Genomic DNA, 56,510 nt, shown 5'->3' on the forward strand with positions numbered 1-56,510 from the left:
GGCCGCAGGGGGAGGCGGAGGCGGTGGCGGCGCTGCCGGGCGCGGCGGTGCTGCGGCCGGCGGAGGAGCTGCAGGCGGCTGGGGCGGTGCAGCCGCCGGCGGCGGAGCCGCGGGGCGTGCGGGTGCTGCAGGCGGCGCCGCGCCTGGCGGTCCCTTCGGCGGCTGCTTCGGTCTTCCGTCAGGGCCCGCGTCCTGCGGCTGGGCCTGAGCGACGACGAACGGCGCAGCGTCTTGCGCATGCGATGCGGTGTTGGCCAATTGCATCGCGGTCAGAGCCGTCGTCGCAAGCAGCACGAAACGAAGGTTGGTCATGTGGTGAACTTCCCCGGAAGGTTCTTTGTCGAAGTGTCGGGATGAACGGCTAAGCGTTAGGCCGCATTGTGGCGGGCGATGCAACTGCGACCCGATTTATTTCTGCACGCAAATCATCTCACTATGGCAACGTTCATTGCGCATTCAGACGCTGGTGGCAATCGCCTGACATTGCTTCGCTGCTTCACGCGTGATCGCGCGGCGGAATAGCATCCGTCGCAGGATTGGGCGTGAGCGGCCCGTTCGGTCCGCGCGATGGGATCTCCTCAGGCATGCGGCCCGGCAATTCGTCGGGCCGCGGCGGCGAGCCGGGCTCGCGCACCGGCGGCGTGATTTCGGGCTGCGGATTGCCGGGCGGGATTCCGGGCGGCGGCTCAGTCGGCGTACCGGGCGTCGACGGCGGAATCTCGGGCGGTTCAATCGGCATCGGCATCATCGGGATCGTTGTCCAGAGAACAACAACGAAGGTGCAGCACCGATGTTCCGCGTCACATCGCTTCGAAGACCGGATTATTCCGGCGTGTGGCAGACCGCTTCGATGTTGTGGCCGTCGGGGTCGAGCACGAAGGCGCCGTAATAGTTCGCGTGATAATGCGGGCGGATGCCGGGCGGGCCGTTGTCGCGGCCGCCGGCCGCCATCGCCGCTTTGTAGAACGCATCGACTGTGGTGCGATCCTTGGCGTGGATGGCGACATGCACCGGCTTGTTCATCGCGCCCTCGCCCCCGATCCAGAAATCGGGCTTGCCGTCGGCACCGAAGCCTGCAGCCGCAGCGTGTCCGGTCTGCTCGGCCGTGACCTCCATGATCAGGCTGTAGCCGAGCGGCGCCAGTGCCTTCGCATAGAACGCCTTGGCGCGCTCATAGTCGGAGACGGAGAATCCCAGATGATCGATCATCGCAACCTCCCTTGTTCGTAACCCGTCAGCGAGACAAAAACGTATTGCTTCGTGTCTTGCGTGCGATCGTAAAGCCGCGCCCGACCATGTCGGCAATACAATCCTGCTGCCATTCGTTTTGTGACAGATGCTCGATCACCACCGCGCGCGGCCACAGCATTTGCGGCGCGTCGCGGAAGAAGCCGATCAGCACGCGGTCCTCAAAGCCCTCGACGTCGATCTTCAGCGAATCGACTTGGCCGACGCCGGCCTCCTCCAGAATGCGCACCAGGCGCAGCGACGGCACCTTGATGGCCTCGGCACTGGCCGTGCCGGTGACGACGTGGGTGGCGCCGAGGTTGCCGCCGCCGCTCTCGATCATCAGCTCGCCGTCGCGCTCGCCCGCGGCGGCCTGCACCAGGCGCACCTGCGGCGTCTTCGATGCGGCGTGGTTGAACGAGAGCCGTCCGAAGGTCAGCGGATGCGGCTCGATCGCCACCACTTGTCCGGATGGCCCGACCTGCCGCGCCATCACCAGTGCGAAAGTGCCGACATTGGCGCCGACATCGACGAACGTGCCGCCCGCAGGGGTGTGCTGGCGCAGGAAGTCGAGCTCGTCGAGATTGTAGTCGGGATTGAACAGCGCGCCGCGCTCGGTCGCGCTGCCCTGGTGATGGAAGCGGAACGAGGCGCCCTGATATTGCACGTCGACCGGGCCGCTGCGCAGCAGGTTGACCAGCCGCGACATCCACGGCCGGAACGCGCCGCGCTTCAGCCCCGACCGTTGAGCGAGGCGGATGATCGCGGCCTGTGCCGCATTGGGCGCGAACGCGCCGAACGGTGCGGACGAAGGGGCATTGTCGGACGTCAAGCAGCAGATCCTCGTTGCAGGCGGCGCATGCATAACCGGTTTTGACGAGGACTCCAACTTCAGGTCCGTAGCCCGGATGGAGCGCAGCGAAATCCGGGATTCTTGCTGACGGATAGATCTTCCCGGATTGTGCTGCGCTCCATCCGGGCTACACGCCGCGAACCTCACGCCGCCTTCTTGCGCTGCCGCAAGAACCGCCCCAGCAGCCGGCGCCGGCCCTTGCGCGGAATCAGGTCGATATCGCTGACGAGCTTGGCGCCGCCCTTGCGCCGCTCCAGCACGATCTTGCGGCTGTGGAAAGCCTCCAGCTCGGCGCGATGCGCGACGCTGACGATGGTCGCCTTCGGCAGCGCCTCGGTGATCATCTGCATCATCTTGTCCTGGCTCTTCTCGTCGAGCGCCGAGGTCGCCTCATCGAGCACGACGATGTCGGGGTTGTGCAGGAGCAGCCGCGCAAAGGCGAGGCGCTGCTTCTCGCCGCCCGACAAGGTCTGGTCCCACGGTGCCTCCTCCTCGATCTTCTCCTTGAGATGATCGAGGCCGACCTTGTGCAGGGCTGCGCCGATCTCGTCCAAAGTCCAGTGGTCGGCCGCGCCGGGATAGGCGACCGCCCGCCGCAAGGAGCCGGAGGGCACATAGGGCCGCTGCGGCAGCATGAACAGCCGGCGATCGGCATGGAAATTCACGCTGCCGCCGCCCCACGGCCACAGCCCGGCGATGGCGCGCACCAGCGTGCTCTTGCCGGTGCCGGATTCGCCGGCGACCAGCAGCCGCTCGCCGGGCTCGATCACCACCTCGGTCTCGCCGACCACGGCGGTGCCGTCGTCGAGCGTGACCGAGAGATCCTTCAGCTCCAGCATGGCCTCGTTGCTGGTCTCGCCGCGCTTGATGCGGCCGAGGCCGTCGCCCTGCTCGGCGCGCTCGAGGCCGTCGAGCGACATCATCAGCGAGGCGATGCGCCGCGCACAGGCATTCCAGTCGGCGAGCCGCGGATAATTGTCGACTAGCCAGCCGAACGCGCTCTGCACGATGGTGAAGGCGGATGCGGCCTGCATCACCTGGCCCAGCGTCATGCTGCCGTCGAGGAATTTTGGCGCGCAGAGCAGAAGCGGCACGACCGGCGCGACGAGGCTCGATCCTTGCGACACCAGCGTGGTGCGCATGTGCTGGCCGGCAAGGCGCGCCCATTGCCGCAGCACGCTCGTGAAATTGCGATCGATGCCGTCGCGCTCCTCCTCCTCGCCGCCGAGCAGGGCGATGCTCTCGCCGTTCTCGCGCACGCGCGTCAGGGTGTAGCGGAACTCGGCTTCGGCCTGGTTCTTGCCCTCGGAGACCTGCACGAAGCGCCGGCCGATCACCACGATCGATCCGGATGCGATCGCGGCGTACAGCATCGCGGCGATCACGAGGAAGCCGGGAATGGTCACCGACGAACCGCCGAGCGTGACGGTAAGTGCCCCGCCGATGGTCCAGAGCACGACGATGAAGGTCGCGGCCGACAGCAGCGCCGACGTCACGCCGGCGAGGAAGTCGACGGGGGAGTCGGTCGCAATCCGCAAATCCTCCGCGATTCGGTATTCGGGATTTTTGTGATCGCCGCCGACAAGGTTGAGCTGATAGTAGCGCCCGTTTTTGAGCCACCGTGTCAGCACGCTCGCCGTCAGCCAGGCGCGCCAGCGTCGCTGGATGCCCATGCGCGCGAACACCTGCACGACTGCGAGCACGATGCTGCCGATCGCGAGCGGGAAGAACATCGCGGTGAGATGGAAGACGCTCGCCGCATCGCGCTTCTCGATGGCATCGAAGATCGCGCGATTCCAGACATTGATGCCGTATTGGAAGCCGACGGTCAGCACGATCAGCAGGCCGAGACCAACCGAGAACGGCCAGGCGAGGCGGTCGCCGTTGCGGCCCCAGAAGCCGCGGGCGCTGATCCAGAACCGTGTCAGCAGATAATCCTTGCGGACCTGCTCGGCTTCCTCGGGTGACAATTCGGGGTCGGGTTCGACCAGCTCGGGCGGCGGCGGTGTCACTTCGTCGCCGTTCTCGCCCTCGATATTGACGATGGGCGGCTTCTTGCCCTTTTCACGCGTCGCAGCCGGCTTGTACATGAACGGACAACGCCAAGCGAACTCGGCCGGTTCCCGCGAGGTTCCGGAGTCCCTATTCGGCGGCGCCGTCCCTGACGTGCCTGATCCGCGCCGCCCGATGCAGAACGCGCGACAATTCCTCGATCGTATAAGGCTTTTGCACGAGGTCGCAGCCGCCTGTACCCTCCTGGGACAGGGCCTGGCTGTAGCCGGTGGTCAGCACGACCGGCACGCCGAGGCTGCGCTCGCGGATCGCCTGCGCCAGATCGAGCCCGGTCATGCCGGGCATCACCACGTCCGAGAACACGACATCGAAGCGGTCGGCATCCACGACGAGCTCGGCGAGCGCGTCGGCCGCGTTGTCGACCAGCGTGATGCTGTAGCCGAGCTCAGTGAGCCCGTCGGCGGCGAAGTTGGCCAGCTCGATATTGTCCTCGACCACCAGCACCGACATGCCGCTGCCGGCCACCGCCGGCGCCGTGTTGGGCGCTTGGCGTTGCGGCAGCAGGCCCGGCGGCACGCGCGGCAGATAGAGCGAGAAGGTGCTGCCGTGCCCCACCTCGCTCGCCACGGTCACCTCGCCGCCGGACTGCCGGGCGAATCCGAACACCTGGGACAGGCCGAGGCCGGTGCCGCGGCCGACCTGCTTGGTGGTGAAGAACGGCTCGAAGATGCGCCCGAGCCGCGCGGCGGGAATGCCGACGCCGGTATCGCTGACGGTGACGCGGACGAAGCCGTGGTCCGGGCTGGCCGAAAGCTGCACCAGCGCGTCCGGAACGGTCGTCGTGGCCTCGACCTTGAAGACGATTCGCCCCTGGCCTTGCATGGCATCGCGCGCATTGGTCGCCATGTTGATCAGGGCCGTCTCGAACTGACTGGCATCGGCATTGACGAGGCACGGCTCCGCCGGCAGCTGCATGACGATCTCGATCGCGGGGCCCAGCAGCGTGGCGAGCATGTCGTGCAGCGACTGCACCCGTGCGCCGACGTCGAACACCTCCGGCTTGAGGGTCTGGCGCCGCGCAAAGGCGAGCAATTGCGAAGTCAGCTTGGCCGCACGCGCCACCGAATCGGCAATGGCCGTGATGTAGCGTTGTCGCCGCTCCTCCGTCAGCTGCGGACGGTTCAAGAGATCGACCGAAGCACGGATCACCGTCAGGAGGTTGTTGAAGTCGTGCGCGACGCCGCCGGTGAGCTGGCCGAGCGCTTCCAGCCGCTGGCTGTGCTTGAGCGCCTCCTCGGCCTCGCGCCGCTTTGCAGCTTCGGCCTGAAGGTGCTGGGTACGCCGCAGAGCGAGCACCAGCAGCAGGAACAGCAGCGCGGTGGCGGGAATGCCGAACACCAGATGCTGGCCGATGGTGGCGAGCCAGCGTGCGCGGATCGCAGAGGTCTCCAATCCGGCGCTGACATAGATCGGATATTCGGCGACGCGCCGGTAGGCGATGCGCCGCTCGATACCGTCCGAGGGCCAGGCGACCGTGATGAGGCCGTGCACGGGCTGGGTCGCGATCTTCTGGCCCACCGGTCCGGTCGGATCGAGCCGAAGCTCGTGGTCGAGCCGGGGAAAATGCGCGAGCATTGCGCCGTCGGTGCGCCCCATCGCGAAGAAGTTGCCGGGATCGGTGCCGATCCTGGCATAGAAGCTTTCGAAATATTCCGGCAACACGGAGGCCTGGATCACGCCGATGAAGCGACCGTCGTCGGACTCGCGGCGGCGGCTGACGCCGAAGAATCGGGCGCCCTGATAGGGCGGTCGTGGCGTCAGCGCCGTGCCGATGAACGTGCCGATGCTCTGGTCGACATGGGAATAGAAGTAATCGCGGTCGGCAAAGCTCAGGTCCGGCGGCGGCGAGACGAGGCTGTTGACCAGCGCCTTTCCGTTCGCGTCGAAGATCCAGGCCGATTTGAGCTGCGGCAGCGAATCGGTCAGCCGCTTCAGCCGGCGATGCAGCGTCGGCTCGCGCTCGCGGATGATGCCGTCGGGCAGACCGCGCACGACCTCGTTGAGCTCGGCGAGGCTGCGGTCGATGGTCTCGAAGACCTTGAGCGCGTGCTCATGGGCGACATCGACCGTGCGCTCGATCTCGCGGTCGGCGGTATCGTTGGTCGATGTGTAGGAGATCGCGGCGGCGACGACGAACAGCCCAATCGGCAGCGCCAGGGATGCCGCCATCATCCACTGCAACAGCCTCAGCGAGTTGCGTTGCGCCCTCTGCACAGTCGCTCCGTCCCTGACGGGAGCTTAACTGAATCCCGCGCAAGGAAGGAAGCAGCTTGTGCTGGAACCGTTGGTTGCGAGCCGGAAATTTGCGCGTCGAGCGGGTCAGAGAAAAATTCTGCTCGAATTAACGGCAAATGCAGAACACCCCGGCCGGTTTGGCCGGGGCGGAAGGGGGACTTCGCCTCAGATCTGGCGTTCGACCATCTTGAGCTTGAGCTCGGCGATGGCTTCGGCCGGGTTGAGGCCCTTCGGGCAGGCCTTGGCGCAGTTCATGATGGTGTGGCAGCGATAGAGCCGGAACGGGTCCTCGAGATTGTCGAGCCGCTCGCCGGTGGCCTCGTCGCGCGAATCCGAGACCCAGCGGTTGGCCTGGAGCAGCGCGGCGGGGCCGAGATAACGCTCGCTGTTCCACCAATAGCTCGGGCAGGAGGTCGAGCAGCAGGCGCAGAGGATGCACTCGTAGAGGCCGTCGAGCTTCTCGCGGTCCTCGTGGCTCTGGCGCCATTCCTTCTGCGGCGTCGGCGAGGTCGTCTTCAGCCAGGGCTCGACCGAGGCGTATTGCGCGTAGAAATTGGTGAGGTCGGGGACGAGGTCCTTGACCACCGGCTGATGCGGCAGCGGGTTGATCTTCACCGCGCCGTCCTTCACGTCGTGCATCGACTTGGTGCAGGCCAGCGTGTTCTGGCCGTCGATGTTCATCGCGCAGGAGCCGCAGACGCCTTCACGGCAGGAGCGGCGGAAGGTCAGCGACGGGTCGATGTGGTTCTTGATCCAGATCAGGCCGTCCAGCACCATCGGGCCGCAATCATTGGTGTCGATGTAATAGGTATCGACGCTTGGATTCTTGCCGTCGTCCGGATTCCAGCGATAGACCTTGAACTCGCGGAGCTCGGTCGCGCCCGGGGGCTTCGGCCAGGTCTTGCCGCCAGTGATCTTGGAGTTCTTCGGAAGTGCGAATTCAACCATTCGATTAAGGCCTTCGCTGTTCGATCAATACACGCGCGACGTTTAGTAAACGCGAGCTTTGGGCGGGATGTACTGCACGTCGTTGGTCATGGTGTAGTTGTGAACCGGGCGATACTCGATCCTGACCTTGCCGGCATCGTCCAGCCAGGCCAGCGTGTGCTTCATCCAGTTCTTGTCGTCGCGCTCGGAGAAGTCCTCGCGGGCATGGGCGCCGCGGCTCTCGGTGCGGTTGGCGGCCGAGTTCATCGTCACCACCGCCTGCGAGATCAGATTGTCGAACTCCAGCGTCTCGACGAGGTCCGAATTCCAGACCAGCGAGCGGTCGGAGACGGCGATGTCGGTGATGCCGCTGTGGACCTTCGCGATCAGGTTCTGGCCTTCGCTCAGCACTTCGCCGGTGCGGAACACGGCGCAATTGTTCTGCATCACGTGCTGCATGCCTTCGCGCAGCTTCGCGGTCGGCGTGCCGCCTGAGGCGTAGCGGTAATGGTCGAGGCGGCCGAGCGCCATCTCGGCCGAGTTCGTCGGCAGCTCGGGCTGCTTGGCATTGGGCGTGAGCTTTTCGGCCAGGCGCAACGCAGCGGCGCGGCCGAACACGACGAGGTCAATCAGCGAGTTGGAGCCGAGGCGGTTGGCGCCGTGCACGGAGACGCAGGCCGCTTCGCCGATCGCCATCAGGCCGGGGATCACCGCGTTGTCGTCGCCGTCCTTCTTGGTCAGCACCTCGCCGTGATAGTTCGTGGGGATGCCGCCCATGTTGTAATGCACGGTCGGCACGATCGGGATCGGCTCGCGCGTCACGTCGACATTGGCGAAGATCTTGGCCGATTCCGAGATGCCCGGCAGGCGTTCGGCGAGCACAGCGGGATCGAGATGGTCGAGATGCAGGAAGATGTGGTCCTTCTTCTTGCCGACGCCGCGTCCCTCGCGGATCTCGATGGTCATCGCGCGCGAGACCACGTCGCGCGAAGCGAGGTCCTTTGCCGACGGCGCATAGCGCTCCATGAACCGCTCGCCTTCGGCGTTGACGAGATAGCCGCCTTCGCCGCGCGCACCCTCGGTGACGAGACAGCCCGAGCCGTAGATGCCGGTCGGATGGAACTGCACGAACTCCATGTCCTGCATCGGCAGGCCGGCGCGCAGCACCATGCCGCCGCCATCGCCGGTGCAGGTGTGCGCCGAGGTGCAGGAGGCATAGGCGCGGCCATAGCCGCCGGTCGCCAGGATCGTGGTCTGGGCGCGGAAACGGTGCAGCGTGCCGTCGTCGAGCTTGAGCGCGATGACGCCGCGGCAGGTGCCCTGGTCGTCCATGATCAGGTCGATGGCGAAGAACTCGATGAAGAACTCGGCCGCGTGGCGCAGCGACTGGCCGTACATCGTGTGCAGCATGGCGTGGCCGGTGCGGTCGGCGGCGGCGCAGGTGCGCTGCGCCTGGGCCTTGCCGAACTCGGTGGTCATGCCGCCGAACGGACGCTGGTAGATCTTGCCGTCCTCGGTGCGCGAGAACGGCACGCCCCAATGCTCGAGCTCGTAGACCGCGTCGGGCGCGTTGCGCACCATGTATTCGATCGCGTCCTGGTCCCCGAGCCAGTCCGACCCCTTCACGGTGTCGTACATGTGCCAGCGCCAGTCGTCCTTGTGCATGTTGCCGAGCGAAGCGGAGATGCCGCCCTGCGCCGCGACCGTGTGCGAACGGGTCGGAAACACCTTGGTGATGCAGGCGGTGCGGAGGCCGGCTTCGCTGCAGCCGACGACGGCGCGCAGGCCGGCACCGCCGGCGCCGACCACGACGACGTCATAGGTGTGGTCTTCGATCGGATAGGCTTTTCCGTTGGTGGCGGGAGCGCCGTTGCCCTTGCCATTGGTCTCAGCGGCCATGGGTTACACTCCGGAAGAAAGCTTCAGGATCGCGTAGGTCGAGGCGAGCGCCACGGCGACCGAGAAGAAATTGTTGAGCATGATCGCGGTGAGCTTGAGCTTCTCGTTATGGACGTAGTCCTCGATCACCACCTGCATGCCGATCTTCATGTGCCAGGCGCTGGCGAAGATGAAGAGGAGCAGGATCACCGCAACGGGAATGGAGCTCAGGGTCTGCGCCGCGTAGACCTGGTTGCGGCCGAGCAGCATCATGATGATGACCAGCGCCGGGATCATCAGCAGCGTCATGGCGACGCCGGTGATGCGCTGGCGCCAGAAATCGGACGTGCCGGAATGCGCGGCGCCGAGATTGCGGACGCGCCCGAGCGGGGTGCGCATCGAGGGACGCTTCGGAGAGCCGTGGGACTCGTCAAAGCTCATCGGCCGCCTCCGTTCGCATAGGCGATGATCCAGATCAGCACCGTCAGTGCGATGCCGCCGACCAGGGCGCCCCAGGTCAGCGCTTCGCGCTCATTGGCCTTGAAGCCGTAGCCGAGATCCCAGACGAAATGCCGGATGCCGCTGAGCATGTGGTGCATCAGGGCCCAGGTGTAGCCGAACACGATGAGCCGGCCGAGGATGCTGCTGGAGAAGGCCTGGACATGGGCATAGGCGGCCGGGCCGGAGGCCGCGGCAACCAGCCACCAGACCAGCAGCAGGGTTCCGACGTAAAGGGCGATACCGGTGGCGCGGTGGACGATGGACAGAGCCATCGTCAGCGTCCAGCGATAGGTTTGGATGTGCGGCGAAAGCGGTCGTTCGATCCGTGCGGTCATGGGCGGCTTTTGATGTTTGTTGCGGCCCAGCATGGGGCGCGCGGGGATCGCGAAAGGTGGGCTCTATTTACGGAGTCGATCTGGCCTGCGCAATCACCAAATCGCCATAAACCGAATTGTGGTTCAGCTCTATGGCCTTGATGAACCAAGGCCAATCAGGGCCTTGGTATACCAGCCTATCGGTCCGCCAACGAACATAGGAATCTAAATTCATCTCTTTGGCGCGAGCGTACGGCGCATTGAAATCGCTATTGGAACGCCTCTAAGCCGCCTTGGCCCGTGCGGCCGCAACGTGCGAGGGGACGATGCCGAGGGTAAACCGTCTCGGCTGCGACCCACGGCGACTCCCGGCACGCGCACCGGTTCCCGCGCTCCGGGCGGATATGCGCACCCTGCATTCCACCCCAGCCCGACCGTGCGACGTGTCAGGTGCTATCTGTTGGTCTCGGCAGCCGGCTTGCTTCGTCGCAAGAGCTCCTCGCAATGACGCCGACAGAGCGGAGCTCTCTCACTTCTTCGCGTAAATATCCTTATACGTTTCGCGCAGCACGTTCTTCTGCACCTTGCCCATCGTATTGCGCGGTAGCTCGTCGACCACGAAGACCCGCTTCGGCATCTTGAATTTCGCGAGGCGCCCGTCGAGGCCCTTCAGCACGGCCGCTTCATCGATGCTCGCGCCGGGCTGGCGCACCAGCACCGCGGTGACGCCCTCGCCGAAATCGGTGTGCGGCACGCCGATCACGGCCGACTCCACCACGCCAGGCATGGCATCGATCTCGCTCTCGATCTCCTTCGGGTAGACGTTGAAGCCGCCGGAGATCACGAGATCCTTGCCGCGTCCGAGGATGTGCACGTAACCCTTGGCGTCGATCTTGCCGAGATCGCCGGTGATGAAGAAGCCGTCGGGCCGGAATTCGGCCTTGGTCTTCTCCGGCATGCGCCAATAGCCCTTGAAGACGTTCGGCCCCTTCACCTCGATCATGCCGATTTCGTCGCGCGCCAGCTCTTTCCCTGTCTCGGGATCGGTCACGCGCACGGAGACGCCCGGCAGCGGAAAGCCGACCGCGCCGGGCACGCGCTCGCCGTCATACGGGTTCGACGTGTTCATGTTGGTCTCGGTCATGCCGTAGCGCTCGAGCACGGCATGGCCCGTGCGCGCCGACCATTCGCGATGGGTGTCGGCGAGCAGCGGCGCCGAACCCGAGATGAACAGACGCATGTGCTTCGTCGTCTCGTGCGACAGCGCAGGGTTCTGCAGCAGGCGGGTGTAGAAGGTCGGCACGCCCATCAACACCGTGGCGCGCGCCATCAGCTTGATGATCAGGTCCGGATCGAGCTTCGGCAGGAAGATCATCGACGCCCGGGCGAACAGCGTCACGTTGGTCGCCACGAACAGGCCGTGGGTGTGGTAGATCGGCAGCGCGTGGATCAGGACGTCCTTGTCGGTGAAGCGCCAATAGTCGACGAGCGAGAGCGAGTTAGACGCGAGATTGTCATGCGTCAGCATCGCGCCCTTGGAGCGGCCGGTGGTGCCCGAGGTGTAGAGGATCGCGGCAAGATCGTCGCTTTCACGCGGCACCGTCGTGAATTCGCGGCTCGCTTTGTCGGCGGCCTCCGTCAGCGAGCCCTTGCCGTCAGCCCCGAGCGTCTCGACCTTCGCCCTCACCTTGCCTGCGATCGGCGCGAGCCCCTCCGCCTTGGCAGGATCGCAGACCACCAGCGACGGCTCGGCATCGCCGATGAAGTAGTCGAGCTCGTTCAGCGTATAGGCCGTGTTCAGCGGCAGATAGACCGCGCCGGCGCGCACCGTGCCGAGATACAGCACGATATTGGCGACCGACTTCTCCACCTGTACCGCGACGCGGTCGCCCGGCTTCACGCCGCGCGCGACCAGCACGTTCGCCATCTGGCCCGCGCGCGCGATCAGATCGCCATAGCTGATATGGGCGCCGTCATGCGTCTCGATCGCGAGCCGCTTCGGATCGGCGAGGCCCTCGAACAGGCGGGAAAACAAATTGGCGTTGGCAGCTTGGTTCATGCAACATTCCTCGCCGGCACAGGCCGGTCAAAACCGCGGGCTGGATTAGCAAAAACCGCCCCGATCAAGCAACGGAGACAGTTTGCATGTCAAAAAGCGGGAAACGCGTGGCCTGGGTCACGGGTGGCGGCAGCGGGATCGGGGAGGCCGGCGCCGAGGCGTTAGCTGCCGACGGCTGGACGGTGGTGGTGTCCGGACGGCGGCAATCAGCCCTGGACGCCGTGGTGGCGAAGATCAGCAGTGCAGGTGGCGCGGCCGAGGCCATTGCGCTCGACGTCGCCAACGCGGCCGCAGCCCAGAAGGCGGCCGACCAGATCGTCGCGAAGCACGGCCGCATCGACCTGCTCGTCAACAATGCCGGCATCAATGTCCCCAAGCGCAGCTGGAAGGACATGGAGCTGGAGGGCTGGGACAGACTGGTCCAGGTCAATCTCAACGGCGTGCTCTATTGCATGCGCGCCGTGCTGCCGACGATGCGCAAGCAGCAGGACGGTTCCATCATCAACGTCTCGTCCTGGGCCGGCCGTCACGTCTCGAAGATGCCGGGCCCGGCCTACACCACCACCAAGCACGCGGTGCTGGCGCTGACCCATTCCTTCAACATGGACGAATGCGTCAACGGCCTGCGCGCCTGCTGCCTGATGCCGGGCGAGGTGGCGACGCCGATCCTGAAGCTGCGCCCGGTGGTGCCGAGCGAAGCGGAGCAGGCGAAGATGCTGCAGCCCGAAGATCTCGGCCGCACCATCGCCTTCATCGCGAGCATGCCGGCGAGAGTCTGCATCAACGAAGTGCTGATCAGCCCGACGCATAATCGCGGGTTCATTCAGACCCCGAACAACAGGGATTGAGGCGAGGACACTGCCTCAACGGGCACGCCGTCGCAGGATGGGCAAAGGCGCGAAGCGCCGTGCCCACCATCTCTCTCCGCATTTGCGTTTGGTGGGCACGCTTCGCTTTGCCCACCCTACTGCTTCGCTACGCTTGTCCGGGTGCTCTCGTTCGCACACGAACATCCCCGCCGATAGTTTCACCCATCACAAAGAATTTTTCCCCGAAACCGCACCTGAAACCCTCCCGTAGTTCGGTCCAACGACGGCACTGCTGCATCACCCTCAACTGTCGCAGGCGCCGTTGTTGCCCAAGTCAACGCCGGCCATCGCCGGTCTCAATTCAATCGGGAGACTCTCTCATGTCGAAGCGCATTGCCTATCTCGCTGCCGCCGCCTTCAGCGCCCTGGCCCTCACCGCGACCGTCGTCGCGCCCGCCAGTGCCGAGGAAAAGACCGTCATGGTCGGCGGCGCCGCGATGTACCCGTCCAAGAACATCGTCCAGAACGCGGTCAACTCCAAGGATCACACCACGCTGGTGGCGGCGGTGAAGGCGGCCGGCCTGGTGCCGACGCTCGAAGGCAAGGGCCCGTTCACGGTGTTCGCGCCGACCAACGCCGCCTTCGGCAAGCTGCCGGCCGGCACCGTCGACAACCTGGTCAAGCCCGAGAACAAGGCAACGCTGACCAAGATCCTCACCTACCATGTCGTGCCCGGTAAGCTCGCGGCTTCCGACCTCACCGACGGCAAGAAGCTGAAGACCGCCGAAGGCGAGGAGCTGACGGTGAAGAAAATGGACGGCAAGGTCTGGATCGTCGACGCCAAGGGCGGCACCTCGATGGTGACGATCACCAACGTCAACCAGTCGAACGGCGTGATCCATGTGGTCGATACCGTGCTGATGCCGGCGACGTAACACCGCGCGATCCTGTTTCATCCCCGAACAGGACGTCCTCAGACCGCGAGCCGGGGATACCCGGCTCGCTCTTTTGTGACCACAATAGCCTCACGACATCGATTCGATGGCGAACGGGATGTAACGAAAGCCGAAACACCGGCGTATAATCGCTGTCACACGCCCTCAGGATGGAACCCGCCATGGCGAGCCTCACAGTCACCGACGAGCAGGTCACGGCCACCAAGTCCAAAGTGATCCAGCCGGCCTGGGTGCGGGTCATGCATTGGATCAACGCGCTCGCCATGATCCTGATGATCCTGTCGGGCTGGCAGATCTACAACGCCTCGCCGCTGTTCGACTTCCGCTTTCCGCGCGAGTACACGCTGGGCGGCTGGCTCGGCGGCGGCCTGCTCTGGCATTTTGCGGCGATGTGGCTGCTGATGATCAACGGCTTCGCCTATCTCGTCACCGGCATCGCCACCGGCCGCTTCCGCAAGAAGCTGCTGCCGATCACGGCATCGGGCGTGCTCCACGACGTCAGGGCGGCGCTGACCTTTAAGCTCGGCCATGACGATCTCACCGTCTACAATTACGTGCAGCGGCTGCTCTATGCCGGCATCATCGTGGTCGGCGTGCTGATCGTGCTGTCGGGCCTTGCGATTTGGAAGCCCGTGCAGCTCTATTATCTCGTGATGCTGTTCGGCGATTATCCGGCCGCGCGCTATGTCCACTTCTTCTGCATGGCCGCGATCTGCGCGTTTCTGGTCGTCCACGTCTTGCTTGCGCTGCTCGTGCCGAAGAGTCTGCGCGCGATGATCATCGGTCGCTAGAGCATGATCCGGAAAAGTGTGAAGCGGTTTTCCGACAAGATCATGCTCAAAATGGATATGTGAGGAGAACATGGCCAAACGTCCGTTCCTGATCCCCGGCGTCGACAAGCGGCTGCTGATCAAGGATTCCATCAAGACCATGCCTGATCTCGCCCGGCGCCGCTTCATCGCGGGCGGTGCGAGCCTGGGTGCGCTGACGCTGCTCACGGGTTGCGATGTGATCGATTCGTCTTCGGCCGAGACCATGCTGGCGAAGGTCTCGAAGTTCAACGACGCGGTGCAGGCCTGGATGTTCAATCCCGACGCGCTGGCGCCGACCTTCCCCGAAAGCGCGATCACCAAGCCCTTCCCGTTCAACGCCTATTACGATCTCGACGACGCGCCCGATATCTCGGCCGCGGATTGGAAGCTCGAGGTGCGCGGCCTCGTCGACAACAAAAAGTCCTGGACGCTGGACGAGCTCCATCGATTGCCGCAGGTCACGCAGATCACGCGTCACATCTGCGTCGAGGGCTGGAGCGCGATCGGCAGCTGGACCGGCACGCCCTTGCGCGATTTCTTGAAGCTTATCGGCGCCGATACGCGCGCGAATTATGTCTGGTTCCAGTGCGCCGACAAGGATGGCTACAACTCGCCGCTTGACATGCGCAGTGCGCTGCATCCGCAGACCCAGATGACGTTCAAATACGCAAACGAGATCCTGCCGCGCGCCTACGGCTTTCCGATGAAGATCCGCGTGCCGACCAAGCTCGGCTTCAAGAACCCGAAATACGTGGTCTCGATGGAAGTCACCAACGATTACAAGGGCGGCTATTGGGAAGACCAGGGATATAATTCGTTCAGCGGGAGCTAGCTCCGCTGTCGTAGGGTGGATTAGCCGAGCGGCTGCGCGAAGCGCAGTCAGTGGGCGTAATCCACCATACTTCCGCAGTTGCCGAGCGAAGTTGGTGGATACGCTTCGCTAATCCACCCTACGGCACCGATTGCTTGGCCGGCCCCACCTTGCGCTGGCACAACGCCGCCACCGCGCCCAGCGCCAATAGCGCCGCCGACACATTCAGCGCGTAACTCAGGCTCCCCAGCGCATCGGTGATCGCGCCGACCACGATCGGCCCGAGCGTCTGGCCGACGCCGAACGAGATCGTCATCGCCGCGATCGCGGTCGGCCACACCTCTGGCGGATAGTTGAAGCGCACGAAGGCGGTGGTCGAGCCGACCACGGCGAAAAAGGCGACGCCGAACACGATCGCGGAGACCGCGAGCCAGGCCGGCGAATGCCCGAGCATCGGCAGCGCTGCGCCAGCTGCGTTGGTGCCGAGGATGATGGCGGTGGCGAGCCCGCCGCGGTCGAGCGCCAGCACGCCGCGCCAGGCCCAGGGCGTCACGAACGCAGATAGACCGATCAGCCCCCAGAACGCCGCCTGCGCCGCGGCCCCGCCGCCGCCGTCGCGCACATAGGCGATCATGAAGGTCATGTAGGCGATGTAGCCGGCGCCGAACAGGAAATAGCCGGCCAGATAAATCAGCACCGGCAGGATCGCGAACGAGGCATGACCGCCTTCAGAGAAGCGCGCGCCGCTCTCGATCCGGATCAGGAACAGCGGGATCGTCATCGCAACCGACAGCAGCGTCAGCGCCCACCACACGATCCACCACGAGCCCGGCCCAAAATGTTGCAGCGTGAACGGGGCGATCAGCCCCGAGGACAGAATGCCGATGCCGGGTCCGGCATAGAACAGGCTGAGCAGGAAGTTGGCCCGTTCGGGCCGCGACTGGGCGATGGTGGCGGCGAGCGCGCCGCCGGCGACGAAGCCGGCCGCCGCGCCCAGGCCCAGCACCAGGCGCGCCAGGCTCAGCGCGACGAAATCCCCCGTCAGAGCGCAGGTGGCGAGCGCTGCGACGCAGGCAATTGTTCCGCCGCGGATCGCGGCGGCCCAGCCGACGCGCCGGATCAGGCGGGACGCCACCAGCGCGCCCACGAGATAGCCGACGGCGTTGATCGTGTTCATGAAACCGGCCGCCGAGTAGGACCAGCCGAGGTCCTCCCGCATGTCCGGCAGCACCAGCGCATAGGCAAAGCGGCCGATGCCGAGCCCGACGGTGGCTGCCAGCGACAGGGTCAGGATCAGCCGCGCGGGGTGTGCGTCGGGCAGGGGGCGATCAGGTGCGTGCAAGGGGTACTCCGGCCCGTCCAGTGTGGCAGGCCCCGCCGGCCTTGCACAGCCGCAGCGCGGCAATGGTGTCTTGCCAAGCGCGCAACGCCGCTCTAGCACTCCGGCGCCGTCATTCCGGGGCGCGCGAAGCGCGAGCCCGGAATCCATAACCCCGGCTGGTGGCTACGGATTCCGGGCCCGCGCTAAGAGGCGCGTCCCGGAATGACGAGAGAGGATCGAAAAGGACACGACCATGGCGACCCACAAACTGCTGCTGCTTCCCGGCGACGGTATCGGCCCCGAGGTGATGGGCGAGGTGAAGCGGCTGATCGACTGGCTCAATTCGGCCGGGATCGCCAAGTTCGAGACCGACACCGGCCTCGTCGGCGGCTCCGCCTATGACGCGCACAAGGTGTCGATCTCCGAAGGCGACATGGCCAAGGCCAAGGACGCCGACGCCGTGATCTTCGGCGCGGTCGGCGGTCCGAAGTGGGATGCCGTGCCTTACGAGGTGCGCCCGGAAGCCGGCCTCTTGCGCCTGCGCAAGGATCTCGCGCTGTTCGCCAACCTCCGTCCCGCCGTGTGCTATCCGGCGCTGGCGGATGCTTCCAGCCTGAAGCGCGAGGCGGTCGAGGGCCTCGACATCGTCATCGTGCGTGAGCTCACCGGCGGCGTCTATTTCGGCGAGCCGAAGACCATCACCGATCTCGGCAACGGCCAGAAGCGCGCCATCGATACCCAGGTCTACGATACCTATGAGATCGAGCGCATCGGCCGCGTCGCCTTCGAGCTTGCCCGGAAGCGCAAGAACAAGGTGACGTCGATGGAGAAGCGCAACGTCATGAAATCGGGCGTGCTCTGGAACGAGGTCATGACTCAGGTCCACAAGCGCGAATACCCCGATGTCACGCTCGAGCATCAGCTCGCCGATTCCGGCGGCATGATGCTGGTGAAATGGCCGAAGCAGTTCGACGTCATCGTGACGGACAACCTGTTCGGCGACATGCTCTCCGACATCGCGGCGATGCTCACGGGCTCGCTCGGCATGCTGCCCTCGGCCTCGCTCGGCGAGGTCGACGTCAAGACCAAGAAGCGCAAGGCGCTGTACGAGCCCGTGCACGGCTCGGCCCCCGATATCGCCGGCAAGGGCCTCGCCAATCCCATCGCGATGATCTCGTCCTTCGGCATGGCGTTGCGCTATTCTTTCGACATGGGCGATCTCGCCGACAAGGTCGACCAGGCCATCGCTGCCGTGCTGGCCAGCGGTCTGCGCACCGCCGACATCAAGTCGGAAGGCACCACGGCCGCTTCCACCACGCAGATGGGCGAAGCGATCCTGAAGGAATTGCAGAAGCTGCACGCGTAAGGCGGGAAGAATCGTAGCCTGGATGGAGCGAAGCGAAATCCGGGTTCTCACCCCGTGGACAGACCTTCCCGGATTGCGCTTCGCTCCATCCGGGCTACGGCCTCATTGGAAACCGCCTCATGGATACACCCCGCCCCAAGATCGCGGAAACCGTCATCCATGAGACGGTGCGCCTGCGCGAGGCGCAGGTCGGGCGGCGTTGCGAGGTGCTTGCGGGCACGCGCATCGAATATGCTTCGCTCGGCGACTACTCCTATCTCGGCGAGAATTGCGACGTCGCCGACGCCGTGATCGGCAAGTTCACGGCGATCGCCAACTCGGTGCGGATCGGTGCGCCAAACCACCCGATGGGCCGTCCCTCGCAGCACCGCTTCACCTACGTCCCCGAATATTACGAGGCGGGCGCGACGCGCGACCGCGACTTCTTCGCAGGTAGGCGCGGCGACCGGGTGATCGTCGGCAACGACGTCTGGATCGGCCACGCCGCCATCCTGCTGCCGGGCGTGAGCGTCGGCGATGGCGCAGTGATCGCCGCAGGCGCCGTCGTTAGCCGCGATGTCGAGCCGTACACCATCGTCGGTGGCGTTCCCGCCCGTCCCATCCGCAAGCGCTTTGACGATACCGTTTCCGCAAGCCTGCGCCGCATCGCCTGGTGGGATTGGCCGGATACGCTGATCTTCGAACGCCTCAGTGATTTCCGCTCCGAGGCCATCGAAGAATTTTGCCGGCGCTACGATCCGGCAGCCAATGCGTAAGACGGACGCATCTCGCGAAAAACAAAAATGGCCGGGCGTGAGCACCGGCCATTTTGATTCGGTCGTGACGCCCGCCTCAGTACAGCGGGAAGTTCTGCGGATAGCCGCCGACATCCTGCGGCGGGGAGAGCGGCTGGCGGTCGATCGGCCGGTTGAGGTTCTCGCGGGCGAAGGACGGATAGCCCACGGCCGGGGGGAAGGCGTAGTCGGTGAACTTGCGGTCGCCCGGATTGACCTCGGTGCCGCCATCGAGCCAGGAGCGCTTGCTCACATAGAGGCGGGTGCGGCCCTGTTGATAGACCGTGTTGGGGCCGCTCGGGCCGTAATAGGGCCGGCCGCGGTCGTCATAGCGCTGCTTGGTCCTGGTGTCGGCGGAAGCCGGGGTCGCGAACGCAACGGCCATTGCGGCGCCCGCCGCAAGCAATGTCGCCAGTTTGTTCGCGGCAGAAAATTTCAAGCTCATCACGTCCCCTTCAGGCGGCAGGCCGCCAGTCGATTTCACCCCATACTAGCCCGGCCGGGGCGGACGCAACTAGGTCAATTGGGTCACACCAGCTCGGAATAATCGTGCGCGCCGGCAAAAGTTGCATGCAAACCAGCTACTTGAGCTTGATGCAGAATCCTTGATGCAAGTCAAAGCGCTCCGCGCAATTGCGCGTTCGCTGCGCCCAGCAGCCAGTCCGGCGAGCCCTGAGGGTCACAGCCGCGGCGCCTGAGCTCGGCATGGGCGAACAATTCCGCCAGCCTCGGCTCGTTGCCCGAGGCCAGCAGCGTCAGCCGGTTCAGCGTGCAGGCGATCGCCGCGCGGCGGGCGGGCAAGCTGTCGCCCTGGCAGGAGAAGCCGGAGATCTGCAAGGCGGGCTCCTCGTAGCGCTTGAGATAGCCGAGGCAGGCCCGCGTCCCCTCTGTCGCGCCGACCGGCCGGAACAGGGCGACGGGGCCGAATTTGCTGTCAATCAGGCCGGCCTGCTCGAGCGGGGCATCTGCACCCAAACCCATTCGGGCGGCCAAGCCCGCGGCCGCCGGCCGTGTCACGTCGAATTCGGCGCCTTGGCGGTAGATTTCGAGTTCGGCCACCGGCTTGTCCGCCATATCGGTCCAGCGCAGCACGTCCCTGCGGCCGCCCTCGGGATGCCTAAAGATGACGTAAGAGGCTGTTTTTTCTGATGAATCGATCCGGCTGACGGCGAAGGCCGGATGCGAGCGGTCGGCGATGCTCCAGCCCGGTCTGTCCGCCGGACCATCGCCACGCAGGTCAGGCAGCTGTCCCAGGCCTGCGAGGGCGAGGATGGCAAACAGGGCGAGCGCCCCCACATAGGCGACCAGATGCGCCAGCGTGCCGACGACCTCGTCGGCCAAGGCCAAGAGCGTCAGCTGGATCTGGGTAGGGCTAACGGCCGTGCTGGCCTCAGGCGACTGCATCCACGTCCCTAAGGCATGGTCTTAACGTTGTCTTGAGTCCGGTTCTCGCATAGAAGCGCTGCTCTTCCTGTTTAAGCGTCAGCTTCGGGAACGGGCTTTTTCATCGGAGAGTGAACGATGGGTTACAAAGTCGCAGTCGTCGGCGCGACCGGCAATGTCGGTCGGGAAATGCTCAACATCCTCGATGAGCGCAAATTCCCCGCGGACGAGGTCGTGGCCCTGGCGTCGCGCCGCAGCGTCGGTGTCGAAGTCTCCTATGGCGACCGCACCCTGAAGGTCAAAGCGCTCGAGCATTACGACTTCTCCGACGTCGACATCTGCCTGATGTCGGCGGGTGGGTCGGTGTCGAAGGAATGGTCGCCGAAGATCGGCGCCGCCGGCGCTGTGGTGATCGACAATTCCTCGGCCTGGCGCATGGATCCGGACGTGCCGCTGATCGTGCCCGAGGTGAATGCGGCCGCGACCGAAGGCTTCAAGAAGAAGAACATCATCGCCAACCCGAACTGCTCGACCGCACAGCTCGTGGTGGCGCTCAAGCCGCTGCACGAGAAGGCGACGATCAAGCGCGTCGTGGTCTCGACCTATCAGTCGGTATCGGGCGCCGGCAAGGACGCAATGGACGAATTGTTCTCGCAGACCAAGGCCGTCTACACCAACGACGAGCTGGTCGCGAAGAAATTCCCCAAGCGCATCGCCTTCAACGTCATCCCCCACATCGACGTCTTCATGGAGGACGGCTACACCAAGGAAGAGTGGAAGATGATGGCGGAGACCAAGAAGATCCTGGATCCCAAGATCAAGCTGTCCGCCACCTGCGTGCGCGTGCCTGTGTTCGTCGGCCATTCCGAGGCCGTCAACATCGAGTTCGAGAATCCGATCACCGCCGATGAAGCGCGCAACATCCTGCGCGTGGCGCCCGGCTGTCTCGTCATCGACAAGCAGGAGCCCGGCGGCTACGCCACTCCTTACGAAGCGGCCGGCGAGGACGCGACTTACATCAGCCGCATCCGCGAGGACGCGACTGTGGAGAATGGTCTCGCGCTGTGGTGCGTATCCGATAACTTACGCAAGGGCGCCGCCCTCAACGCGATCCAGATCGCGGAAGTGCTGATCAACCGCAAGCTGATCAGCGCGAAGAAGAAGGCGGCGTAACCGGCTTACATCGGCCGGACTTCGACCACATCAGGCACGAAGTGCTTGAGCAGGTTCTGGATGCCGTGCTGGAGCGTCGCCGTCGATGACGGGCAGCCGGAGCAGGCGCCCTTCATGTTGAGATAGACGATACCGTCCTTGAAGCCGCGGAAGGTGATGTCGCCGCCGTCATTGGCGACGGCCGGCCGCACCCGGGTCTCGATCAAGTCCTTGATCATGTCAACGGTCTCGGCGTCGGCCTCGTCGAAGAACTCGTCCTCGTCGTCGAGATCGGCCTCGCTTGTGGCCGTGCCGTCGGCCAGCAGCGGCGCGCCCGACATGTAGTGCTCCATGATGGCACCCAGGATCGCGGGCTTGAGCTGCTGCCACTCACCGCTCGCCTTCGTCACGGTGATGAAGTCCGATCCGTAGAACACGCCGGTGACGCCGGGCACCTCGAACAGCTTCTCGGCGAGCGGGGAGCGCGCCGCCGATTCGCGGCTCGAAAATTCCATCGGGCTGCCGTCGACCACGACGCGGCCGGGAATGAACTTCAGCGTGGCGGGATTGGGGGTGGCTTCGGTTTGAATGAACATGGTTTTCTCCAGACGTCGCCGGTTCAAGGCCGGCGCGTGCTCTATCCCCTAGCAGATGGCGACGGCTAACGCACGGTCAAGGGGAGGCGGGATATTAGCTCATAAAAATCAGTGGGTTGGCCTTACCCTCCCCTGGAGGGGTCCGGGACGAGCGTAGCTCGCCCGTGGTCGATCGCGCGCAGCGCGAGCGGGGTGGGGTGATCTCTCCACTCGGGCAGTGTCGGATGTGGAGAGACCGTGACCCCACCCCCTTCGCTCAACATGAGCCGACCCTCCCCTCCAGGGGAGGATAAGATGCATCGTCGCTAGGACAGCGAATCCACGCTCTCATCGCTCAGGGCACCCGAGATGATCGTCACCGGCACCGGGAATGTGCCGAGCGCATGCGCGAGCAGCGAGACCAGAGGCCCGGGCCCTTCCGCGCCGGGATTTGCGGCGAGCACCAGCATGGCGATATCAGGATCCTCGTCGATCACTGCGAGCAGCTGTTCCATCGCGCTGCCTTCGCGAATGACGCGCTCCGGCGTGATGGCGGCGATGCCGTTGGCGCGCCCGGCGGCGCGGTCGAGCGCGGCTTCGGCGGCTTCCTGTGCCTCGGCGCGCATGATGTCGGCGACCCCCAGCCATTCCTGGCTCTGCTGCTCAGGCTCGATGATGCGCAGCATCACCACGCCGCCGCCGGCGCGAATCGCCCAGCGGCTGGCGTAATAGACGGCGCGATCCCATTCGGCGCTGTCGTCGACGATGACGAGGCATTTGGGCTTGTGACCCGGCTCGTAGCAAAGTCGCTTACTGGTCATGCATGTCCCGGATTGTGCACGGGGAGCATGCTGCCACACTCCCGCGATGTTTGGGAGGGGCGAAGCGGCCGGCGCCGTGGCGCCAGCCGGTATCGCGAAGCGCGCCCTAGCGCCGGCGAATGAAGCCGACGATGTCCTTGGAGAGCTTCATGGTCTCGTCTGCGATCGCGCGCGCCCGGTCGGATCCGTCGTTCAGGATCGCCTCGATGTGGCCAGGGTCGGCGACGAGGCGCTTCATCTCGCCGGCGATCGGCGCGAGCTTGGTCACGCACAGCTCCGCCAGCGCGTTCTTGAAGCTGGAGAACTGGCCGCCGCCGAACTCGCGCAGCACGTCCGCCTTGGAGCGGCCGGACAGCGCGGCGAAGATGCCGACGAGATTGTCGGCCTCGGGCCGCGCTTCCAGGCCCTTCTCTTCCGTCGGCAGCGGCTCCGGATCGGTCTTCGCCTTGCGGATCTTCTGCGCGATGGTGTCGGCATCGTCGGTGAGATTGATGCGCGAATTGTCGGAGGCGTCCGACTTCGACATCTTCTTGGTGCCGTCGCGCAGGCTCATCACGCGCGTTGCCGGACCCGTAATCAAGGGTTCCGGCAGCGGGAAGAACAGCCCGTCATTGACGCCCTGCGCGCGGATCGAGTCGCCGAAGTCGTTGTTGAACTTCTGCGCGATGTCGCGCGAGAGTTCGAGATGCTGCTTCTGGTCCTCACCCACGGGAACGTGGGTGGCGCGGTAGAGCAGAATGTCGGCCGCCATCAGCACGGGATAGTCGAACAGGCCCACCGAGGCGTTCTCGCGGTCCTTGCCGGCCTTCTCCTTGAACTGGGTCATGCGTCCCAGCCAGCCCATGCGCGCGACGCAGTTGAAGATCCAGGCGAGCTCGGCATGGCCCGAGACCTGGCTCTGGTTGAACACGATGTGCTTCTTCGGATCGATGCCGGCCGCGATGAACGCGGCGGTCACCTCGCGGGTGTTGCGCGCGAGCTCGACCGGCCCGCCCCAGACGTCCACCCCTTGCGTGATCGCGTGCATGTCGACGACGCAATAGATGCAATTGTGGGTTTCCTGCATCTTCACGAAGTTGACGATGGCGCCGAGGTAATTGCCGAGGTGCAGATTGCCCGTCGGCTGGACGCCCGAAAAGACCCGTTCAACGAATGGCATGGTCAGCCTTCCCATAGGTATTCGGCCGTCGTTTCCAACAGCGGCGCTGCCCCGTCAAGGGTCTTTCGCGGAAGCCGTGGTCTAGCTGGGCCGTTTCAATGCGTTAACCGCCTCGCGCCAGGAGGCGGCACCGAGGATCTGCAGCAACAGGCCGTAGACGGCGATCCCGGCTGCGATCTGCACACCCAGCACAATGAAGTGGATGAGCCCATGGGCGCCGGCCGGCACCAGACCCGCGGTCAGCCAGAGCAGGGCGCCCATGGCGATCGCGGCCAGCACGATCCGCGGCAATCGCGTGCGGGCCGCCGCGTCGATCGAGAAGCCGAACTCGCCCGCGCCCTTGCGGAGCAGCGCGAGCGCGCTGCTCCAGGCGCCAGCCGCGATGCTTGCCGCGATTCCGCTTGCGCCAAAGACATGACCGAGCAGAACCGCGAGCACGACCGTCACCACGAAGCCCTTGGCGGTCGCGAGCAGCGGCGTCATCGTGTCGCTGCGGGCATAGAACGCCGGCGACAGCGCCTTGATCAGCACATGCGCCGGCAGGCCCAGCGCCAGCCACATCAGGGCACGCGCGGTGGCCGCGCTATCCGCCGCACCGAACGCGCCATGCTCGAACAGCAGCCCCACGATCGGCTCGGCGAGCACGATCAGGCCGACCGTGGCCGGCAGCGCCAGCCCGGCGGAAAGCTCCAGCGCGCGGGATTCGGCATGCGCCACCGCGTCGCGATCGGAGCTCGCGACGGCGCGCGTCAGCTCCGGCACCAGCACGGTGCCCATGGCGACGCCGACGATGCCGAGCGGCAGCTCGATCAAGCGGTTGGCGAAATAGAGCCAGGACACCGCGGACGGCGTTGCGGACGCGATGATCGCACCCGCCACCATCAGCCATTGCGGCCCCGAGCTTGCGATCATGCCGGGGATCGCCTTGGCGAAGAAGCCGCGCATCTCCTTGTCGAAACTCGCGCGCAGCGGTGTCGCAAGGCGCGCGCTTCGCTGCGACAGCAGCATCAAGAGTTGCAGCAAGCCGGCGAGGCCGACGGTCGCTGCCAGGATCCACGCGGCGAAGCCGGCGTCTGCATGCCAGACCAGCAGCATCGCGATCGCGGCGATCAGCGCAATGTTGAACAGCAGTGGCGAGAACGCCGTCAGCGCGAAGCGTCCCTGCGCATTGAGCAGCCCCATCAGCACGGTGACGGGACCGGCGAAGGCGAGGTAAGGCAGCATCAGCCGCGCGTTCTGAACCGCGAGATCGAGCGTGCCACTGCCGAGGAATCCCGGCGCGATCACCGTCATGATCAGCGGCATCAACAATGCGAGCAGGAGTGAGATCCCGATCAGGGCCGTGCTGACCGTGCCGATCACACGCCCGGCGAACGCCGCGGCTTCCGCCACCCCGTCGCGGTCCCGCACCCGCAGCCAGGCTGGGATCAGCGCCGCGTTCAGCGCGCCCTCGCTGAGCAGCCGCCGCACCACGTTGACGAGCTGGAACGCCGCCAGAAACGCATCCGCCACGGCGCCGGTGCCGAGCAGCGCCGCAATCAGGGAATCGCGGGCGAAACCCAGCAGGCGTGAGGCCAGCGTTCCCGTCGAGACGGTCAGGAAGGAGCGGATCATGCTCTCGAAAATACCGTTGCTTGCCCGCCAAGGCCCGGTCGTGATAGGCCGCGAGCTTGGATTTCAGGCCGACAGGAAGCGGATTTCCGGTTAGATCGCAATCCGGCAAACAGGATCAAGGTGAATGGCTGACGTGAAATATGACGTTCTCGGCATCGGCAACGCGCTGTTCGACGTGCTGGTTCGGACCGACGAGGCCTTTCTGGCCAAGCATGGCATGGCGAAGGGCAGCATGTCGCTGATCGACGAGGCGCGCGCGGCCGCCATCTACAAGGACATGGGTCCGGCGACCGAGGTCTCGGGCGGTTCGGCCGCCAACACCATCGTCGGCATCGGCAGCCTGGGGGCACGCGCCGCCTATGTCGGCAAGGTCAAGGACGACCAGATCGGCAAGCTCTACGTGCACGACATTCGCGCCGCCGGCGTTGCCTTCAACACGCCGGCCGCCAAGGACGGCCCCGCCACCGGCTGCTCCTACATCCTGGTCACCGGCGACGGCGAGCGCACCATGAACACCTATCTCGGCGCGGCGCAGGACCTGTCGCCCGCCGACATCGATCCGGCCGAGATTGCCGGCGCAGGCATCGTCTACCTCGAGGGCTATCTCTGGGACCCCAAGAACGCCAAGGAGGCCTTCGTCAAGGCGGCCAAGATCGCCCATGACGCCAAGCGCAAGGTGGCGCTGACGCTGTCCGATTCCTTCTGCGTTGATCGCTATCGCGACGAGTTTCTCTCGCTGATGCGGGGCGGCACCGTCGACATCGTGTTCGCCAACGAGTCCGAACTCCACTCGCTCTACATGACCTCGGACTTCGACACCGCGCTGAAGCAGCTGCGCAACGACGTCAATCTCGGTGTGGTCACCCGCAGCGAGAAGGGCTGCATGGTGGTCTCGTCCGAGGATGCCGTCGCAGCGCCGGCGTTCCCGGTCGACAAGGTGGTCGACACCACCGGCGCCGGCGACCTCTTCGCCGCCGGCTTCCTCTACGGCCTCGCGCGCAACTTCGGCTACAAGCAGTGCGGCGAGCTCGGCGCGCTCGCCGCCGCCGAAGTCATCCAGCACATCGGCGCGCGGCCTCAGGTATCGTTGAAGGAGCTGGCCGAGCAGCGCGGGCTGACGGCGTAAGAAATTATCTCTGCCTCCACGATGCGGTCGGCATAGCGACCGCACTTTGCCGGCGTGCCGCGTAGAACGAGGCGCTCTCTCTGGCTCCTGATCAAAAAAAACGGCTCCGAGCCGAATGGCCGGAGCCGGGATCTTGGGCTTCTTCGCTTCTCAGTACTTGGCCATCATCGGCCCGCCGAACTTGTAGTTCAGGCCGGCCCGCACGGTATGGAAGGTGAGGTCCTGCGAGATGCGTTCGACGTAGTTGGAGCCGGGCGGAGCAAAAGTGCTGCCGGGCACGTAGGTCGATGTGTAATCCACGCCGCCGAGATCGGTGTAGAGATATTCGAGCTTAACCGTCCAATTCGGCACGAAGGCGTGCTCAACGCCGGCGCCGACCGTCCAGCCGACCTTCGTCTCGGACACCGAACCCGTCTTGGTATAACCATTGGACGAGGTGAGATCCCAGCTTCCCTTGACGCTGCCGACGGCCAGACCGCCGGTGACGTACAGCAGGGTCTTGTCGACCGCATAGCCGGCGCGGCCGCGAACGGTCACGAGCCAATCGTTGCGGATGCTTTCGTCGAATGTGCGGATCACCGGCGGATTCGCTCCGGTGAAAACGGTGCGCGCACCGATATCTGTTGCGTTGGCGTCGGCTTCTACACCCAGAACCCAAGCACCGGTCTGCCAGTTCGCGCCGATCTGAAGACCGCCGATAGCGCCGGCCGGATCGAGGCGGCGATTGCTCAGCGCCACAAACTCGTTCCTGAACGCTACGCCTTCCACGGCCCAGCTGCTGGTGGGATCGAGCACGGTGCCGAGATCCGACTGTCCCCAAGCGTAACCCGCATTCACGCCCACGTAAAAACCGGTCCAGTTATAGACGGCTACGGCGGTCGCTGGTGCCTTGAAGGGCCGGGCCGCGAGATCTGCAGCGCTTGCCGAGCCGACGGTTGCAAATCCAATTCCTGCAACCAGGATGGTCCTCCAAGCCAATTTCATGGCATTCCCCCTAGATCAACAATCGATCAAGTCAGGACACGACCGTAACATTGTACTGCCGCCGATGGCTGTGCCGGGCCTGCCACAGGTGATCGACATTGAACGCGCGTGGGAGACGCCACAAGCAGAATGAATGGCGCACCTGTCCAAATAGCTGGAACTAAGGGTGCCGCGCAGCATCCGGCGGCGTAACGCTCGTCATCCCCGTCATTGCGAGCGCAGCGAAGCAGTCCAGAATCTCTGCGGGGAGACAGCTGGATTGCTTCGCTGCGCTCGCAATGACGATGTAGGCAGGCGCGGGCCTCAATCAAAACTGTCATCGCCCGGCGAAGACCGGGCGATCCAGTACTCCGAGCGGCTGTGATGGATCGAGAAGCCGCGGCGTACGGGATTCGCCTGCGGGGGGAATGACGGTCGTTGTATATGGAGAGCGTTCAACACTTTCACGCCGTCTTCGCCGCCTTCAATCCGAGCCGCTGCTCGACTGCCTCGCGCATCAGGAATTTCTGGATCTTTCCGGTCACGGTCATCGGAAATTCGTCGACGAACTCGACGTAGCGCGGGATCTTGTTGTGGGCGATCTGGCCCTCGCAGAAGGCACGTACTTCCTCAGCCGTCAGTTGCTCGCCCGCTCTGACACGAATCCAGGCGCAGAGCTCCTCGCCGTAGCGGGTGTCTGCGACGCCAAAAATCTGCACGTCCTGGATCTTGGGATGGCGATACAGAAACTCCTCGATCTCGCGCGGATAGAGGTTTTCGCCGCCGCGGATCACCATGTCCTTGATGCGGCCGACGATGTTGCAATAGCCTTCGTCGTCGACGGTGGCGAGATCGCCGGTATGCATCCAGCCGTTGGCGTCGAGCACGTCGGCGGTCTTTTCCTTCTCCTCCCAATAGCCCAGCATGATGCTGTAGCCGCGGGTGCACAGCTCGCCGCGTTCGCCGCGCTTGACGATCCTGCCCTCGAGATCGACGATCTTGACCTCGACATGCGGATGGATACGTCCGACCGTGGAGACACGTCGCTCCAGCGGATCGTCCACCGCGCTCTGGAAGCTGACGGGGCTGGTTTCGGTCATGCCATAGGCGATGGTGACCTCCCGCATGTTCATCTCGGTGTTGACGCGCTTCATCACCTCGATAGGGCAGGGCGCGCCGGCCATGATGCCGGTCCGCAGCGATGTCAGGTCGAAGCCGGCGAATTCGGGGTGATCAAGTTCGGCGATGAACATCGTCGGCACGCCGTAGAGCGCCGTGCATTTCTCCTGCTCGATGGTGCGCAGCGTCGCGAGCGGGTCAAAACCCTCGCCGGGATAGACCATTGCGGCGCCGAGCGTCACGGAGGCAAGGTTGCCCATCACCATGCCGAAGCAATGATAGAGCGGCACCGGAATGCAGATGCGGTCCTGCTCGGTGAGGCGCATCGCGCGGCCGACGAAATAGCCGTTGTTGAGGATGTTGTGGTGGGTCAGTGTCACGCCCTTCGGTGATCCGGTCGTGCCGCTGGTGAACTGGATGTTGACGGGATCGTCGAACTGCAGCTCGGCGCCGAGCGCGGCCAATTGCTGACGGTGCCGGTCGCCACCCATCTGCGCGACCTCGTCGAAGGCAATTGTGCCCGGTGCGGCCGGGCCGCCGATCTGGATGACATTGCGGAGGGCCGGCAGCCGTGCCGCTTGCAGCTGTCCGGGCCTGGCGGATGACAGCTCCGGCAACAGCGTGTTGAGCATCTCCATGTAGTTGCTGGTCTTGAACGCCGTCGCGGTGACGATCGCCGCGCAGCCGACCTTGCGAAGCGCAAATTCCAGCTCGCTGAGGCGGTAGGCGGGGTTGATCGTCACCAGGATCAGGCCGGCCTTGGCGGCGGCGAACTGGGTCAGCGTCCATTCCGGCCGGTTCAGCGACCAGATGCCGATCCGCTCCCCGCGTTCGAGGCCGAGCGCGAGAAAGCCGGCGGCGAGCGCATCGACCCGCTCGGCGAATTCTTTCCAGGTCCATCGGACGCCGTGGCTGGGCGAGACCAGCGCTTCGCGATTGCACCAGCGCTGCGCGGCCTGGTCGGGACTCCGGCCGATCGTGTGGCCGAGCAGCGGCGCGTCCGAGATGCCGCAAACGTAGCTGTCCGCTTTGTCCGCCAAGTCGAAATCCTTTCGTGAGTGATGATCGGCACACTCTACCCGTCGTCATGCCCGGGCTTGTCCCGGGCATCCACGTTCTTTGTGCCGCGTGGCAAGTCGTGGATGGCCGGGACAAGCCCGGCCATGACGTCAGGTGAGAGGTTGCGAGTCACGCCGCCTTCTGCCCGCTTCCGGCAGCATCGAGCCCGGCATAAACGCCGCGCTCAAAGCCCGCGAACGCCTCCAGGCATTTCGCATCCGCGAACGGCAGCAGCTGCATCAGGATGACGCCGGTGACGTCGCGCGCCGGATCGATCCAGTAGTAGGTGTTGGCAAGGCCTGCCCAGGCGAGGCTGCCGGCGCTGCGGCCCTCGGCGGTTTTGGCGGTGTTGATCATGAAGCTGAGGCCCCACTTCTTCACCTGCTCAGGATAGAGATCGACGTCGTTGGTGTACATCGGCGCCGCCGTCGTCATCTTGCCCATAGCGAGGTCGCCAATGTGGTTCTGCCCCATCGTCGCGACCGTCTCGGCTTTCAGCACCTGGTTGCCGTTGCCGCGCCCCTTGTTGAGGATCATCTGGGTGAACTTGATGTAGTCGGCCGCCGTCGAATAGAGACCGCCGCCGCCCATGTGGAATTCCGGCTCCTGCTCGAGCTCGAACGGGATCGCTGCGAGCTGGCCGTCCTCGCCGCGCGCATGCATGCCGACCAGCCGCTTGCGCATGTCGTCGGTGATCTTGAAAGCGGTGTCGCGCATGCCGAGCGGCGCGAACAGATTGTCGCGCAGGTAAGCATCCAGCCGCTTGCCGCTGGCGGCTTCCACCGCCTTGCCGACGAAATCGATGTTGGTGCCGTATTCCCAGCGCGTGCCGGGGTCGGACATGATCGGCGTCTTCAATGCCGCGTTCTGGCAGGTGGTGATGGCGGGAATGCCGTTCTTGTCCAGATAGACCGCGAGATCGCCGTTCCACATGTTGTAGCAGAAGCCGGCGGTGTGGGTCATGAGCTGGCGCAGCGTGATCGGTCCTTTGGCCGGCCGCAGCTTCGCCTCGCCATTGGCGTCAAAACCTTCGAGCACCTGCGGATTGGCGATCTCCGGCAAGACATCGCCGATCGGCGCATCCAGCGACAGCTTGCCCTGCTCGACCAGCTGCATGGCGCCCGCTGTGGTCACCGCCTTCGTCATGGAGGCGATCCAGAACACGCTGTCGACACTCATCGCATCGGGCTTGGACAGATCGCGCTTGCCGAACGCGCCCTGATACAGCACGTCTTGACCGCTGGCCGCGATGGCGACGACGCCCGGAATCTCCTTGGTCTCGCTCTTCTGACGCAGAATCTCATCGATCTGTGCTTGGCTTTGCATGGCGTTTCCTCGGGTTTGATTATTGTTGGAAGTGATCGATTGTCTTCCCGGATCTCCGGCGCGGCAAGCGCCATCTATGTATCTGCACCGGTCGCGATGTCGTGACTTGACGGTCTTGATCCAACGCAGGACGACAACGAGGCTGAGCGCGTACGCTCTTTTACAATCTGCGGTGGATCGACGTGTCTCGCCTCACCTTGGATGGGTTGCTCGCGATATGCTTCGTGGTTCTCGAACCCCTGAAACATTTCGTGAGCTGCCGCGTTCAGCACCCGGCCCGATCGACGAGCCGTTAAGACTTGATGCAAATGTGCCGGCCGTGGATGGGCGGCGAGGGGGACCTCAGATGATTTCGACCTGGAGCGAATGGAAGCGCTATCCCCGTCCGGGACGTGGCGAGAACCTGGAGGCGCCGATTTCGCCGGGGATCTACGAGGTCCGCGTCGCCGGCACCGGCGCCCTCTATTCCTTCGGAGCGGTGGACAATCTGGCGCAGGCGCTGGCGCTGCTGCCGGTCGGTTCGAAGTCATGGTTCGGCCGCCGCGACACGTCTCATGTCCCGGATCTCGAATATCGGACATGCGCGACGTCCACAAAAGCGGATGCCAAGGCCGCCGCCGAGCGCATGATCGGCCGTCGCGAGACCTATATGAGCGGCGCGGCCTAAGGCCGCTGCCAGTTTAGCTGCCATCTGACGTGCGTTTGCAGGGCGGTGCATTGCGCACCGTCTGTCCCTATATTGCGGCCGATCCGATCGCCGCCAGGGAGAAACGCCATGACCCAGACCACCGCCGCACGCGCCCCGCAAGCCACCGCCACCCTGCGCGACCGGTTGAAGGACCCCTCGCTGCTAAAGGAGGCCTGCTACATCGACGGCGCCTGGGTCGGCACGCCGGTCTTCGCCGTCAACAATCCCGCCACCGGCGTCGAGCTCGCAAAGGTGCCGCAGCTTGGTGCTGACGACACCACCCGGGCGGTGGAAGCTGCCGAGCGCGCCTTTCCGGGCTGGGCCAAGCACACTGCAAAACAGCGCTCGAACATTCTGCGCAAATGGTTCGAGCTGATCACGGCCAATCGCGAGGATCTCGCGCTGATCCTCACCTCCGAGCAAGGCAAGCCGCTCACCGAGGCGCTGGGCGAGGTCGATATCGGCGCCGCCTATATCGAGTTCTTCGCCGAAGAAGCGAGGCGCGTCTATGGCGAGACCATCCCGACCCAGCGCGCCGATGCGCGCCTGCTCGCGATCAAGCAGCCGATCGGCGTCTGCGGTGCGATCACGCCGTGGAATTTCCCGAACTCTATGATCACGCGCAAAGTGTCGCCGGCGCTGGCGGCCGGCTGCACCGTGGTGCTCAAGCCCGCCAACGAGACGCCGCTGTCGGCGCTGGCGCTCGCCGTGCTCGCCGAGCGGGCCGGCATCCCCAAGGGCGTGCTCAACATCATCACCGGCGACGCACCGCCCATCGGCAAGGTGCTGTGCGAGCATCCGGCCGTGCGCTTCGTCGGCTTCACCGGGTCCACCGCCGTCGGCAAGATCCTCTATCAACAGGCCTCGGTCGGCGTGAAGCGGCTCGGCCTCGAGCTCGGCGGCAATGCGCCGTTCATCGTGTTCGACGACGCCGACATCGATGCTGCGGTCGAGGGCGCCATCGTCTCGAAATACCGCAACATGGGCCAGACCTGCGTCTGCGCCAACCGCATCTACGCCCAGGACAAGATCTACGACGAGTTCGTGCAGAAGCTCTCCAAGAAGGTCGCGGCAATGAAGATCGGCGACGGCACCGAGAGCGGCGTGACGCAGGGCCCGCTGATCAACATGAAGGCGGTCGACAAGGTCGAGCGCCACATCGCCGATGCCGTCAAGCGCGGCGCCAAGGTCGTCACCGGCGGCAAGCGCAGCGAGCTTGGGCGCTCCTTCTTCGAGCCGACGGTGCTCGCCGACGTCAAGCCGGACTCGCTGGTGTCGCAGGAGGAGACCTTCGGCCCCCTCGCACCCGTGATCCGTTTCAAGGACGAGGCCGACGTCATCGCGATGTGCAACGCCTCGCCGTTCGGCCTCGCGTCGTACTTCTACTCCCGCGATCTCGGCCGCGTCTGGCGCGTCGCCGAAGCGCTGGAGTCGGGCATGGTCGGCGTCAACACCGGCCTCATCACCACCGAGGTCGCGCCCTTCGGCGGCGTCAAGGAAAGCGGCCTGGGCCGCGAAGGCTCCCGTCACGGCATGGAAGAATATGTCGAGATCAAATACGTGATGATGGCGGGGGTGTGAGCGGCTCGCTCGTGTCAGCGCGAATGCGAGCCAGGCGGAGATGTTGGAGAGGCCGACCGGCCTCTCCACGTCATTGCGAGCGCAGCGAAGCAATCCAGAATCCCTCCGCGGAAACACTCTGGATTGCTTCGCTGCGCTCGCAATGACGGAGCTGCGGTAACAGTCGGGCCTAAATCTTCAGCTCTGTCCCCGTCACGCGCCGATACGCTTCCAGGTACCGCTTGCTGGTCGCGTCCACCACGCTGGCCGGCAGCGGCGGCGGCGGGGCGTCGCCGTTCCAGCGGCCGGCGCGGCGCTCGACGTCGAGATAGTCGCGCAGCGGCTGCTTGTCGAAGCTCGCCTGCGGCTGGCCCGGTCTGTAGGCGTCGACCGCCCAGAACCGCGACGAATCCGGCGTCATCACCTCGTCGATCAGGATGATGCGGCCGTCCTTGTCGCGGCCGAACTCGAACTTGGTGTCGGCGATGATGATACCCTGCTCGCGGGCGAGCTCCTCGCCCAGCGTGTAGATCGCCCGCGTCATGCTCTCCAGCGTGTAGGCGACCTCGTCGCCGACCACCGCGCGCATCTTCGCGATGGTGATGTTCTCGTCATGGCCGCTTTCGGCCTTGGTCGCGGGGCTGAAGATCGCCGGCTCCAGCTTCTCGCTCTCGATGAGGCCGGCCTTCAGCTTCTCGCCGGCGAGCGTGCCGCTCGCGGCATATTCCTTCCAGGCGGAGCCTGAGAGATAGCCGCGGATCACGCATTCGATCGGAAACACGGTGGTGCGCTTGCACAGCATGGCGCGGCCAAGGATCTCCGCGCGATGCGGTTTCAACGCCGGCACGGCCGCAATGATCTCGTCGGTATCCGCGCTGATCATGTGATGCGGCACCACGCCTTCGAGCTCATTGAACCACCACGCGCTGATCTGGGTCAGCACCGCGCCCTTCATCGGGATGGTCTCGCCCATCACCACATCGAAGGCGCTGATGCGGTCGGTGGTGACGAGCAGCAGGCGGTCGTCGTCGACGGCGTAGATATCGCGCACCTTGCCGCGTCCGATCTTGGATAGAGGCAGGTCGCTGGAGAGCATGGTGGTCATCGGCAAAGCCTTCGCACAGGACATCCGGCCGCGTCTGATGGCGCGGCCGGACACCGGATTAGCCTATTCCGGCAGCGGAATGAACTCGTGTTCCTGCGGAACTGCGGCGAAGCGCCCGGTTTTCCAGTCCTGCTTGGCCTGCTCGATCCGCTCCTTGCTGGAGGAGACGAAATTCCACCAGATGTGGCGCGGGCCTTCCAGCGCATCGCCGCCGAGAAACATCATTCGCGTCGCCTTCAGCGCCTTCACGGTGATGCGGTCGCCGGGCCGGAAGATCAGCAGGCGCGGCCCCTCGTAGCGCTCGTTGGCGATCTCGACCTCGCCGTCGACGACATAGATCGCACGCTCCTCATGATCGGGGTCGAGCGGCACGCTCGCGCCCGCGAGCGCCGTGACCTCGGTGTAGAACCAGGGCGAGACCATCGACACCGGCGAGGCGATGCCGAAGGCGGAGCCCGCGATCACCCGCGCGGTGAAGTCGCGCTCGGAAATCATCGGCAAATCGCCTGCCGCATAATGCTGGAACGACGGCGCGATCTCTTCGGAGCCCGCCGGCAGCGCGATCCAGCTTTGCAGGCCGAGCATCTTCTGGCCCGAGGCGCGCTGCGCGTCCGGCGTGCGCTCGGAATGCGCAATGCCGCGGCCGGCCGTCATCAGGTTCATTGCGCCGGGAGCGATCTCCTGGACGTTGCCCTCGCTGTCGCGATGCATGATGGCGCCGTCGAACAGATAGGTGACGGTGGCGAGCCCGATATGCGGATGCGGCCGCACGTCCATGCCCTTGCCGGAGACGAACTGCACCGGGCCGAAATGATCGAAGAAGATGAAAGGCCCGACCATCTGCCGCTTGCCATGCGGCAACGCCCGGCGCACCGCGAACCCGTCACCGAGATCGCGCGTGCGCGGCACGATGACGAGATCGAGCGCATCGCAGGACATGGGATCGCCGAGCACGGGATCGTTCGAGGGCTGCCAGCTCATGGGGGAACTCCTTTTGGCTTTGTTGGGCGCGACGCTAGCAGACTTTCACATCAGCGTCGCGACAAAGCCCGCTCATCAAACTCCGCTGTCATGCCCCGGCTTGACCGGAGCATCCAGTACGCCGCAGCCCATCGATTCAACCGCTGCCGTCTCGGAGTACTGGATCGCCCGGTCAAGCCGGGCGATGACAGCTGTGGATGCCGCCCCTAGCCCTTGCATGCGGATGGACCTTGAAAAAGCGAGCCTGACGAACGATGTTCGGCTGCCTTCAACCGCGACCGTTCGCCCCAGCCGATGACCCTTGCCGCAACCGAACTTGCCTTCCGCGCTGCCAGCGTCGCGCTGCTATTGGTGCTGGCGGCGTCATTGCTCTCCGATTTCCGCAATGTGCTCGCGGCCCGCCTCGGCGCGGCCTTCGCGCTAGGCTCGGCGGCGCATGCCGCGAGCTATTCCATCGGCGTGTCGTCGCTCGTTCCAATCTGGCACGCGCCGCTGATTGCACTGTCGACCGGCAACATCGTCGTGTTCTGGCTGTTCACGCGCGCGCTGTTCGACGACGGCTTTCGGCTACGCTGGTGGCATGGTTTGATCTGGGCCGCGGTGACCGCCTTCAGCTTCGTCGGATGTCTCTGGATCGCGCCCGGCGGCAACGCGCGGTTCTCCGTGACGGCAGTGAACCTAATCGTGCTCGGCTTCATCGCGCTCGCGGTGGTGCAGACGATCGGATCGTGGTCCGCCGATCTGGTCGAGCGTCGCCGTCGCCTGCGCGTCGTCATCGTCTGCGCCGCCGCACTCTATGGCGGGTTGAATGCGCTGCTCCAGATCCTCGTTGCCTTCAGCGCGAGCGATGTCGCCGATACCATCAATACAGGCGTGCTCGCCTGCATCGTTGCCGCGATCGCCTACGCAATGTTGCGAGTCGATGGCGCCGATCTGTTTCCGATTGCGCCAGAGCCCGCACCCGCGATCGCGCCGATCCAGCCTTTGGCCGAGGACTCCGACCAGAAACTCATCGATGCCCTGATGCGCCTGATGGCGGACGAGCGGATCTATCGCCAGGAGAACATTACCATCGGTGTGCTGGCGGGCCGGCTCAGGATTCCCGAATACAGGCTGCGCCGCCTGATCAACCAGCGGCTCGGCTATCGCAATTTCAATGTGTTCCTGAACAACCACCGCATCGAGGAAGCCAAGGCCGCGCTCGCCGATCCCTCCCAGGCCGAGGTCCCCGTCATCACCATTGCCATGGACGCCGGCTTCCAGTCGCTGGGACCATTCAACCGCGCCTTCAAGGCGGTGACAGGCGTAACGCCGACCGAGTACCGGCGGTTGAAGACGAGTGCGGCTTGATCTTTCTTTACCTCTCCCCGCTTGCGCGGAGAGGTCGGATCGCTCTTGCGATCCGGGTGAGGGGGTACGGGTCCGTCGGCAGTCTCGCGTGCGGAGAGGCCCCTCACCCCAACCCTCTCAGCGCGAGCGAAGCTCGTCGCGGCCCCGTAAGAACGGGGAGAGGGAGCGCACCACCGCTGTGACGGCACGGTACCTCTAAGGATTTGGAATGGCTTCACAATTCCAAAATCGGCCAGCCCGCCCCGATTTCAACCAACCCCTTTTCCAAATCCGGCGAGCATCCCCCGCCCGCATCCCGCTTCCTCCCCGGCATACGCCTCAGCCGGAGAACGCCCGTGACCCGCCGCCGCAAGATCGTCCTTTTCGCCTCCGCCATCGCCGCAGCCGGCCTCGCGCTCGGCGCGGCTCGAGCCCACGACGTGCCGAAGGTCGCGACCGGCTTCGTCGCCGACATCCTGTGCGCCGAGACGTTCGTGTCCGGCCTCGATCCCGGGCGCAACTTCGCCGAGACCACCGACGCCATGCCCGGAGCGGGCCTGATCAGCTGGGCGATGGAGTACAGAATCGACCGCGTCCGCAAGGATGTCACGGTGACGCTGTTCGGCCTCGGCCGCAGCCACGCCATCTATCGCGAGGGCCTCGGCTGCACGCTTGAGCACGGCGCCGGCATTGCCTCCGTCGAGCCGCTGCCTGACGACAAGCGGCCCGCGTTGCTTCCCGCGATCGCCGGCCCCGCGATCGTGCCGCCGCAGAGCTCCGAGCTCGGCGCCGCGCTCGACCGCGCCTTCGCCGAGCCTGCTCAGCCGCCTTACCGCCGCACCCGCGCCATCGTCGTGATGAAGGCCGGCCGCGTCGTCGCCGAACGCTACGCCGACGGCATCGGCCCCGAGACGCCGCTGCTCGGCTTCTCCATGACCAAGTCGGTGGTCTCGGCGCTGATCGGCGTGCTGGTGCGCCAGGGCAAGCTGAAGCTCGACGGCCCCGCACCGGTCGCCGCCTGGAAGGATCCCGACGATCCGCGCCATGCCATCAATGTCGATCAGCTGCTGCGCCACACCGCGGGCCTCGCGCTCGGCAGCTCGTTGCAGGCTTCGCTCGGCTCCGCCTTCGAGCCGGTCAACAGGATGAAATTCGCCGAGAAGGACATGGCCGCCTATGCCGAGAGCATGCCGCTCGCAACCGCGCCCGGCACCGCATGGAATTATCACGACGGCAACACCCTCATTCTCTCGCGTCTGATCCGCGATGCGGCCGGCGGCACACCGCAAGACGCACTGCGCTTTGCGCGCCGCGAATTGTTCGCCCCGCTCGGCATGCGCCATGTCGTGCTCCAGCTCGACGGCGCCGGCACGATCGAGGGGTCGACCGAGATGCTCGCCTCCGCCCGCGACTGGGCGCGCTTCGGCCAGCTCTATCTCAATGACGGCGTCGCCGGTGGCAAACGCATCCTGCCGGAAGGGTGGGTCACCTATTCGGCGACGGCCACGCCGAATGCGTGGGTCGGCATCGGCGCCGGCTTCTGGACCAACCAGGGCGACAGCTTCGGCGCAAATCTTCGCATGGAGCACGGCTGGCCGCGCGATGCCTTCTTCGCCAAGGGCACGATCGGGCAGTACACCATCGTGATCCCGTCGGAGCAGCTGGTGATCGTGCGCATGGGGCGCTCGCCGAACGCGCCGCCGCACGCCGACGGTGTGTTCGACCTCGTGCGCGATGTGGTGGCGGCAACGCGCGAGAAGGGAGGCTGGCGGGAGGGGATTGAGGTCTTCTTACCCTCCAGGGGGGAAGCGGAGCGCCGCGGTGAACTTACCTCCCCAATTCCGTTGCCTGCGCCACGCGGTCGAACCGCTCCAGCGTCATGATCGCATCCGCGAACTTTTCCGCGCGCGCGTTCAGCACGGGGCGGGCCAATGTCAAAAATTTCTGCTGCATCGCCTGTGTATCCGGGAACGAGGTCGGCTCTCCGGACGGATCGGCGTAGAGCCGCTCGTGCACGCCGTCGTCCGTGGTGATGCTCACGCGCGCGCCGAAGGGATGAGTGCGGCCGATCTCGAGCCGGTCGTCCTGCACCACGTCGAACTTGTCGGCGAGCGCGTCGATGGTGGCGTCGCCGAGCCGGCTGTAATCGTCCCAGCCGAATGAACCCTGGTCGAGTGCGAGCGCGCCGGTGAAGAACATCGAGAACTGGCCGCCGACGATCGAGCGCGGGTGCCGCTTGGTCGCGGCGTCGCCGGTCAGCGTGATGCCGTTGCGGTGCAGACCGATCTCGACGCGCTTGACCTGCTCCGGCGTCAGATTGTGCTCGCGCCGCATCGCGATCAGCGCGTCGATCGCGGCATGGGTGTAGCGGCAGCTCGGATAGGGCTTCACGCCGATCTTCATCGTTTCATAGGTCTTGCCGAGCTCGGCCACCGCCTTGTCGGGATGCGCATCGTCGGTATAGCCGGCGAGCAGGCCGTGCTTGCCTTCGACCGACTCGGTTGCACCGACGAAATCGTTACGCGCCAGCGTCGCGGCGATCACCCCGTTCATCGCGGCGGCGCCGACCTGGTAGCGCTTGTTCCAGGCGCCGTTGACCAGAAATTGCAGCGAGCCCGCGGCCTGGCTGCCGGAGACGCCAAACGCGGCAATCAGCTGCTTCTCGCTGAGGCCGAACAGCTTGCCCGCCGCCGCAGCCGCGCCATAGGTGCCGGCCGTCGCCGTCGGGTGGAAGCCGCGCGCGTAATGCGAGGTCGGATCGAGCGCATTGCCGAGGCGGCAGCAGACCTCGTAGCCAGCAACGATCGCCGTAAGCACGTCGCGCCCGGAGGCGCCGACCATCTCGCCGACGGCGAAGGCGGCCGGCACCACCGGTGCGCTCGGATGCAGCGAGGAATCGGCATGGGTGTCGTCGAAATCGAGGGAGTGGCCGAGCGCGCCGTTGAGCAGCGCCGCGACCGCCGGCGTCCAGGTCTTGGTATCGCCGAACACGGTGGACTCGCCCTTGGTGTCGAGCGCCAGCGCCTCCAGCATCTTCAGCATCGACGAGGTCGATTCCGCCTCGCGCCGCGCCCTGATGGCGCTGCCGAGGAAGTCCAGCGTCAGTACCTTGGCGCGCTCCAGCACCTCCGCCGGAATATCCTGGTACTTGAGATTGAAGACATAGGCGGCGAGCGTTGCGGTTTCGTGAGCCATCGTGTTTCCTCGATTTGGCGCGCAAGTTAGGCGGGCTGATTTGGCCTTTCAAGCGGCCTTGCGTCGGCGGGGATCAGCCATGCTTTTGCTTAGGCGAAAAGGATCGGGATATTCCGCATGACGCGCGCAAGGCAGCTGTTCGACCGGATTCGAGCGCGGCGGACGCAATTGGGGCTGGCGATCCGGGTCACGGTCGCCGCGACAGCGGCCTATGCGATCGCGACCGCGCTGCATCTGCTGCTGCCGCTCTGGGCGGTGCTGACCTCGCTGATCGTGACCCAGATGAGCGTCGGCCGCTCGCTGAAGGCGACGCGCGACTACATGCTCGGCACCATCGGCGGAGCCCTCTATGGCGGCGCCATCGCCATCCTGATTCCCTATTCCAGCGAGGCGGGCCTGCTCGGCCTGCTGGTCCTCTCCGTCGCTCCGCTCGCCTTCATCGCCGCGATCAATCCGAGCCTCAGCGCCGCCACGGTCACCGCCGTGATCGTGCTCCTGGTTCCGACCCTGCATCATGCCGATCCCCTGACCTCGGCGATCGATCGGGTCAGCGAGGTCGGCGTCGGTGCCGTCACGGGATTGCTGGTCTCCTTCCTGGTGCTGCCCTCGCGCGCGGTGCGGCAGATCCGCGCCAGCGCGGCGGTTCTGCTCGAATTGATCGCCGATGCCCTCGCCGAGCTGCTGGCAGGCCTCACGCGCGGCCGCGACAACGACGCGCTGCACCGGATCCAGGACGGAATCGGCACCGCGATGGTCAATCTGAATGCGATCGGCTCCGAAGCCGAGCGTGAGCGCGCGGCGCGCTTGTCGAGTGGCCCGGACACCGGCCCGTTGCTGCGAACGATCCTGCGGCTGCGCCATGACGTCGTGATGATCGGCCGCGCCACGGTGGTGCCGCTGCCGGTGGAAGTGCAATTGCGGCTGGCAGCGCCCCTGTCGGAAGTGTCGACCGTGATCGCCCGCTTCCTCCGCTCGGCCGCTGGCGCCTTGCGCGAGGGCGCCGGCGCGCCGCCGATCCATCCCGTCCATGTCGCGCTCCAGCACTATGCCGAGGCGGTCGCGTCCGTCCGTCAGGATGGCCTGATCCGCGGCCACGCGAGCGACACAGCCGAGCGCTTCTTCGCGCTCGGCTTCTCCCTGGAGCAGATGCACCAGAATCTCGGCGACCTCGACCGCGTCGTCGGCGAATGGTCGGAGGCCTCGACAGATAAAACCGCACGCGTTGCGGAGTGAGTTCGGGCGCGTCGTCGTCAACGTCGGCTTTCGACAGTAATGCGCGTGTGCGAAGCGCGGCGGTGATCGGCGGTCTGCGGCTCTAAGCCGCTCCACGCACAAGGTTCCATCGGGTCATGTTGCTGACGCATTCTCTGTTTTAATCGGCGGCAAGCTAAACACGACGTGAGACCACTCCGGTTCTCACAACGGTTCCGTAGCCAGGGGTTGGCTCGAATCCGCAAAACGTTCGGCAAGTTCATGAGCGCTGTTGCGTTCGCTTGACCACGTTTGCGGTTCTGGAACCGGACAATCTAAAAAATCACAGGACTCATGATGCTCTTCCGCTCGAGCGCCGCAGTTTGCGGCGCCCTGGTTACGCTTGCCTTCTCTGTTGCCGTTGCTCGAAGTGAAACGCGTGGGGATCACTCAAGTGCCGTCGTCGATGCCGCCTCCGGCGATGCGATTATTGGCGCGGCGTCCACCTACAATCCGTTCAAGCCCGGCAAGGAGGAGGGCGGTCCGCAGACGGCTTCCGGCGAACGTTATGATCCCTCCGCCTGGACGGCTGCCATCAAGACGAGCCTGCGCCGGAAATTCGGTGGGGTCGGATTCGGCGCGAGGCCGAAATATGCTCTCGTCGAGGCCGTGGGCAAGAAGGTCATCGTCAAGATAAACGACGTGGGACCACTAAGACCTGGCCGCATCATCGACCTCAATGAGCGAACGATGCGCCATTTCGATCCGAGCATGGACCTCGGTGTCATTCCTGACGTGAAAGTCAGTCCGCTCGCTGGCGACAATTGGACTGCAGGGCCGGTGGGCTGAACAGGGCGTGTTCGTTCAATGTCGGCCCGCACAGTTCATCGGGCCGTCTCCACGATGCGTCCCATCATGTTGCGGACCACGAGCTTGTGGAAGGGCATGATCAGCGCAAGATAGGTCCGGCCGAGCAGGTTGTGCGTGCGCACCAGCGTGGTCGAGGTCACATGGCGGCGCGCGGCATTGCCTGAAACGTCGACTACGATGCGGAAATCGAGGTGCGAATCATCGAAGCCCGCGACCAGCTGCTCCGGCGTCTCGCTCAGCACCGGAAACAGGCCGATCATGCCGCCCGGCGCCGGGGCGCCTTCGCCCGATGTCTTCAGCCCGAACGGCCTCACCAGAATGTTGCGCAGGCGCAGCAGTGCGTCGATCCAGCGCGGCCCGTGCAGCACCATCCTGGTGCAGGCTTCGCGGGCATTCACCGCCGCGGCGCCGATGTCCACGCAAAACGCGTCGATGAACTGCGCGCCGGCGAGCAGCGCATCGGCATCGACTTCAGGCGCGACTTCGCGGACCGTCCCGATCATCCCGCCATTTTGCGCGTCAGCATCCGGAAGCGCAAGATCAGGAGCCCGGCATAGACGAACGTGCCGATCGAGAATCCGATCCAGACGCCGATCGCGCCCAGCCCTGTGTGGAACGCCAGCAACCAGCCGATGGGAAAAGAGACGCCCCAATAGCCGATCGCGGCGAACAGCAGGGTCATCTTGGTGTCGTTGATGCCGCGCAGCGCGCCGCCCATGATGGTCTGCAGGCCGTCGGCGATGAAGAAGCTGGCCCCGACCAGCAGCAGCGTTGCCGTCAGCTCGACGGTGACCGCACTTTCGCTGCCGGCGCCGAAGAACAGCCGGCCGAGCTGATAGCGACCGATCACGATGGCGATCGTCAGCGCGGAGACCAGCGCGAGGCCGAGCACGGCTGCGACGAGTCCTGCGCGCTTCACCGCCGCCGGATCCTTGCGGCCGAAGGCATGACCGACCCGCACGGTCGCCGCCATGCCGATGCCGAGCGGCACCATGAACAGCACGGCGGTGACCTGGAGCGCGATCTGGTGCGCGGCAATCGCGGTGGTCGAGATCAGGCCCATCAGCAGCGCGGCCGAGGAGAACAGGCCATATTCCAGCAGCAGCGAAAACGAGATCGGCGCGCCGATCGCGATCAGCTGGCGCATCAGGGGCCAGTCGATCCGCCAGAGGTGGGCGAGCGGACGATAGTCCGCGAACGGCTTGCGCAGCCCGGCGATCGCGAGCGCGGCGAGGAAGGTGCCGAGATTGACCAGCGTGGTCGCAAGCCCCGCGCCGAACAGGCCGAGCTCGGGCAGGCCGAACAGGCCGTGGATCAGGGCATAGACCAGCGCGGCATTGACCGGGATCGCCGCCAGCGTGATCCACAGCGGCGCCTGCGGCCGGTTCACCGCACTCATCATGCTGCGCAGCGCGATGAATCCGAGCGCCGGTGCGATACCCCAGGCAAGGCCGTTTAGATAGTGCTGCGCCAGCGCGGCCGAGTGCGGCGTTTGACCGAGCGCGAGCAAAATCTGCTCGCCATAGAGCGGCGAGGCCATCATCGGCAGCGAAATCAGCAGCGCGGCCCACAGACCGACGCGCAAGGAGCGCCGAATGCGCCTGACGTCGCCGGCGCCGAACGCCTGCGCCGCCAGCGGCGACACTGCGGACGTCAATCCGAGTCCGAACGTGAAGCTGACGAAATAGACCGTATGGGCCAGCGCCGCCGCGGCCACCGCCTCCTCGCCGAGCCGCCCGATCATCGCAAGATCGGTCGTGATCATCGCGATCTGCCCGAGCTGGGTCAGCATCAGCGGCACGGCGAGGCGCAGCGTCTCGACGAATTCTTCGGCAAGGTGGCTCTGCCGTGCGTCCAGGCGTGCCCGGTACGGCTGCTTGGTATCCAAAAGCTCGGTCATGCCGGGGACATAGCAGCCTCGATCGGCGAAGTAACGGCAAAGAAATGTGAGGGCGGGTGCCGCTGAAAAAAGGCGGGGGCTCAGGCGAAGGAAAGGTCGGGTTGCACCGTATTCGTCATGTGCGGCGAATCTGGGCCGGTCTCACATTGGGAATTGAGTATGATAACGAGATTTAGACTGACGTTCGCCGCACTGTTCATCGGTTCTGCCATCCTGGGTGCCGGCGCCGCTGCAGCGGCCGACCTGAGGCTGCCCGCAGCGCCGCCCCCGCAGGCGGCGTCGGCAGCCCTGCTGAGCTGGGCGGGGCCCTATCTCGGCGTTCAGGCCGGCTATGTCTCGGGCCGCTCCGAGATCTCGCTGCCCGCGACGGGTGAATTCCACTTTGTCGATCCGAAGGGCGCGATCGTCGGTGCAACGGCGGGCTTCTCGGCGCAATGGGGCCGGATCGTCGCCGGGCTCGAGGGCGACGTGAACTTCGTCGATGCGCGCGCGACGATCGATACCGGCTTTGCGCCAACACCCGCCGTCACGCAGCTTCAATCCGCGGTCAATTGGAACAGCCACCTTCGTGGACGGATCGGATATGCTTTCGAACGGACGCTGCTGTTCGCCGCCGGCGGCCTTGCCGTCGCGGGCGTCGAGAGCAAGGCGTTCGACAATGGGATCGGCGCCGTTGCGAGCTGGAGCGATACACGGATCGGCTGGTCGATCGGAGCGGGCGGGGAATTCCGCTTCGCACCGCAGGCCTCGGTCAGGCTCGAATATCTCTATGACAATTACGGCTCGAAGACGCTGGCCGCCCAGACGGTCGGCCCGACGACCTTCGGCGCGCGCGAGTCCCGGCTCGACACGCACACGCTGCGAGCCGGAGTCTATTGGCGCTTTTGATGCTCGGTTGGAGGCGGCTATCGCCAGGTAGGACCGGTTCGCAATTCTCGGCTACGATGTCCGCAGGCCAGAGCAACAGATCGATGTGATGGAAGAGCCATCGGACGAGGCCTTGATGGCGGAGGTTTCGGCGCAGCGGCAGCACGCATTTCGCCTCCTCATGCGGCGCCATATGCCTCGGGCGCTGCGGGTCGCGGAGCGGATCGTGCGCGATCCGGCCGAGGCCGACGACATCGGCCAGGAGGCGTTCATGCGGGTCTGGACGCACGCAGCCTCGTTCGATCCGCAGGTTGCGAAGTTTACGACCTGGCTCTACCGCATCGTCCTCAACCTGACCTTCGATCGCACGCGGCGGCGAACGTTCCTGCCGCTCGAAGACGCCGGCGACGTACCCGACATGGGACCGCACGCCGTCGAGCGGCTGATCGCGGATGAGGAGCTCAGTCTTCTCAATCGCGCGATGGCCGGCCTGTCGGACCGGCAGCGCGGCGCGATCGCGCTCTTCCACATGGAGGGATTGAGCGGCGAGGAGGCCGCCAAGGCGATGGACGTCAGCGCCAAGGCGTTCGAATCGCTGCTGGGCCGCGCCCGCACGGCGCTCAAGGCAAATGTTCAGAAAATACAGCAGACGGGGAGCCACGTATGACGCCCGAACAGTTCAGACAATTGGCCGAGACATGGGGAGGTGACGTCGAGCGCTGGCCCGCACCGACGCGCGAGGCCGCGCGGCGATTTGCGGCAAGTGCGGAAGGCGCGGCCCTCCTGGATGAGCAGGGACGGCTCGATCGCCTGCTCGCGGTGGCCCCGGAGATCGACGAGGCGAGGGCGGATCGTTCGAGCCTGCTCGTCCTGCAGCGGCTCGCCGCGGTCCCGCAGCAGCATCGGCCGGCATGGTATCGACGCCTGCTGCGCTGGCCCACGCTCGTTCCCGCCGCAAGTCTCGCCTGCTCCGCGATCGTCGGCGTGTGGCTGGCGGGGGCGATGCCCTATGTCCATTCGGCGTCGGACCCGTTGTCCGTCATGAGCGGCGTCTTCGACGTCTACTCAATCGGTTTGGGATCGGTGCAATGAAGTTCCGGCGAGAATGGTCCACTCCCTGGCGGGCGCTCATGCTGCTGTCGCTGTGCGTCAACGTCGCCCTGTTTACCTATGTCTCGGCGCAATGGCTGCTACCCGGCGGCTTTCGACCGGGCGCAGCCGTGCCGCTACGCATGATCGAGCGTGTCGCCGAAAGACTTCCGGCGGAAGACGCGGAGATCCTGTGGAGCATCTATCGCGGCAAGGAGGCGGAGCTGGCCCCGCTCCAGGCCGAGTACCGGCTCGCGTTGATGAAGGCGATGAAAACGGCGGCGCAGACGAATCTCGACAAGGCCGAGCTGGAAGCAGCCGTGAAGGATGCCCGCGACAAGCGCGTGAAGATTGGCGACCTCGTCGTCTCGACCTTCGTCGAGATGCTGGAACGAATTTCAGCGAAAGGACGCCGACAACTCGTCGGCGGCTATTTTCGCTGAGCCGCGCAGAGTGAACGAGGGATTCGGCCCGTCCAGACGTATCACCTACATCGATGTCTGCGAATTGATGGAGGTGACATGGTGCAACGATTTGGCCGGGCGGCAAGCGGACCGGTGGTGAGGTTCTCGCATCGGGCGGCCGTCTACGTGCGTGCGGGTCTTGCGGCCGCGAGTCTGATCGCACTTCTCGTGCTGTTTCTTTCACAAGCCTCCGCAGGCGATGCGCGGAGTGAGGCAAAGCAGGCCTGCAAGGCAGACTATTCACGGTTCTGCGCCGGCACCATGCCCGGTGGCGGCCGCATCCGCAAATGCCTCGGCGACAATTACGCGAGCTTGTCCGCGGCCTGCAAACAGGCCTTCGACGCGAACCCGCCAAAATAGAACAGGTTAACTCCGCTCCGGCACGCGCTTGATCTTCGCGCCAAGCGCGTTCAGCCGCTCCTCGATGCGCTCATAGCCGCGCTCGATCTGGTCGGCGTTGTTGATCGTCGAGGTGCCCTCGGCGCACACCGCCGCGAGCAGCATCGCCATGCCGGCGCGGATGTCGGGCGAGGTCATCGTCGCGCCGTGCAGGCGGCTGGGGCCGGCGATGATGGCGCGGTGCGGGTCGCACAGCACGATGCGCGCGCCCATCGCGATCAGCTTGTCGACGAAGAACATCCTGGATTCGAACATCTTCTCGAACATCAGGATCACGCCCTCGCATTGCGTGGCGGTGACAATGGCGATCGACATCAGGTCGGCCGGGAAGGCCGGCCAAGGCTGGTCCTCCAGCTTGGGCACATGGCCGCCGAAATCGTCCTGGATCTTCAATGTCTGGTTGGAGGGCACGATAAGATCATCGCCCTCGATTCGGCAGACGATGCCGAGCCGCTCGAAGCCCATGCGGATCGAGCGCAGATGCTCGACGCCCGCGCGCGCGATGCGCAAGGGCGAGCGCGTCACGGCGGCAAGCCCGATCAGCGAGCCGACCTCGATGTGGTCGGGCTGGATCCGGTAGGTCGTCCCGCCGAGCGTCGCTTGACCATGGATGATCATGGTGTTGGTGCCGATGCCTTCGATCCTGGCACCGAGCGCGACCAGGAAATTGGCGAGGTCCTGCACATGCGGCTCGGAGGCCGCGTTGCGCAAATAGGTGATGCCGTCGGCGGCGACCGCCGCGACCAGCGCGTTCTCGGTGGCGGTGACGCTCGGCTCGTCCAGGAACACGTCCGCGCCCGCGAGCTTTGGCGCACGGAATTCGAGCCGATCGGTCGCGGTGACCTTGGCGCCGAGCTGCTCCAGCGCGAGCACATGCGTGTCCAGTCGCCGGCGGCCGATGACGTCGCCGCCCGGCGGCGGCAGCATCACCTCGCCGCAGCGGGCGAGCAGGGGCCCGGCGAGCAGGATCGAGGCGCGAATGCGCACGCACAGCTCGGGGTCGAGGTCGGCGGCGCGGATGCTCTTGGCATGGATGTGAAGCGTGTTGCGCGCGGACCATTCGGCCGACGCGCCGACCGAGCGGACCAGCTCGACCAGCGTCTCGGTGTCGCGGATCCGCGGCACGTTCTCCAGCAGGACCGGATGCTCGGTCAGCAGCGCGGCGGCGATGATCGGTAGCGCCGAATTCTTATTGCCGGACGGCTCGATCGAGCCCGAGAGCCGGTGACCGCCCTCGACGATGTATTGGATGGGCGCCACGGGGTTCTCGCTGTCCTGTTGAGTGGGAGGGCCTGTTTCGGGCGGAAACTACAGAGATTTGAGCGCGGGAGCAATTGTGCCCGCTGGGACCCGCACACGTCCGTCCGTCGCTTGTGGCAGGACCCGCCCTCAGAACAACCCGATGATACTCCCGACCACATAGAGGAACGCGATCAGGATCAGGACGCCCATCAGGAAGAAGGAGATTTCGATGGCGATGGCGCCGGTGCCGAGTGCGGCGGCGACAGCGGCAAGGAGCCGTTCCTCCCGAAAGATCAGCGAGAGCACCGACAGCAGGATGGCGAGCAGGCCGAGCGAGATCGCCGTGACCGATGCGATATCACTCCAGCTTCGTCCAGCCGATTTCTCGAGGTCCGGAGCCTTGAACTCCACGCCCTTCACCTTCGCGACGATGCGGTCCTTGATGCGATGTCCGGTGTCGACGATCACCTTGTCTGCCGGCGGCGGCGGAAACACGATCGGCACGACCCAATGCGGCAGCACTGCCGCCATCAACGCCAGCACACCGACGATGCTGCCGATGATGCCGAGGCGGCGTGAGGGCATAGCGGAACTGGGCGTTGCAGAGGCGGTCATGGCGCGAGCTTCCCGGCCGGAACTGGCCTTGCGGGGTCATGCCGTTTCGTCGCGATGGCGGGTGGGGAGGTTCAGGGGCGGTGTTGCCACGAAGGTGGTGCGCCCCCTCCCCCGCTTGCGGGGGAGGGCGGGAGAGAGGGTCTCTCCACACGGGACAATCCCCTAGAGGAGGAAGCCCTCACCCGCCACGCTCTGCGAGCGTGTCGACCTCTCCCGCAAGCGGGAGAGGTGCAGCGAGTGCTTGGCCAGCAGATCAATCCAAAGCCAACCGCCCTCAAATATCGATCGTCGCGCTCAGCGAATGTTCCTGAATGAAATCGCGGCGCGGCTCGACGACGTCGCCCATCAGCTTGGTGAAGATGTCGTCGGCCTCGTCGACCTCCTTGACCTTCACCTGGAGCAGCGAGCGTGCCTCGGTGTCGAGCGTCGTTTCCCAGAGCTGCTCCGGGTTCATCTCGCCCAGGCCTTTATAGCGCTGCAGGCTGATGCCCTTGCGACCCGAATCGGTCACGGCCTCGAACAGATCGACCGGGCCGTGGACCACGTGCTCGGAATCCTTGCGCCGTAGCTTGCCGGAGCGGGCGTAAACGTCCTGGAGCTTGGTCGTGTATTCGTCGAGCTTGCGCGCCTCGGCCGAGCCAAGCAGCGCATCGTCGATGACGGCGGCTTCCTTGACGCCGCGCACGGTGCGCTCGAACAGGAAGCCTTGACCCTCGATGAATTGTCCGACCCAGCCGCGCTCGACCTCCTCGGCCTGGTTGTCCAGCCGGCTCGCGATGTATTGCGCGGCGGCCGCCGCCTTCTCGGGATCGCCGTAGATCTCCTTGTTCAGCACGCCGGTGATCGCGGCCTGCTCGACCACCTTGCGATTATAGCGGCTGTGCAGGTTGCGCAGGACGCTGCGGACTACGCGGGCGTCGTCGACCAGCGCGCGCAGATCGCGCCCGGAGCGGTCGCCGCCGGTGCCGGGGATGTACACGCAATCATCGAGGCCGGCGTCGATGAGATAGTCTTCCAGCGCCCGCTCGTCCTTCAGGTACTGCTCGGACTTGCCGCGTGAGACCTTATAGAGCGGCGGCTGGGCGATATAGAGATAGCCGCCATCGATGATGTCGCGCATCTGCCGGTAGAAGAACGTCAGCAGCAGCGTGCGGATGTGGGCGCCGTCGACGTCGGCGTCCGTCATCACGATGATCTTGTGATAGCGCAGCTTCTCGACCGAGAACTCGTCGCTGATGCCGGTGCCGAGCGCGGTGATCAGCGTGCCGATCTGCTCTGACGACAGCATCTTGTCGGGACGCACGCGCTCGACGTTCAGGATCTTGCCGCGGAGCGGCAAGACGGCCTGGAACTCGCGGTTGCGGCCCTGCTTGGCGCTGCCGCCTGCCGAGTCGCCCTCGACGATGAAGAGCTCGGACTTGGCCGGATCCTTTTCCTGGCAGTCGGCGAGCTTGCCCGGCAGCGAGGAGACCGAGAGCGGGCTCTTGCGCGTCAGCTCGCGCGCTTTTCGCGCAGCTTCACGGGCCGCCGCGGCCTGGATCACCTTGCCGACGATCATCTTGGCTTCGCTCGGGTGCTCCTCGAACCAGGCGGCAAGCGCCTCGTTAAGGACGTTCTCGACCACGGGGCGCACTTCCGAGGACACCAGCTTGTCCTTGGTTTGCGACGAAAACTTCGGATCGGGCACCTTCACCGAGAGAACGGCGGTGAGCCCTTCGCGGCAATCGTCGCCGGTCAGCGCGATCTTTTCCTTCTTGGCATTGGCCTCGGCATAGCCGTTGACCTGGCGCGTCAGCGCGCCGCGGAAGCCGGCGAGATGGGTGCCCCCGTCGCGTTGCGGGATGTTGTTGGTGAAGCACAGCACGTTCTCGTGGTAGCTGTCGTTCCACCACAAAGCGGCCTCGACGCCGATGCCGTTGGCTTCCGAGCGCACCATGATCGGCGCCGGCACCAGGGCCTTCTTGTTGCGGTCGAGATATTTGACGAACTCCTCGACGCCGCCGGAATAGAACATCTCCTCGCGCTTCTCGACCGCGTGGCGCATGTCGGAGAGCACGATGTTGACGCCGGAATTGAGGAAGGCGAGCTCGCGTAAGCGATGCTCGAGCGTGGCGAAGTCGTATTCGATGTTCTTGAAGGTCTCGGTCGAGGCCAGGAACGTCACCTCGGTGCCGCGCCGGCCCGGCGCCTCGCCGACCACCTTCAGCGGTGCGACGGCATCGCCGTGAGCGAACTCGATATAGTGCTCCTTGTTGTCACGCCAGATGCGCAAGCCGAGCTTGCTCGACAGCGCGTTGACGACGGAGACGCCGACGCCGTGCAGGCCGCCGGAAACTTTGTAGGAGTTCTGGTCGAACTTACCGCCGGCGTGCAGCTGGGTCATGATGACCTCGGCCGCCGAGATGCCTTCGCCCTTGTGGATGTCGACGGGAATGCCGCGGCCGTCGTCGCGCACGGTGACGGAATTATCCGCGTTGAGGATCACCTCGACGCGCGAGGCATGGCCGGCGAGCGCCTCGTCGATGGCGTTATCGACGACTTCGTAGACCATGTGGTGCAGGCCCGAGCCGTCGTCGGTGTCGCCGATATACATGCCCGGGCGCTTGCGGACGGCATCGAGTCCCTTGAGCACGCGGATCGATTCCGCGCCGTAATCGCTCGCGTTGGAGGGCTCGTTTTCGGCAGCGTGCTGCCGAGCAGGTTCTGTCATGAGAGGCCTTCGAGATGTCGCCCGAATCAGCGGCGCAAAAGGCGCTGATTTGCGGGGCTATTTGTGCCATGAAAGACCGCTTGCGCCTAGCGCAAAGTATCCTCCGGCAACCCTTTGAGCAGATAGGGTTTTTCGGCCGGTTTTCAAGGCGCCGGAGGGCCGATTCTGGGCGCCGCAAAAAGCCCGATTCGAGGGCAGTTTTTTGCCTCGAAAAGACGTGGATTTTTGCGGGGGCCAGGAAGAGTGGTTTTGGGGCACCTGAACTGATTCATCGATCGCCGTCATGCCCGGCCTTGTCCTGGCATCCACGTTCTTGGCGTCGCGGAAGACGTGGATGGCCGGGACAAGCCCGGCCATGACGATACCGCGAATCTGAAAGCGTGCAGCCTCAATACATCTGCAGCGGCAGCACGTCGCCGCTCGGGCCCACCAGAAGGCCCCAGGCCTCGCCGGCGGCAACGGTCAGGGACTCGCTACGCGCAGGGCGGCCGGGCAGGCGCAACGCGTACACGTACTTGCCGGGCGGCAAGTCGAGCATCGGGCCTTTCGGTGATTGCGGGCCGCCGGCGCCGGCTGCGATCTTCACCGTCTGCTTGTTGATCGTCAGCGCGACCTCGTTCGCTGCCATGTTTCCGAGCATGAGCCGCGCTTGTCCCGCCTTCGGCATGATCTCGGCCTTGGCCGCGGCATCGGCATTCTTCTGCGCCAGGCTGACCGTGGTCTCGCCCTTGGCGCGGCCGAGCTTGAGCACGGCGGGACCTTGCGGCGAGGTGAATTCGATCTGCGCGCGTTCTGCGGACGCGGCTGCGCCGTCGGTCTTCTCCTGCCAGCCCAGCTTTGCAAGCTCGGCCCGGTAGAAGGCGAGGACCTCGTCGAGCGAAGCGGGGATGCGGGCCTCGAGCTCGCGGCGGAGCGGCGCTTCGCCTCCGGGTATCTTGGTGGTCGCGAGCGATTTCGACGAACGCTGCGTCGGTACCGGCAGCGGGGACTCAGGATCGGGCTTGAGCGGCTCGGCGGATTTGGCCTGAACCTCCACCTCCGCGCCGGCCGCAGCCTTGGCCGCTTCCGTCACCAGGCCCGATCCGTCGGCGCGGACATTCACCTTCGGGCCCATCTGCATCACCGTCATCGAGATCGACTTGCCGCCCTTCGAGAACGCCATCACCGCCATGTTCGGCTGGTTGATGACGGAGGGCTGCTCCTTCCAGCCCGAGCTCTTCAGCGCCGCCCGATAGAAGCTGCTGAGCGCCTTCACGCTCGAGGCCGAGGAGAATTCCAGGTGGCCGTCGCCGCCTTCGAACGTCACGGCTTCGGCGTTTTCGGGCAGCGGCACCGGCGTCTTGCCGTCAGCGAGCGCGGTGAGCGGGGCGTCCGACAGGGAGGCGGCCTGCGTCTTGCGCCTGATATCATCGGCCGCAATGAGCTGCTGAGCCGTACCCAAGGCATCGCTCAGGAACCTCGCGTCGGCCTCCTTCTTCGCCTTGGCGCGGGCAGCGAGCGCGGATTCCTTCACCTGCGCGGTCAGGCTGACCATGGTGAAATCATATTTGCGGCCGAGCCGCAGCACGCCGGTTTCATCAGAGTTGGAGATCTTGATCGCCACCTCGTCGCCGGGCGCGAGCGGTGCGCTGCCATCCTCCTGCCAGCCGCGCGCGGCGAGCTCGCGCTGATAGAAGGCGCGCACGGCGGGCAGCTCGGCGATCGCGGCGGCCGAGATCTCGCGCTTGTTCGAGCTGGCGCTGCCGAGGCCCCGCGCAGATTTGGTCGGCTTCGGCCGCGGCAGGCCGGCCATATCGTCGTCGGCCTCGAGCACCTCCGGCAGCGCGAACGGCGCCACCCTGATCTCGACATTGGTGCGGCCATCGTCGCGGCGCGTCAGGGTCAGCATCACCGGCTTCTGGTAGATGTGCGTCGCGTCGCGATCGGGGTGGTCGTAGAAGACGCGAACGCCGTTCGGAACGGCTCCGGCAAGATCGGCGTTCGGCCAGCGCGATGCCGTATCGGGGTTAAGCTTGCGCCACCCCATCGCCGCCATGTCCTTGGTAAAGAATGCTGCGGTCGCATCGAGCGCGCCGGGCGCAATGCAGCTGAGATAGGGCCGGGTCTCGTCGAACACGAGATCGATCGCGCCTTCCGGAAAGGGCACGTTCGCATATATCCGGTTCGGCGTGTAGAACACGGCGGACTGGTCGGGTCGCCCGCGCGCCTGTGTGAAGGAAACGCGCAGCCCCTGCCGTCCCTTCTTGAAGGTCAACGCTGCGCTTCTCTCATCCAGGGGATACACATAGGGCACCCAGCCGTCGGCGCTCAGCAGCTTCCTGGTGGCGTCCGACGTGGCGGCAAGCGGGGTCGGCACGGTGTAGATCACGCGATAGGTGTCGGGACGCGAAGCGTCCTCCACCGCGCCGTCGAGCCGCGGCAGCGTATGGACGTCGACGATGCCGTCGTCTGCCGCGCCGGCGGGACGCGAGGGAATCACTATCGCGAGAATGCCGCAGGCAAGCAGCAGCCATCTTGCCGGGACTTGCGCCCCGCGCCGGATCATCGGCATCGTCAAAAAACTCCTGGATGTCGCGCGGGTCGTCATGCCCTTGCGCATTGGCGGGCTGCGGCGCCGTCGGCGCGGCCTCAGACGAGGAGTCGCGCCGGGAACCGGAGAGGTTCAACAGGCTCAGTACAGCTGCAGCGGCGGCCAGGCGTCACCGTCGCGCCCGACCGTGAGCTCCCAGGTGTCGCCGGCGGCGACGGTGAGGATGTTCGTGGTGGCGGGTTGGCCTGGGACGCCCAGCCTGTACGAATACTCGCCCGGCGCGAGGTCCAGCGCGACGGCGTTCGCGCCGGCCGGGCGCGGGATGGTCCGCTCGTTGATGGTGAGGACCGCTTCCTTGTCGCCGATATTGCTGAACACCAGCTTCGCCTGGCCGGGCTCGGGCAGCACGTTCGCCTTTGTCGCCATGTCCGCGTTCTTCTGCACCAGATGAACCGAGGTGCCGGAATCCTTGCGGTCGAGCTTCAGCGCGGCCGGCCCCAGCGGCGAGACGAAGGCGAGCCGGATGTGATCGGCATTGATCACGGCGCCATCATGCTGCTCTTGCCAGCCGAGCTTGCGAAGCTCGGTCCGGTAGAAGGCGAGCACGTCGCTGAGCCCCGCGGGCACGGTGGCCTCCAGCCTGACGCGGAGCGGCGCGTCGACGCCCTGCATCAGCGTGGTGTGGATCCCTCTGTAAGTATAGCGGGTCGGTGCGGGCAGCTTGGCATCGGAATCCAGCGTGAGCGTCGTCGGAAACAGATGCGGCAGCGAGGCACCAGCGCTGGCCGCGAGCATGCACATCGCAAACAGGGCGAAGCCGCACGCAAACAACTGCCATCGTGCCGGGGCTTGCGCCCCATGCCTCACCGCCGTCATGCTCATGCTCCAAGGATGTCGCGCATGTCCGAGTGCTGCGCGATGGCCGCTTCTTGCGGCCTCAAGCAGCTAGTCGCGATCTGGAACAGGCGGGTTCAATGCGGCGGCCTAGCTGCGGGCCGAGACTCGTCCGCTCTCGACGTCAAACACTTCGCCCCCCGCGCCGATCTCGGCGAAGGCGGCAGGATCCGCACCGGTCAGCCACACCTGCGCGCCGAGCTTCTTCAGCTCATCGAACAGCGCCGCCCGGCGGTTCGGATCGAGATGCGCAACCACCTCGTCGAGCAGCAGCAGCGGCACGATGCCGGTCATCTCGGCGACCAGGCTCGCATGCGCCAGCACGAGGCCGATCAGCAGCGCCTTCTGCTCGCCGGTGGAGGCATCGCGCGCCGGCATGCTCTTGGGCGCGTAGATCACCTGGAGGTCGGTGAGATGCGGGCCGTCGGTGGTGCGGCCGGCGATCGCATCGCGCGGGCGGTTGTCGCGCAGGATCTGGCGGTAGCGGTCCTCGACCGAGGTCGCGGTCTCCTCGAGCAGCGCATTCTCCATCCAGCCGTCGAGCGCGATCTGAGCGGACGGAAATGCGGATGCCTGTGCGCGCGCGTTGAGCATGCCGGTGAGCCTTGCCGCGGTCTGGCCGCGCGTGGCCGCCACCGCGACGGCGAGCTCGGCCGTCTCGCGCTCGATCGCGTCGCACCAATGGTCGTCGTAATTACGCGTCTCCAGCAGGCGGTTGCGCGAGCGCAAGGAGCGCTCGAGCGCGTTGATGCGGCTGGAATGCTCGCTGTCGATGGCGAGCACGAGACGGTCGAAGAAGCGCCGCCGTTCGGACGCTGCGCCCATGAACAGCCCGTCCATGGCCGGCGTCAGCCACACCATGCGGATATGATCGCCGAAGGCGCTGGCCGAGCCCACCGGCTCGCGGTCGATGCGGCAGCGCCGGCTGACCGTGGTATCCGCGCGCGGCGCATCGATGCCGGTGCCGAGCGTCGCCAGCCCCAGCGCGCCCTCGACCTGCGCCGACACCGCCCAGGAGCCGTCGCCCTGGTTGTCGGCGACATCCTCCAGCGTCGCCCGGCGCAGGCCGCGGCCCGGCGACAGGAACGAGATCGCCTCGATGCAATTGGTCTTGCCCGCCCCGTTCGGTCCGACCAGCGCCACCAGATCAGCCGCCGTCTCGAGCCCCGCCGCCCGGTAATTGCGAAAATGCGTCAGCGTCAGCCGATGAATGCGGGAGGGGGTCATGAGATCCGTTTTCCGTCATGCCCGGCCTTGTGCCGGGCACCCACGTTCTTGGCTCCGAAGACGTGGATGGCCGGGACATAGGCGGAGCAAAGCGACGCCGTCCTTTCGGACGGCTACGCCGGCCATGACGATGTAGTGACAGGTGTGGATGCCGGTAGGTCTCACACCCGCATCGGCATCAGCACGTACAGCGCGCTCTTGTCGTCGCGGTCCTGCACCAGGGTCGGCGAGCCGGGGTCGGCGAGGCGGAGCGTGGCGACGTCGCCTTCGATCTGGGCGGCGATGTCGAGCAGATAGCGGGAGTTGAAGCCGATATCGAGCGCGTCGGAGGCGTATTCGACCTCGAGCTCTTCGGTCGCGCTGCCGGAATCCGGATTGGTCACCGACAGCACCAGCTTGCCCGCCGACAGCGACAATTTGACCGCGCGGCCGCGCTCGCTCG

The 56,510-nt window shown here is 65.5% G+C and carries 51 protein-coding genes and 1 pseudogene (1 of these 52 running past the window's edge); 19 read left to right on the forward strand and 33 right to left on the reverse strand.

Features of this window, described 5'->3' with window-relative positions:
* From I6F24_RS27770 to I6F24_RS27820, 11 genes and pseudogenes are all read right to left on the reverse strand, one after another.
* A pseudogene (locus tag I6F24_RS27770) lies at positions 1–312 on the reverse strand (OmpA family protein); the annotation flags it as partial.
* Positions 313–496: 184 nt separating this feature from the next.
* The gene (locus I6F24_RS27775) at positions 497–739 is read right to left on the reverse strand and encodes a hypothetical protein (protein ID WP_036002774.1); all 243 of its coding nucleotides are present in this window, start codon (positions 737–739) and stop codon (positions 497–499) included.
* A gap of 83 nt (positions 740–822) precedes the next feature.
* Positions 823–1,209, reverse strand: coding sequence for a VOC family protein (locus I6F24_RS27780; protein WP_225114866.1), 387 nt, complete (start codon positions 1,207–1,209; stop codon positions 823–825).
* A gap of 25 nt (positions 1,210–1,234) precedes the next feature.
* On the reverse strand, positions 1,235–2,059 hold the full coding sequence (locus I6F24_RS27785) for an FkbM family methyltransferase (RefSeq protein ID WP_225152244.1): 825 nt from the start codon (positions 2,057–2,059) through the stop codon (positions 1,235–1,237).
* Between the two features lie 164 nt (positions 2,060–2,223).
* Positions 2,224–4,170, reverse strand: coding sequence for an ABC transporter ATP-binding protein/permease (locus I6F24_RS27790; RefSeq protein ID WP_225138506.1), 1,947 nt, complete (start codon positions 4,168–4,170; stop codon positions 2,224–2,226).
* Positions 4,171–4,222: 52 nt separating this feature from the next.
* On the reverse strand, positions 4,223–6,367 hold the full coding sequence (locus I6F24_RS27795; protein ID WP_225152246.1) for a hybrid sensor histidine kinase/response regulator: 2,145 nt from the start codon (positions 6,365–6,367) through the stop codon (positions 4,223–4,225).
* A 186-nt stretch (positions 6,368–6,553) separates the two neighbouring features.
* Positions 6,554–7,336: a succinate dehydrogenase iron-sulfur subunit gene (locus I6F24_RS27800; protein WP_036002750.1), complete on the reverse strand. Its 783-nt coding sequence runs from the start codon at positions 7,334–7,336 to the stop codon at positions 6,554–6,556.
* Between the two features lie 42 nt (positions 7,337–7,378).
* On the reverse strand, positions 7,379–9,214 hold the full coding sequence (sdhA, locus tag I6F24_RS27805) for a succinate dehydrogenase flavoprotein subunit (RefSeq protein WP_036002747.1): 1,836 nt from the start codon (positions 9,212–9,214) through the stop codon (positions 7,379–7,381).
* A gap of 3 nt (positions 9,215–9,217) precedes the next feature.
* Positions 9,218–9,634: a succinate dehydrogenase, hydrophobic membrane anchor protein gene (gene sdhD, locus I6F24_RS27810; RefSeq protein WP_036002745.1), complete on the reverse strand. Its 417-nt coding sequence runs from the start codon at positions 9,632–9,634 to the stop codon at positions 9,218–9,220.
* Positions 9,631–10,029, reverse strand: coding sequence for a succinate dehydrogenase, cytochrome b556 subunit (sdhC, locus tag I6F24_RS27815; RefSeq protein ID WP_036002772.1), 399 nt, complete (start codon positions 10,027–10,029; stop codon positions 9,631–9,633). Before sdhC ends, sdhD begins: the two co-directional genes overlap by 4 nt.
* 508 nt (positions 10,030–10,537) lie before the next feature.
* Entirely contained in the window at positions 10,538–12,067 is a 1,530-nt protein-coding gene (locus I6F24_RS27820) for a malonyl-CoA synthase (RefSeq protein ID WP_225130240.1), read from the reverse strand.
* An 86-nt stretch (positions 12,068–12,153) separates the two neighbouring features.
* On the opposite strand from I6F24_RS27820, the gene I6F24_RS27825 reads away from it, so the two are divergent.
* The 4 genes from I6F24_RS27825 to I6F24_RS27840 all read left to right on the forward strand — a co-directional run bounded on the left by I6F24_RS27825 (position 12,154) and on the right by I6F24_RS27840 (position 15,476).
* Complete coding sequence (locus tag I6F24_RS27825) at positions 12,154–12,915, forward strand: SDR family NAD(P)-dependent oxidoreductase (RefSeq protein ID WP_225152248.1); 762 nt, start codon at positions 12,154–12,156, stop codon at positions 12,913–12,915.
* Positions 12,916–13,256: 341 nt separating this feature from the next.
* Positions 13,257–13,811, forward strand: a complete 555-nt coding sequence (locus I6F24_RS27830; protein ID WP_036024154.1) for a fasciclin domain-containing protein — start codon at positions 13,257–13,259, stop codon at positions 13,809–13,811.
* 182 nt (positions 13,812–13,993) lie between these two features.
* Positions 13,994–14,623 carry a cytochrome b/b6 domain-containing protein gene (locus tag I6F24_RS27835; protein WP_225152250.1) on the forward strand — a complete coding sequence of 210 codons (630 nt, stop codon included), beginning with the start codon at positions 13,994–13,996 and terminating at the stop codon, positions 14,621–14,623.
* Between the two features lie 70 nt (positions 14,624–14,693).
* Complete coding sequence (locus I6F24_RS27840) at positions 14,694–15,476, forward strand: molybdopterin-binding protein (RefSeq protein WP_128265845.1); 783 nt, start codon at positions 14,694–14,696, stop codon at positions 15,474–15,476.
* A 118-nt stretch (positions 15,477–15,594) separates the two neighbouring features.
* Here I6F24_RS27840 and I6F24_RS27845 read toward each other — a convergent pair whose 3' ends face one another.
* On the reverse strand, positions 15,595–16,797 hold the full coding sequence (locus tag I6F24_RS27845) for a YbfB/YjiJ family MFS transporter (protein WP_225144795.1): 1,203 nt from the start codon (positions 16,795–16,797) through the stop codon (positions 15,595–15,597).
* 232 nt (positions 16,798–17,029) lie between these two features.
* On the opposite strand from I6F24_RS27845, the gene leuB reads away from it, so the two are divergent.
* Both leuB and I6F24_RS27855 read left to right on the forward strand, forming a co-directional pair.
* A complete protein-coding gene (leuB, locus tag I6F24_RS27850; RefSeq protein WP_036002726.1) occupies positions 17,030–18,142 on the forward strand; it encodes a 3-isopropylmalate dehydrogenase in 1,113 nt (370 codons plus the stop codon).
* Positions 18,143–18,261: 119 nt separating this feature from the next.
* Positions 18,262–18,897, forward strand: a complete 636-nt coding sequence (locus I6F24_RS27855) for a DapH/DapD/GlmU-related protein (protein WP_225152252.1) — start codon at positions 18,262–18,264, stop codon at positions 18,895–18,897.
* Positions 18,898–18,973: 76 nt separating this feature from the next.
* On the opposite strand, the gene I6F24_RS27860 is transcribed toward I6F24_RS27855, so the two are convergent.
* A complete protein-coding gene (locus I6F24_RS27860) occupies positions 18,974–19,360 on the reverse strand; it encodes a hypothetical protein (protein ID WP_036024148.1) in 387 nt (128 codons plus the stop codon).
* 170 nt (positions 19,361–19,530) lie between these two features.
* Positions 19,531–20,319 (reverse strand): hypothetical protein, encoded by a 789-nt coding sequence (locus tag I6F24_RS27865; protein WP_057025859.1) that lies wholly within the window; start codon positions 20,317–20,319, stop codon positions 19,531–19,533.
* Positions 20,320–20,436: 117 nt separating this feature from the next.
* On the opposite strand from I6F24_RS27865, the gene I6F24_RS27870 reads away from it, so the two are divergent.
* Positions 20,437–21,471 (forward strand): aspartate-semialdehyde dehydrogenase, encoded by a 1,035-nt coding sequence (locus I6F24_RS27870; RefSeq protein WP_057025860.1) that lies wholly within the window; start codon positions 20,437–20,439, stop codon positions 21,469–21,471.
* 5 nt (positions 21,472–21,476) lie between these two features.
* Here I6F24_RS27870 and I6F24_RS27875 read toward each other — a convergent pair whose 3' ends face one another.
* The 4 genes from I6F24_RS27875 to murJ all read right to left on the reverse strand — a co-directional run bounded on the left by I6F24_RS27875 (position 21,477) and on the right by murJ (position 25,619).
* Positions 21,477–22,046: a NifU family protein gene (locus tag I6F24_RS27875; RefSeq protein ID WP_036038709.1), complete on the reverse strand. Its 570-nt coding sequence runs from the start codon at positions 22,044–22,046 to the stop codon at positions 21,477–21,479.
* A gap of 305 nt (positions 22,047–22,351) precedes the next feature.
* Complete coding sequence (locus I6F24_RS27880; protein ID WP_036002710.1) at positions 22,352–22,846, reverse strand: universal stress protein; 495 nt, start codon at positions 22,844–22,846, stop codon at positions 22,352–22,354.
* 106 nt (positions 22,847–22,952) lie between these two features.
* Positions 22,953–24,005, reverse strand: a complete 1,053-nt coding sequence (gene trpS, locus I6F24_RS27885) for a tryptophan--tRNA ligase (RefSeq protein ID WP_036002766.1) — start codon at positions 24,003–24,005, stop codon at positions 22,953–22,955.
* A gap of 81 nt (positions 24,006–24,086) precedes the next feature.
* On the reverse strand, positions 24,087–25,619 hold the full coding sequence (murJ, locus tag I6F24_RS27890) for a murein biosynthesis integral membrane protein MurJ (RefSeq protein ID WP_225114855.1): 1,533 nt from the start codon (positions 25,617–25,619) through the stop codon (positions 24,087–24,089).
* A gap of 124 nt (positions 25,620–25,743) precedes the next feature.
* On the opposite strand from murJ, the gene I6F24_RS27895 reads away from it, so the two are divergent.
* Positions 25,744–26,745, forward strand: a complete 1,002-nt coding sequence (locus tag I6F24_RS27895) for an adenosine kinase (protein ID WP_036024127.1) — start codon at positions 25,744–25,746, stop codon at positions 26,743–26,745.
* A gap of 150 nt (positions 26,746–26,895) precedes the next feature.
* Here I6F24_RS27895 and I6F24_RS27900 read toward each other — a convergent pair whose 3' ends face one another.
* The 3 genes from I6F24_RS27900 to I6F24_RS27910 form a co-directional block, all read right to left on the reverse strand.
* Positions 26,896–27,729, reverse strand: coding sequence for an outer membrane protein (locus tag I6F24_RS27900; protein WP_036024125.1), 834 nt, complete (start codon positions 27,727–27,729; stop codon positions 26,896–26,898).
* 443 nt (positions 27,730–28,172) lie between these two features.
* On the reverse strand, positions 28,173–29,867 hold the full coding sequence (locus I6F24_RS27905; RefSeq protein ID WP_036024123.1) for an AMP-binding protein: 1,695 nt from the start codon (positions 29,865–29,867) through the stop codon (positions 28,173–28,175).
* Positions 29,868–30,015: 148 nt separating this feature from the next.
* A complete protein-coding gene (locus tag I6F24_RS27910) occupies positions 30,016–31,212 on the reverse strand; it encodes a serine hydrolase domain-containing protein (RefSeq protein WP_036024120.1) in 1,197 nt (398 codons plus the stop codon).
* 346 nt (positions 31,213–31,558) lie between these two features.
* Between I6F24_RS27910 and I6F24_RS27915 the strand changes: the two genes are divergently transcribed.
* The gene (locus tag I6F24_RS27915; RefSeq protein ID WP_027572396.1) at positions 31,559–31,879 is read left to right on the forward strand and encodes a hypothetical protein; all 321 of its coding nucleotides are present in this window, start codon (positions 31,559–31,561) and stop codon (positions 31,877–31,879) included.
* Between the two features lie 108 nt (positions 31,880–31,987).
* A complete protein-coding gene (locus tag I6F24_RS27920; protein ID WP_036024118.1) occupies positions 31,988–33,481 on the forward strand; it encodes an NAD-dependent succinate-semialdehyde dehydrogenase in 1,494 nt (497 codons plus the stop codon).
* A 169-nt stretch (positions 33,482–33,650) separates the two neighbouring features.
* Here the strand turns inward: I6F24_RS27920 and I6F24_RS27925 are convergent, their stop codons facing one another.
* Together I6F24_RS27925 and I6F24_RS27930 are read right to left on the reverse strand one after the other, a co-directional pair.
* Positions 33,651–34,565 (reverse strand): phosphoribosylaminoimidazolesuccinocarboxamide synthase, encoded by a 915-nt coding sequence (locus tag I6F24_RS27925; RefSeq protein WP_036024113.1) that lies wholly within the window; start codon positions 34,563–34,565, stop codon positions 33,651–33,653.
* Positions 34,566–34,628: 63 nt separating this feature from the next.
* A complete protein-coding gene (locus I6F24_RS27930) occupies positions 34,629–35,546 on the reverse strand; it encodes a pirin family protein (protein WP_036024106.1) in 918 nt (305 codons plus the stop codon).
* Between the two features lie 294 nt (positions 35,547–35,840).
* Here I6F24_RS27930 and I6F24_RS27935 point away from each other — a divergent pair, with 294 nt between their 5' ends.
* Both I6F24_RS27935 and I6F24_RS27940 read left to right on the forward strand, forming a co-directional pair.
* Positions 35,841–36,896, forward strand: a complete 1,056-nt coding sequence (locus I6F24_RS27935; protein WP_225152254.1) for a helix-turn-helix domain-containing protein — start codon at positions 35,841–35,843, stop codon at positions 36,894–36,896.
* Between the two features lie 335 nt (positions 36,897–37,231).
* Complete coding sequence (locus tag I6F24_RS27940; RefSeq protein WP_225152256.1) at positions 37,232–38,758, forward strand: serine hydrolase; 1,527 nt, start codon at positions 37,232–37,234, stop codon at positions 38,756–38,758.
* On the opposite strand, the gene I6F24_RS27945 is transcribed toward I6F24_RS27940, so the two are convergent.
* Positions 38,703–40,070 (reverse strand): MmgE/PrpD family protein, encoded by a 1,368-nt coding sequence (locus I6F24_RS27945; protein ID WP_225152258.1) that lies wholly within the window; start codon positions 40,068–40,070, stop codon positions 38,703–38,705. The two genes, I6F24_RS27940 and I6F24_RS27945, sit on opposite strands and share 56 nt — an antisense overlap.
* Positions 40,071–40,187: 117 nt before the next feature.
* On the opposite strand from I6F24_RS27945, the gene I6F24_RS27950 reads away from it, so the two are divergent.
* Together I6F24_RS27950 and I6F24_RS27955 are read left to right on the forward strand one after the other, a co-directional pair.
* Positions 40,188–41,303 carry an FUSC family protein gene (locus I6F24_RS27950; protein ID WP_036002665.1) on the forward strand — a complete coding sequence of 372 codons (1,116 nt, stop codon included), beginning with the start codon at positions 40,188–40,190 and terminating at the stop codon, positions 41,301–41,303.
* A 312-nt stretch (positions 41,304–41,615) separates the two neighbouring features.
* Positions 41,616–42,110 carry a septal ring lytic transglycosylase RlpA family protein gene (locus I6F24_RS27955; protein WP_192893029.1) on the forward strand — a complete coding sequence of 165 codons (495 nt, stop codon included), beginning with the start codon at positions 41,616–41,618 and terminating at the stop codon, positions 42,108–42,110.
* 35 nt (positions 42,111–42,145) lie between these two features.
* Here the strand turns inward: I6F24_RS27955 and I6F24_RS27960 are convergent, their stop codons facing one another.
* Both I6F24_RS27960 and I6F24_RS27965 read right to left on the reverse strand, forming a co-directional pair.
* Entirely contained in the window at positions 42,146–42,634 is a 489-nt protein-coding gene (locus tag I6F24_RS27960) for a DUF2867 domain-containing protein (protein ID WP_225131875.1), read from the reverse strand.
* Positions 42,631–44,031 (reverse strand): MATE family efflux transporter, encoded by a 1,401-nt coding sequence (locus I6F24_RS27965; RefSeq protein ID WP_225152260.1) that lies wholly within the window; start codon positions 44,029–44,031, stop codon positions 42,631–42,633. Before I6F24_RS27965 ends, I6F24_RS27960 begins: the two co-directional genes overlap by 4 nt.
* Before the next feature lie 159 nt (positions 44,032–44,190).
* On the opposite strand from I6F24_RS27965, the gene I6F24_RS27970 reads away from it, so the two are divergent.
* The 5 genes from I6F24_RS27970 (at position 44,191) to I6F24_RS27990 (ending at position 46,811) form a co-directional block, all read left to right on the forward strand.
* The gene (locus tag I6F24_RS27970) at positions 44,191–44,919 is read left to right on the forward strand and encodes an outer membrane beta-barrel protein (protein ID WP_225152262.1); all 729 of its coding nucleotides are present in this window, start codon (positions 44,191–44,193) and stop codon (positions 44,917–44,919) included.
* 43 nt (positions 44,920–44,962) lie between these two features.
* Complete coding sequence (locus tag I6F24_RS27975; RefSeq protein WP_346656941.1) at positions 44,963–45,565, forward strand: RNA polymerase sigma factor; 603 nt, start codon at positions 44,963–44,965, stop codon at positions 45,563–45,565.
* Entirely contained in the window at positions 45,562–45,990 is a 429-nt protein-coding gene (locus I6F24_RS27980; RefSeq protein ID WP_225152265.1) for a hypothetical protein, read from the forward strand. Before I6F24_RS27975 ends, I6F24_RS27980 begins: the two co-directional genes overlap by 4 nt.
* Complete coding sequence (locus I6F24_RS27985) at positions 45,987–46,430, forward strand: periplasmic heavy metal sensor (protein ID WP_225130206.1); 444 nt, start codon at positions 45,987–45,989, stop codon at positions 46,428–46,430. Before I6F24_RS27980 ends, I6F24_RS27985 begins: the two co-directional genes overlap by 4 nt.
* A 78-nt stretch (positions 46,431–46,508) precedes the next feature.
* Positions 46,509–46,811, forward strand: coding sequence for a hypothetical protein (locus tag I6F24_RS27990; protein ID WP_057025876.1), 303 nt, complete (start codon positions 46,509–46,511; stop codon positions 46,809–46,811).
* Between the two features lie 6 nt (positions 46,812–46,817).
* Here the strand turns inward: I6F24_RS27990 and murA are convergent, their stop codons facing one another.
* The 7 genes from murA to dnaN all read right to left on the reverse strand — a co-directional run.
* Entirely contained in the window at positions 46,818–48,110 is a 1,293-nt protein-coding gene (murA, locus tag I6F24_RS27995; protein ID WP_225152267.1) for a UDP-N-acetylglucosamine 1-carboxyvinyltransferase, read from the reverse strand.
* A 129-nt stretch (positions 48,111–48,239) separates the two neighbouring features.
* Positions 48,240–48,707 (reverse strand): hypothetical protein, encoded by a 468-nt coding sequence (locus tag I6F24_RS28000; protein ID WP_225144812.1) that lies wholly within the window; start codon positions 48,705–48,707, stop codon positions 48,240–48,242.
* 274 nt (positions 48,708–48,981) lie between these two features.
* Positions 48,982–51,417: a DNA topoisomerase (ATP-hydrolyzing) subunit B gene (gene gyrB, locus I6F24_RS28005; protein WP_036002622.1), complete on the reverse strand. Its 2,436-nt coding sequence runs from the start codon at positions 51,415–51,417 to the stop codon at positions 48,982–48,984.
* Positions 51,418–51,805: 388 nt separating this feature from the next.
* Entirely contained in the window at positions 51,806–53,968 is a 2,163-nt protein-coding gene (locus I6F24_RS28010) for a hypothetical protein (protein WP_225152269.1), read from the reverse strand.
* A 120-nt stretch (positions 53,969–54,088) separates the two neighbouring features.
* Entirely contained in the window at positions 54,089–54,823 is a 735-nt protein-coding gene (locus I6F24_RS28015; protein ID WP_225152271.1) for a hypothetical protein, read from the reverse strand.
* A gap of 108 nt (positions 54,824–54,931) precedes the next feature.
* The gene (recF, locus tag I6F24_RS28020) at positions 54,932–56,068 is read right to left on the reverse strand and encodes a DNA replication/repair protein RecF (protein WP_036002616.1); all 1,137 of its coding nucleotides are present in this window, start codon (positions 56,066–56,068) and stop codon (positions 54,932–54,934) included.
* 161 nt (positions 56,069–56,229) lie between these two features.
* Positions 56,230–56,510 carry the end of a DNA polymerase III subunit beta gene (gene dnaN, locus I6F24_RS28025; protein WP_036002613.1) on the reverse strand. The gene runs 838 nt beyond the window's last position, so the window shows 281 of its 1,119 coding nt (coding positions 839–1,119); its start codon lies off the right edge, out of view; the stop codon is at positions 56,230–56,232.

Source organism: Bradyrhizobium sp. BRP23, from assembly GCF_020194135.1.
Classification (GTDB): domain Bacteria; phylum Pseudomonadota; class Alphaproteobacteria; order Rhizobiales; family Xanthobacteraceae; genus Bradyrhizobium; species Bradyrhizobium yuanmingense.

Excerpts from the sequence above, each read along its gene's own strand:
- I6F24_RS27910 (WP_036024120.1), bottom strand. The coding sequence starts at position 31,212 with ATGCAAAGCCAAGCACAGATCGATGAGATTCTGCGTCAGAAGAGCGAG.
- I6F24_RS28000 (WP_225144812.1), bottom strand. The coding sequence starts at position 48,707 with ATGACCGCCTCTGCAACGCCCAGTTCCGCTATGCCCTCACGCCGCCTC.
- I6F24_RS27980 (WP_225152265.1), top strand. The coding sequence starts at position 45,562 with ATGACGCCCGAACAGTTCAGACAATTGGCCGAGACATGGGGAGGTGAC.
- I6F24_RS27790 (WP_225138506.1), bottom strand. The coding sequence starts at position 4,170 with ATGTACAAGCCGGCTGCGACGCGTGAAAAGGGCAAGAAGCCGCCCATC.
- I6F24_RS27825 (WP_225152248.1), top strand. The coding sequence starts at position 12,154 with ATGTCAAAAAGCGGGAAACGCGTGGCCTGGGTCACGGGTGGCGGCAGC.
- I6F24_RS27920 (WP_036024118.1), top strand. The coding sequence starts at position 31,988 with ATGACCCAGACCACCGCCGCACGCGCCCCGCAAGCCACCGCCACCCTG.
- leuB (WP_036002726.1), top strand. The coding sequence starts at position 17,030 with ATGGCGACCCACAAACTGCTGCTGCTTCCCGGCGACGGTATCGGCCCC.
- trpS (WP_036002766.1), bottom strand. The coding sequence starts at position 24,005 with ATGCCATTCGTTGAACGGGTCTTTTCGGGCGTCCAGCCGACGGGCAAT.
- I6F24_RS27950 (WP_036002665.1), top strand. The coding sequence starts at position 40,188 with ATGACGCGCGCAAGGCAGCTGTTCGACCGGATTCGAGCGCGGCGGACG.
- I6F24_RS27780 (WP_225114866.1), bottom strand. The coding sequence starts at position 1,209 with ATGATCGATCATCTGGGATTCTCCGTCTCCGACTATGAGCGCGCCAAG.
- recF (WP_036002616.1), bottom strand. The coding sequence starts at position 56,068 with ATGACCCCCTCCCGCATTCATCGGCTGACGCTGACGCATTTTCGCAAT.
- I6F24_RS28010 (WP_225152269.1), bottom strand. The coding sequence starts at position 53,968 with ATGCCGATGATCCGGCGCGGGGCGCAAGTCCCGGCAAGATGGCTGCTG.
- I6F24_RS27820 (WP_225130240.1), bottom strand. The coding sequence starts at position 12,067 with ATGAACCAAGCTGCCAACGCCAATTTGTTTTCCCGCCTGTTCGAGGGC.
- I6F24_RS27900 (WP_036024125.1), bottom strand. The coding sequence starts at position 27,729 with ATGAAATTGGCTTGGAGGACCATCCTGGTTGCAGGAATTGGATTTGCA.
- I6F24_RS27835 (WP_225152250.1), top strand. The coding sequence starts at position 13,994 with ATGGCGAGCCTCACAGTCACCGACGAGCAGGTCACGGCCACCAAGTCC.
- sdhC (WP_036002772.1), bottom strand. The coding sequence starts at position 10,029 with ATGACCGCACGGATCGAACGACCGCTTTCGCCGCACATCCAAACCTAT.
- I6F24_RS27875 (WP_036038709.1), bottom strand. The coding sequence starts at position 22,046 with ATGTTCATTCAAACCGAAGCCACCCCCAATCCCGCCACGCTGAAGTTC.
- I6F24_RS27830 (WP_036024154.1), top strand. The coding sequence starts at position 13,257 with ATGTCGAAGCGCATTGCCTATCTCGCTGCCGCCGCCTTCAGCGCCCTG.
- I6F24_RS27935 (WP_225152254.1), top strand. The coding sequence starts at position 35,841 with ATGACCCTTGCCGCAACCGAACTTGCCTTCCGCGCTGCCAGCGTCGCG.
- I6F24_RS27915 (WP_027572396.1), top strand. The coding sequence starts at position 31,559 with ATGATTTCGACCTGGAGCGAATGGAAGCGCTATCCCCGTCCGGGACGT.
- I6F24_RS27775 (WP_036002774.1), bottom strand. The coding sequence starts at position 739 with ATGCCGATTGAACCGCCCGAGATTCCGCCGTCGACGCCCGGTACGCCG.
- I6F24_RS27855 (WP_225152252.1), top strand. The coding sequence starts at position 18,262 with ATGGATACACCCCGCCCCAAGATCGCGGAAACCGTCATCCATGAGACG.
- gyrB (WP_036002622.1), bottom strand. The coding sequence starts at position 51,417 with ATGACAGAACCTGCTCGGCAGCACGCTGCCGAAAACGAGCCCTCCAAC.
- I6F24_RS27930 (WP_036024106.1), bottom strand. The coding sequence starts at position 35,546 with ATGAGCTGGCAGCCCTCGAACGATCCCGTGCTCGGCGATCCCATGTCC.
- murJ (WP_225114855.1), bottom strand. The coding sequence starts at position 25,619 with ATGATCCGCTCCTTCCTGACCGTCTCGACGGGAACGCTGGCCTCACGC.
- I6F24_RS27970 (WP_225152262.1), top strand. The coding sequence starts at position 44,191 with ATGATAACGAGATTTAGACTGACGTTCGCCGCACTGTTCATCGGTTCT.
- I6F24_RS27840 (WP_128265845.1), top strand. The coding sequence starts at position 14,694 with ATGGCCAAACGTCCGTTCCTGATCCCCGGCGTCGACAAGCGGCTGCTG.
- I6F24_RS27990 (WP_057025876.1), top strand. The coding sequence starts at position 46,509 with ATGGTGCAACGATTTGGCCGGGCGGCAAGCGGACCGGTGGTGAGGTTC.
- I6F24_RS27870 (WP_057025860.1), top strand. The coding sequence starts at position 20,437 with ATGGGTTACAAAGTCGCAGTCGTCGGCGCGACCGGCAATGTCGGTCGG.
- sdhA (WP_036002747.1), bottom strand. The coding sequence starts at position 9,214 with ATGGCCGCTGAGACCAATGGCAAGGGCAACGGCGCTCCCGCCACCAAC.
- I6F24_RS27800 (WP_036002750.1), bottom strand. The coding sequence starts at position 7,336 with ATGGTTGAATTCGCACTTCCGAAGAACTCCAAGATCACTGGCGGCAAG.
- I6F24_RS27960 (WP_225131875.1), bottom strand. The coding sequence starts at position 42,634 with ATGATCGGGACGGTCCGCGAAGTCGCGCCTGAAGTCGATGCCGATGCG.
- I6F24_RS27925 (WP_036024113.1), bottom strand. The coding sequence starts at position 34,565 with ATGACCACCATGCTCTCCAGCGACCTGCCTCTATCCAAGATCGGACGC.
- I6F24_RS27985 (WP_225130206.1), top strand. The coding sequence starts at position 45,987 with ATGAAGTTCCGGCGAGAATGGTCCACTCCCTGGCGGGCGCTCATGCTG.
- I6F24_RS28015 (WP_225152271.1), bottom strand. The coding sequence starts at position 54,823 with ATGACGGCGGTGAGGCATGGGGCGCAAGCCCCGGCACGATGGCAGTTG.
- I6F24_RS27895 (WP_036024127.1), top strand. The coding sequence starts at position 25,744 with ATGGCTGACGTGAAATATGACGTTCTCGGCATCGGCAACGCGCTGTTC.
- I6F24_RS27965 (WP_225152260.1), bottom strand. The coding sequence starts at position 44,031 with ATGACCGAGCTTTTGGATACCAAGCAGCCGTACCGGGCACGCCTGGAC.
- I6F24_RS27860 (WP_036024148.1), bottom strand. The coding sequence starts at position 19,360 with ATGAGCTTGAAATTTTCTGCCGCGAACAAACTGGCGACATTGCTTGCG.
- I6F24_RS27865 (WP_057025859.1), bottom strand. The coding sequence starts at position 20,319 with ATGCAGTCGCCTGAGGCCAGCACGGCCGTTAGCCCTACCCAGATCCAG.
- I6F24_RS27955 (WP_192893029.1), top strand. The coding sequence starts at position 41,616 with ATGATGCTCTTCCGCTCGAGCGCCGCAGTTTGCGGCGCCCTGGTTACG.
- I6F24_RS27880 (WP_036002710.1), bottom strand. The coding sequence starts at position 22,846 with ATGACCAGTAAGCGACTTTGCTACGAGCCGGGTCACAAGCCCAAATGC.
- I6F24_RS27945 (WP_225152258.1), bottom strand. The coding sequence starts at position 40,070 with ATGGCTCACGAAACCGCAACGCTCGCCGCCTATGTCTTCAATCTCAAG.
- sdhD (WP_036002745.1), bottom strand. The coding sequence starts at position 9,634 with ATGAGCTTTGACGAGTCCCACGGCTCTCCGAAGCGTCCCTCGATGCGC.